Source organism: Streptomyces sp. NPDC039424 (genome assembly GCF_055639495.1).
The window spans coordinates 113,360-170,447 of sequence record NZ_JBVKAI010000014.1 but is presented as its reverse complement, the minus strand read 5'-3'; the positions used below and the strand labels follow the sequence as shown (position 1 = coordinate 170,447).

Genomic DNA, 57,088 nt, shown 5'->3' with positions numbered 1-57,088 from the left:
CGTGCTCGTCGGCGTGCTGCTCGGCGAGGGCGGCGACGGCGCGGGAGACGCCGATGCCGTAGGAGCCCATGGTGACGCGGACCGGCTTGCCGTTCTGGCCGAGGACGTCGAGCTTGAGGGCGTCGGTGTACTTGCGGCCGAGCTGGAAGATGTGGCCGATCTCGATGGCCCGGTCCAGCTTGAGGCCGGTGCCGCACTTCGGGCAGGGGTCGCCCTCCTGCACCACCACGACGTCCACGTACGCGTCGACCTCGAAGTCACGGCCCGCGACCACGTTCTTGGCGTGCGTGTGCTCCTTGTTGGCGCCCGTGATCCACGCGGTGCCGGGGGCCACGCGCGGGTCGGCGATGTAGCGGACCTTCTCGCCCAGGCCCTGCGGGCCGACGTAGCCGCGGACCAGGTCGGGGCGGCCGGTGAAGTCCTCGGCGGTGACCAGTTCGACGGTGGCCGGGGCGAAGTGCGCCTCGACCTTGCCCAGGTCGACCTCGCGGTCGCCGGGCACGCCGACGGCGACGATCTCCCCGCCGACCTTCACCAGCAGGTTCTTCAGGGTGGCGGAGGCCGGGACGCCCAGGGAGGCGGCGAGGGTCTCGATGGTCGGGGTGTCCGGGGTGGGGATCTCCTCGGCGGCGGGGACACCGGTGGCGTCCTGCTCGCGGAGTTCGTAGGTGATCGCCTCGGTGTTGGCGGCGAAGTCGCAGTTCGGGCAGTCCGCGAAGGTGTCCTCGCCGGCGCCGGCCGGGGCGAGGAACTCCTCGGACTTGGAGCCGCCCATGGCGCCGGCGGTGGCGGCGCAGATGCGGTAGTCGAGGCCGAGGCGCTCGAAGACCCGCTGGTAGGCCTGGCGGTGCAGGGCGTAGGAGTGCGCGAGGCCCTCGTCCTCCACGTCGAAGGAGTAGGAGTCCTTCATCAGGAACTCGCGACCGCGCAGGATGCCCGCGCGGGGCCGGGCCTCGTCGCGGAACTTGGTCTGGATCTGGTAGAGGATCACCGGCAGGTCCTTGTAGGAGGACGCCTGGTCCTTCACCAGCAGGGTGAAGATCTCCTCGTGGGTGGGGCCGAGGAGGTAGTCGCCGCCCCTGCGGTCGTGGAGGCGGAACAGCTCGGCGCCGTACTCGTCCCAGCGGCCCGTCGCCTCGTAGGGCTCGCGGGGCAGCAGGGCGGGGAGCAGCACCTCCTGGGCGCCGATGGCGTCCATCTCCTCGCGGACGATCCGCTCCACGTTGGCGAGGACCTTCTTGCCCAGCGGCAGCCAGGTCCAGATGCCGGCGGCGGTGCGGCGGACGTAGCCCGCGCGGACCAGGAGCTTGTGGCTGAGCACCTCGGCGTCGGCCGGGTCGTCGCGCAGCGTTTTCGCCATCAGCTGGGACATGCGCTGGACCGGTGCGTTCGCCATGGTTCTCGTACTCCTGCCGGATGGGGGTCCCCCCCGCTCGAGCGAAGCCGAGAGTGGGGGAGGGTGATGGCTAGGAGGTTAGCCGGGGGGCCGCCCGCGCCGGAAATCCTTACTTGTGGCGCAGGGGCAGCGGGGCGCCCATGACGGCGTACGGCTTCGGGGCGCTCGGGAAGAGCACCTGCCGGGCCAGGTCCTGGTAGCCGAGGGAGTGGTAGAGGCCGCGGGCCGGGCTGTCGGTGTCGATCGCGGAGAGGATCGAGCGGGGCTCGGTGGCGCTGTCGGTGATGGTGGTGATCAGGCCGCGGCCGACGCCGCGGTTCTGGTGGCCGGGGTGGACGTGCAGCTCGGTGATGACGAAGGAGTCGTCGAGCCAGTCGTCGTGGCCGCGCGCCCGCAGATACGGTTCGACGACGGTGGACCACCAGTGGGTGCGGTCGTTGGGCATGCCGTAGACGAACCCGACGAGCCGCCCGTCGGCGGTGGTCGCTCCGAGGGCGCGGGCACCGGGATAGGTCATGTGGCGCAGGACGATCTGGCGGCGTACGGCCACCTCGTCGGCGCCCAGTCCGAAGGCGACGGCCTGCACGGCCAAGGCCTCGTCGATGTGGGCTGGGAGGTCCAGGGTGCCGATCACGACGTCCATGCGGGGAGACTACAGGGGGCCGCCCCGGTGTTGTACGGGGTCAGCCGGTGAGCACGGTGACCACCCGCCGGGTCATGTCCTCGTCGGTGGTGAGCGGAGTGGGCGTGCAGGCGAGCACGAAGCTCAGGCGCTGGTCCCGGGTGGCGAACACACGGGTGCGGTAGCCGTAGTTCTCGCCGGTCTTCCCCCAGAACGTCACGCCGTTCACGGTGGCCTTCTGCAGGCCCATGCTGTAGCGGGCGGGGCTGCCGTCCAGCATGCGCACGTTGTCCGGCGGCATCGTGAAGAGCCGTTCCATCGCCCGCTCCGGCAGCAGCGCGCCCGAGAACAGCGCCTGCTGGAAGCGGAAGAGGTCGTCGACGCTGGAGACCAGTTCGCCCTCGCCCCAGGCGCCGGACTGGTCGAAGACGGTGACGTCCCGGAGCGATCCGTCGGTCATCCGCAGATAGCCGTGCACATGCGGTCCGTGCAACCGCGGGTCGTCGCCGGGTATCAAGGTGCGGTCCAGTCCCAGCGGGCGCAGGAGGCGGGAGTCGATCGCCTCGCCGTAGCGCCGTCCGGTCAGCTCCTCGACGAGCAGGGCGAGCAGTACGTAGTTGATGCCCCGGTATTCCTGCCGGGTGCCCGGCGGGAACTTCAGCGGAGCGTGCGTCACCGTGTCGACCCACTGCTGTGGCGTCCACCGGTCGAACCGGTGGAGCAGGACGGCCTCCGGCGTGCTGAGGTCGGGCATGCCCTGGTGGTCGGGCAGGCCGCTGGTGTGGTTCAGCAGCTGGGCCACGGTGATCCGGGCGAAGTCGGGCGGCAGCAGCCGGGGAAGGTGGCGGCCGATCGGGGCGTCCAGTTCGAGGCGGTGCGCGGCCCACAGCTGCAGGACGACCGTCGCCACGAACACCTTGGTGACGCTGCCGGCCCGGAACCGGTCGGCGGGGTGTAACGCGCGCCCGCCGGCGAGGTCGGCCACTCCGGCCGATCCGTACCAGTGACCGCGATCGCGGGCGACGCGCAGCTGCGCGGAGGTGGCCGGCGGGTGGGAGAGGTCGGAGATCGCGGCGCGCAGGGCGTCCGTGTCCAGAACGGGCGGGCGTCCGGCGCCGGTTGCCGCCCGGGACGTGGTGCTTCCCGCCACGGCGGCCACGGCACCGGCCAGCGAGGCGCCGAGCACGGAACGTCGGGAGATCCACTGAGAGGTCATGGAGATCATGCTGCCGACGCCGTCCCCGCCGGTCATCCGGGATGTCCCTCAGGCGTCCCGGAGGTGCCCCCTCATCCCACCCCGGTGCCGGCGTCCGCTCAGAACAGCACGCTCATGAAGGCGCCGACCTCCTGGAACCCCACCCGCTGGTACGTCCGCCGGGCCGCCGTGTTGAAGTCGTTGACGTACAGGCTCACCACCGGGGCCACGTCCGCCAGGGCGTAGCGCAGGACCGCCGCCATGCCGGGCGCGGCCAGCCCCCTCCCCCGGTACTCCGGAGCCACCCAGACCCCCTGGATCTGGCACGCCTGGGAGGTCGCCGCGCCGATCTCGGCCTTGAAGACGACCTTGCCGTGTTCGTCGATGCGGGCGAACGAGCGGCCGGAGCCGACGAGTTCGGCGACGCGGGCCTGGTAGAGGAGGCCGCCGTCGCCGGCCAGGGGGGAGACGCCCACCTCCTCGGTGAACATCGCCACGCACGCCGGCATGATCGTCTCCATCTCGTCCTTGCGGATGCGGCGGACGTAGGGATCGGCGGCGATGTCGGCGGGCATGCGGTCGGTGACCATGAGGGGCTGGCGGGTGCGGACCTCGCGGGCCGGGCCCCAGTGGGGTTCGAGCAGGCGCCACAGTTCGGTGGTGGACTCGGCGGGGCCGACGATGGAGGAGCAGCGGCGGCCGGCCCGGCGGGCGCGGTCGGCGAAGGCGCGGACGGCCCTGGGGGTGGCGCAGATCGGGACGAGGTTGGCGCCCGCGTAGCACAGGGACGTGAGCATGCCGTCCTCGTACCAGCCCCACATCTCGCCGCCGAGCCGCCAGGGGTCGAGGCCCGCGATCTGGACGCGGGAGGTCACGAAGGCGTTGGCGACCGGCTCGCGGTCGAGGACGGCGAGCGCGGCGTCCAGGTCGCTCGGTTCGAGCACCCGAGAGGTGGTCTGGGTCAACACGTACGGGGCCTCACCCTGAGGGTCTGCTGATCTCCGCACTGTACCTGCCGATGGTGTGACGCGCCGCCCCCGTGAAGGGCGGCGCGATACGGCGGCCGGGTCAGCCGGCCACCGACACCGACGGCTCGCCGGAGGTCACGCCGTCGGCCTCCATCTGCTCGGCGAGCTTCATGGCTTCCTCGATCAGGGTCTCGACGATCTTGGACTCGGGGACGGTCTTGATGACCTCGCCCTTGACGAAGATCTGGCCCTTGCCGTTGCCGGAGGCGACGCCGAGGTCGGCCTCGCGGGCCTCGCCCGGACCGTTGACGACACAGCCCATCACCGCGACGCGCAGCGGGACCTCCATGCCGGTCAGGCCCGCGGTGACCTCTTCGGCCAGCTTGTAGACGTCCACCTGGGCGCGGCCGCAGGACGGGCAGGAGACGATCTCCAGGCCGCGCTGCTTGAGGTTCAGTGACTCCAGGATCTGGTTGCCGACCTTGACCTCCTCCACGGGAGGCGCCGACAGCGAGACGCGGATCGTGTCGCCGATGCCCTGCGAGAGCAGCGCGCCGAACGCGACGGCCGACTTGATCGTGCCCTGGAAGGCGGGACCGGCCTCCGTGACGCCCAGGTGGAGGGGATAGTCGCACTGCTCGGCGAGCTGCCGGTAGGCCTCGATCATCACGACCGGGTCGTTGTGCTTGACGGAGATCTTGATGTCCCGGAAGTCGTGCTCCTCGAAGAGCGAGGCCTCCCACAGGGCGGACTCGACCAGCGCCTCCGGGGTCGCCTTGCCGTACTTCCGCAGCAGCCGCCGGTCCAGCGAGCCCGCGTTGACGCCGATGCGGATCGGCGTGCCGTGCTCCTTCGCCGCCCTCGCGATCTCCTTGACCTTGTCGTCGAACTGCTTGATGTTGCCCGGGTTGACGCGGACGGCGGCGCACCCGGCCTCGATCGCGGCGAAGACGTACTTCGGCTGGAAGTGGATGTCCGCGATCACCGGGATCTGCGACTTGCGGGCGATCGTGGCCAGCGCGTCCGCGTCGTCCTGCGTGGGGCAGGCCACCCGCACGATCTGGCAGCCGGACGCGGTGAGTTCCGCGATCTGCTGGAGCGTGGCGCCGATGTCGGACGTACGGGTCGTGGTCATCGACTGCACCGACACCGGCGCGTCCCCGCCGACCGCCACGGATCCGACCTGGATCTGCCGGCTCTTGCGGCGCTCGGCGAGCTTGGTCGGAACGGACGGCATGCCGAGAGAAATCGCAGTCATCTGCTGTGCAACCCCAAGTAGTGGATCAAGGTCCGGTCCCGTCAGCGTCGGGCTCCAGGCTTCGAGATTACGGCACGGGGCAGCGACCGAGCACATCCCACCCGGGAACCCACCCAATGGGAGGCGGCCCGGAACAAAGTGTTCCGGGCCGCCTCGAAACGGTGCGTGGCTAGGAGATTTTCACCGGGTTAACCACGTCCGCGATCAGCACCAGGATGGTGAAGCAGATGAAGATCCCGGCCACCACATAGGCCACCGGCATCAGCTTCGCCACGTCGAACGGGCCGGGGTCCGGGCGGCGCAGCACCTTCGCGACGTTGCGGCGCAGGGACTCCCACAGGGCGCCCGCGATGTGCCCGCCGTCGAGCGGGAGCAGCGGGAGCATGTTGAACAGGAAGAGGGAGAGGTTGAAGCCCGCGACCAGCATCACGAACATCGCGAGCTGCTGGGTGGGCGGGATGTCGAGGGTGAAGATCTCGCCGCCGACGCGGGCCGCGCCGACCACGCCCATCGGGGAGTCGGGCTGGCGGGGGGCGTCGTTGAAGGCCGCGTCCCACAGCGCCGGGATCTTGCCCGGCAGGGCCGCGATGGAGTCGACGGCCTCGCCGATGCGGTCGCTCATCCAGGTCACCGACTCGCCGAAGTCCTGGCGTACGACGCCGTTGGCGGCGCTGAAGCCGAGGAAGCCGGCCGAGGTGTAGCCCTGGACGATCTGCCCGTGGGAGTCCTTCTTCGCCACCTGGTTCTTGACCAGCGTCGCCTTCAGGGTCACCTCGTGGCCCCCGCGCTCGACGACGATGGGCACCGTCTTGCCGGGGTTGGCGCGGATCAGGTCGGAGAGCCGGTTCCAGTCGTCGGTCCGCACGCCGTCGAAGGAGACGATCTTGTCGCCGGCCTTCAGGCCCGCGGCGGCGGCCGGGGACTCGGGGTCGGAGTTCTTGCAGGTGTTGCGGTTCTCGGTCTGCGAGATCACGCACTTGGAGACCGAGCTGACGGTGGTGGTCTGCTGGGTGACGCCGAAGCCCATCAGCACGGTGAAGAACAGCCCCACCGCGAGGATCAGGTTCATGAACGGGCCCGCGAACATCACGATGACCCGCTTCCACGGGGCGCGCGTGTAGAACATGCGGGTCTCGTCGCCGGGCTTGAGTTCCTCGAAGGCGGCCGAGCGGGCGTCCTCGATCATGCCGCGCCAGGGCGAGGTGGAGCGCGCGCTTATGCGGCCGTCGTCGCCGGGCGGGAACATGCCGATCATGCGGATGTAGCCGCCCATCGGGATCGCCTTGATCCCGTACTCCGTCTCGCCCTTCTTGCGCGACCAGACGGTCGGGCCGAAGCCGACCATGTACTGCGGCACGCGGATGCCGAAGAGCTTGGCGGTGGACAGGTGTCCCAGCTCGTGCCACGCGATGGAGACCAGCAGCCCGAGCGCGAAGACGCCTATGCCGAGGATGAACATCAGGGTCGTCATGCACGCGCCTCCGCGGTCGCCGTGTGCGCTGTCAGTTCCCGGGCCCGGGCTCGTGCCCAGGTCTCCGCCTCGAGGACGTCCGACACCGTGAGCGAGGTTCCCGTCCGGGGGGTGCCGTGCTCCTGGACCACCCGGGTGACGGTCTCCATGATCCCGTTGAACGGGAGCGCGCCGGTGCGGAACGCCTCCACGCACTCCTCGTTGGCCGCATTGAACACCGCCGGGGCGGTACCCGCGAGCTCGCCCACGTGCCGCGCCAGATTCACCGAGGGGAACGCGTCGTTGTCGAGTGGGAAGAACTCCCACGTCGAGGCCTTGCTCCAGTCGAAGGCGGGCGCCGCGTCGGGGACGCGTTCGGGCCAGCCGAGGCCGATGGCGATCGGCCCCCGCATGTCGGGGGGCGTCGCCTGGGCCAGTGTCGATCCGTCCGTGAACTCAACCATCGAGTGGACATACGACTGGGGATGGACGACCACCTCAATGCGGTCGAAGGGAATGTCGTACAGCAGGTGCGCCTCGATGACCTCGAGGCCCTTGTTCACCAGGGTCGCGGAGTTGATCGTGATCACCGGGCCCATGGCCCAGGTGGGGTGCGCCAGGGCGTCCTGGACGGTGACGTCGGCCAGCTGCTCCTTCGTACGGCCGCGGAACGGGCCGCCGGAGGCGGTGACCACCAGCTTGCGTACGTCGGCCCGCGTCCCGGCCGCCAGCGCCTGGAAGAGCGCGGCGTGCTCGGAGTCGACCGGGATGATCTGGCCGGGCTTGGCGAGGGCCTTGACCAGGGGGCCGCCGACGATGAGCGACTCCTTGTTGGCCAGCGCGAGGGTGCGGCCCGCCTCCAGGGCGGCGAGAGTGGGCGCGAGGCCGATGGAGCCGGTGATGCCGTTCAGGACGGTGTGGCAGTCGGAGGCGGCGACCTGGGTGGCCGCGTCGGGTCCGGCGAGGATCTCGGGAAGCGGCTCCCCGGTGCCGTACCGCGCGGTCAGCGCCTCGCGCAGCGCCGGTACGACGTCCTCGCGGGCCACCGCGACGGTGCGCACCCGCAGCCGGTGGGCCTGCTCGGCGAGGAGGGTCACCCGGCCGCCGTTGGCGGAGAGGGCGGTCACCCGGAAGCGGTCGGGGTTGCGCAGCACGAGGTCGATGGCCTGGGTGCCGATGGATCCGGTGGAGCCGAGGATCACCACGTCCTTGGGACCGTCTCCCGCGAGAGGGTCGTAGACGAGGTGCGGGTCGGCGAGTGGCGCCGGACTGGCGGGACTGTCGGTCATCCCTCCATTGTTGCCGCAACCGGCGGCCGGGAGGACAGTGCGTCCCTCGGGCGGGTGCCTTAGCAGGTCTCGTCGCCGAATGGAGTGAAATCCCCCTTGTGAAGTTCAAGTGAAGATCATGTGATAACTCTTCTGTCTGGCCGGAAAACGACAGTAGCCGACCTGGGCCGACCGGCCATGAAGAGACAACCCTGGGGGGATTTCTCCATGCGTATACGCGCCGCTCTGCCCGCGCTCGCGGGCGCCGCCGTGCTCACCGGCACCCTGCTCAGCACGCCCGCCGAGGCCGCCGGCGGGGTCACCATCTACCACGTCTGGTTCGACAGCCCCGGCTCGGACAACCGCTCCAACACGAGCCTCAACGGCGAGTGGGTGCAGATCAAGAACACCAGCGGGTCGGCGATCTCGCTGAAGAGCTGGGTCCTGAAGGACGCCTCGAACCACAAGTACGTCTTCCCCGACGTCAAGATCGGCGCGGGCAAGACCATGAAGGTCCGTACGGGTCAGGGCTCGGACACCACGTCGAACAAGTACCAGGACCGCCGTGCCTACGTCTGGAACAACACCAGCGACACGGCCACGCTGACCAAGGCGAGCGGCACCAAGGTCGACTCCTGCTCCTGGACGACGCGGGATCCGAGCGACAAGTACTGCTGAGTCAGCGCACCGGGCGGTGCACGTTCTCCCGTCGGCTTGGGCCCGGGGTCGCGTCGGCGATCCACGGGCCCTCGCCCGACGGGTCGACGATCCCCTGCTCCAGCCACTCGTAGGCGCCGCCGAGGACTCCCTTGACCACCTTGCCGTCGATGTCGTCGGTGTTGCGCCAGAGCCGGTCGAAGAGTTCCTCCACCCGGATGCGGGACTGGCGGCAGAAGGCGTCGGCGAGCTGGTAGGCCTCGCGGCCGTGGTCGCCCTGGCTGCGCAGCAGCTCGGCCCGGACGCAGGCCGCGCTCATCGCGAACAGCTCCGCGCCGATGTCCACGATCCGGCCGAGGAAGCCCTGCTTGGTCTCCATCCGGCCCTGCCAGCGGGACATGGCGTAGAAGGTGGAGCGGGCCAGCTTGCGGGCGTGCCGCTCGACGTAGCGCAGGTGGCCGGAGAGATCCACGCCGTGCTTGAACTCGCTGTACGAGGCGGGTAGTTGCCCCGGTCCCGCGACCAGCTTCGGCAGCCACTTGGCGTAGAAGACACCGGCGTTCGCGCCTGCCTTCGCCTTGTCCGAGAGGGTCTTGTCGGGGTCGATGAGGTCACCGGCGACCGACAGGTGGGCGTCGACGGCCTCGCGTGCGATCAGCAGGTGCATGATCTCGGTGGAGCCCTCGAAGATCCGGTTGATGCGCAGGTCGCGCAGGATCTGCTCGGCGGGGACGGCTCGCTCGCCGCGGGCCGCCAGCGACGCGGCCGTCTCGAAGCCCCGGCCGCCGCGGATCTGGACCAGTTCGTCGGCCATCAGCCAGGCCATCTCGGAGCCGTACAGCTTGGCGAGGGCGGCCTCGATGCGGATGTCGTTGCGGTTCTCGTCGGCCATCTGGCTCGACAGGTCCAGTACGGCCTCCAGCGCGAAGGTCGTGGCGGCGATGAAGCTGATCTTGGAGCCGACCGCCTCGTGCAGCGCGACCGGCTTGCCCCACTGCTCCCGGGCCGCCGACCACTCGCGGGCGATCTTCAGGCACCACTTGCCCGCGCCGGCGCACATCGCGGGCAGCGACAGGCGGCCGGTGTTCAGGGTGGTCAGGGCGATCTTCAGGCCGGAGCCCTCCTCGCCGATGCGGTTCGCGGCGGGGACGAGCACCTGGTGGAAGCGGGTGACGCCGTTCTCCAGACCGCGCAGGCCCATGAAGGCGTTGCGGTTCTCGACCGTGACGCCCTCCGAGGCGGCCTCGACCACGAACGCGGTGATCCCGCCCCTGTGCCCCTCGGACTTCGGCACGCGGGCCATGACGACGAGCAGGTCGGCGACGACCCCGTTGGTCGTCCAGAGTTTCACCCCGTCGAGGACGTAGTCGTCGCCGTCGGGGACGGCCGTGGTGGCCAGGCGCGCGGGGTCCGAGCCGACGTCCGGTTCGGTGAGGAGGAAGGCGGAGATGTCGGTGCGGGCGCAGCGGGGCAGGAAGGTGTCCTTCTGCTCCTGGGTGCCGAAGAGCTTCAGCGGCTGGGGTACGCCGATCGACTGGTGGGCCGACAGCAGGGCGCCGATCGCCGGGTTGGCGGAGCCGGCCAGGGCGAGGGCCTTGTTGTAGTAGACCTGCGTCAGGCCCAGGCCGCCGTACCTGGTGTCGATCTTCATGCCGAACGCGCCGAGCTCCTTGAGCCCGTCGATGACCTCGTCCGGGATCCGCGCGTCCCGCTCGATCCGGGCGCCGTCGATCTTCGTCTCGCAGAAGTCGCGCAGCTTCGCGAGGAACTCCTCGCCCCGCTGCGCGTCCTCGTCGGCCGGGAGGGGGTGCGGGTGGATGAGGTCGAGCCGGAAGCGGCCGAGGAACAGTTCCTTGGCGAAGCTCGGCTTGCGCCAGTCCTGTTCCCGCGCGGCCTCCGCCACCTGGCGGGCCTCGCGTTCGGTGACGGTGGGTTTTTTGGTGGTGGGGGCGGACATGAGGCTCACCTCGCCGCGAAGAGGGATGATTGCGGACCGTTCGTTACCGACCAGTGCTACTGGATCGTTAGTACCCGAAACGGGCCGCCCCCACCAGTCCTGGCGCGTCCGTTCGGCCGAAGTACCCCGCCCCCGCCGCTCTGGCCGATGCCGACGGGGTCCGACGTCCGGGCGTCCGGGGAGCTCGCGGACCTCGGCCCCGGAAACCCACGCGCCCGCGACCGGGGCGGCGGGGCTCGGCGACGGACTCGGGCTCGCGCCGGGCCAGGCCGGAGCGGGCGGGGTACGACGCCCGGGTGTCCGGAGAACTCACCGACCTCGGCCCCAGAAACCCCCACGTACCCGTGACCGGGGCGGCTCCGCGACGGGCTCGCCCCTGGCAGGAACGGGCCGGAGCGGACGGTGGTACGACGCCCAGGCGTCCGGAGAGCTCGCGGATTTCGGAGCCGGGCTCGGGCACGCGCCGGGCCGGAGCGGACGGCGGGGCGCGAGCCAGCGCCGTATCGGCTCGGCTCGGGCCCCGATCAGCTCCACTGCCCGCTCCGACGCCCGTTCGGCCGGAGCCCGCGCAGGCCCTGGCGCCCTAAGCCCCGGCGTCGGATCGGCTCACGCCGACGCGGTACGGCCTCGCGTCCGGCCGCCTCGCCCCCAACCTCAGGCTCGCCCTGCCAGAGGGCTACGCGCCGGATCAGCCGATGCTGGCGCGCTACACCCCCGCGCCCACGAACCCCATCACACCGGCCCCCGCCCCGGGATCGACCAGCACCGGCACGCCGCACCCCCGCGAAGGCCGCCCGGTCAGGGCCCCGTGGCCGGGTCAGCCGATGTCGACCGAGTAGGACTTGGTGTCGAGGCGGCCGGTGCCCTTGAAGACCTCGGTGCCGGATTCGATGCCGGAGATGTACTTGTCGTCGGTGAGGAGCTTGCGGCGGACGAGGGCCTGGGTGAAGTCGTCCAGGTTGAGGGTGGCGCTGGTGGTGTTGGTGCGGCGGACGAAGGAGTAGACGTGCCAGCCGATGTCGCCCTGGTAGATGTCCCACATGGCGCCGCCGAGGCTGACGCTGCCGTATTTGGTGCCCAGGGGGCCGGCGCCGCCCTGGCGGTTGAGCCAGATCATGATCTCGTCGGTGGGCTGGTCCTGCCAGTCCGCGGTGCTCTTGGTGTGCAGCCACAGGTCGTAGGCGACGTTCATGGTGCCGGGGCTGGAGCTGAGCGAGAAGTTCCACTTGGCGGTGACCTTCTTGCGGTCGCCGACCCGGATCGGCAGCCCGGTGGTCGCCTTGTCGACCTTCCAGCCCCAGTGCCAGCCCAGGACCGTACTGGCGTAGGACTTCACGTCGGAGTCCTTGCCCTTGCTGTTGTTCGCCCAGGTGTAGTCGGTGCCCCAGGAGATGGTGGAGCCGGAGGCGGAGTTGTCCCAGACGCACTGGGTGCCCGTGCCCTTGTCCTGGCCCCAGAGGTTGTCGTTCACGTAGTACTTGCCGAGCGTGACGGTGTCGAAGGCCGTGCACTTCTTGCTCGACTCGCCGGCCTGCGCCACGGTCACGCCCGCGGCGGCCGCCAGGGCGACCGAGGCGGCGACCAGCGTCTTCGCCTTCTTGGACAGGCGCGGTCTGCGGTGTTGCATCGGGGGTCCTTCCGAGGGACGGTTCGTGTACCGCCCCTTCGTGGTCACCGGCCCGCCGAAAGGTTGCCGCGCATCCGTCATCACGTCACCGGGAAAACCTGTCGAAGCGCTTCGACAAACTATGGACACCCACCCTTGCTGAAGCTACTGTCGATACACCCTCACTCGCCCCTGTCAGCAACGCGCACTGTCGAAGCGCTTCACAAAGCTTGGAGAGCTGGATGGTCACCCTCGCCGAGGTCGCCCAGCACGCCGGAGTCTCGGCGAGCACGGTGAGCTATGTCCTCAGCGGCAAGCGGTCCATCTCCGCCACCACCCGGCAGCGGGTCGAGCAGAGCATCCGGGAGCTCGGGTACCACCCGAACGCGGGCGCCCGCGCCCTGGCCAGCAACAGGTCGAACATCATCGCCCTGATGATCCCGCTGCGCACCGACATGTACGTACCGGTGATGATGGAGATCGCCATAGCGGTGGCCACCACCGCCCGCACCCACGGGTACGACGTGCTGCTGCTCACCGGCGAGGAGGGCCCCGACGCGGTGCGCCGGGTCACCGGTAGCGGGCTCGCCGACGCGATGATCCTGATGGACGTCGAGCTCGACGACGAGCGGCTGCCGCTGCTGCGCGGCGCGGACCAGCCCTCCGTCCTCATCGGCCTGCCCGCCGACACCACCGGCCTGACCTGCGTCGACCTGGACTTCGCGGCGACCGGCGCGCTGTGCGTCGAGCACCTGGCGAAGCTCGATCACCGTGACATCGCTGTCATCGGCGAGGCCCCCGCGGTCTACGAGCGGCACACCGGTTTCGCCGAGCGCACCCTCGACGGTCTGCGCACCCGCGCGCGGGAGCTGGGCCTCAGGGTGCTGCACCGCCCGTGCGAGGCCGGGTACGACGCGATGGCCGTCACCCTCGCCCGGATCTTCGACGAGCGCCCGGGCACCACCGGGTTCGTCGTGCAGAACGAGTCCGCGGTCGAGCCGCTGCTCGCTCTGCTGCGCCAGCAGGGCCGCGCGGTGCCCGAGGACGTGTCGGTGGTCGGCATCTGCCCGGAGCCGGTCGCCGTCCAGGCCTCGGTGCGGCTGACGTCGGTCGCCATCCCGGCACAGGAGATGGGCCGGTACGCCGTGGAGCACCTGGTGGCCAAACTGGACGGCCGCGGCAGCGACGAAGTCGTGCTGATCACACCCGAGTTGACCGTACGGGCGAGCACGGGGCCGGCGCCGGCCGGTTCCTGACCCACCGGAGTTCCACGCGTCGCCCCGTCCGGGGCACCCCCATGTCTGCACTCCTTCAGGAGCACGCCACGTGAATCAGCCTGCCGAAACCCAGCCCAAGGTCAGCCTCGCGCAATCCTCCCCCACCGTAGGCACGCTCCGCGAGCGGGACGGCGGGCTGGAGTGGAGCGGCCGTCAGGAGACGGTGCGCGTCGAGCCCTGGGGGCCGGACGCGGTCCGGGTGCGCGCCCGGCTCGGCGGTCCCGTGCTCGACGCGCTGCCGGGCGCCCTGCTCGACGCGCCGCCCGCCACCGAGAGCACCGTCAAGATCGGTGACGGGGAGGGGTGGCTGACGGTCGGCGGGCTGACCGTGGAGGTGAACGCGGAGGGCCTGATCCGTTTCCTGCGCACGGACGACCTGTCCGAGCTGCTCGCCGAGGAGCGCGCCCACTTCTGGTGGCCCGGCCCCCGCCTGTACACGGCCGTCGGCAACGGCCACCACCGCCTGGAGCAGCGCTTCGCCGCGTACGAGGGCGAGAAGCTGTTCGGCCTGGGCCAGCACCAGCACGGGCGGCTCGACCAGAAGGGCCTGGTCCTCGACCTCGTCCAGCGCAACGCCGAGGTCGGCATCCCGGTGCTGGCCTCCAGCCGCGGCTACACCCTGCTGTGGAACAACCCGGCGATCGGCCGCGTGGAGCTGGCGCACAACGGCACCCGCTGGGTGGCGGACTCGGCCCGCCAGATCGACTACTGGATCACCGCGGGCACCCCGGCCGACGGCCAGCGCCGCTACAGCGCGGTGACCGGCCGCACCCCGATGCTGCCGGAGTGGGCGGCGGGCTTCTGGCAGTGCAAGCTGCGCTACCGCACCCAGGACGAACTCCTCGCGGTGGCACGGGAGTACAAGCGCCGGGGCCTGCCCCTGTCCGCCATCGTCTGCGACTTCTTCCACTGGACCCACCTGGGCGAGTGGAAGTTCGACCCGAAGGAGTGGCCGGACCCGGCGGCGATGGTCCGCGAGCTCGACGAGCTGGGTGTGAAGCTGGTGGTGTCCGTGTGGCCGTCGGTGTCCCCTCTGTCGGAGAACCACCCGGTGATGGAGCAGCGCGGCTACTTCATCGGCACCCAGTACGGCCCGATGGCGCACGCCGACTGGCCGGACAAGGAGGTCGCCTCCACCGTCCAGGTCGCCTTCTACGACGCCACGAACCCCGAGGCCCGGGAGTTCGTCTGGTCGAAGGTCCGCGACAACTACCTTCTCCCGTACGGCATCACGGCCTTCTGGCTGGACGCCTGCGAGCCGGAGCTGAAGCCGGGCTTCTCGGAGAACCTGCGCTACTGGTCGGGCCCCGGCCTGGAGGTCGGCAACATCTACCCGGCCGAGAACGCCCGCACCTTCTACGAGGGCCTGCGCGCGTCCGGCGAGGACGAGGTGGTCACCCTCAACCGCTCGGCCTGGGCGGGCAGTCAGCGCTACGGCGCCGCCCTGTGGTCCGGCGACATCGGCACCGACTTCGCGACGCTGCGCCGCCAGATCGCGGCCGGACTCAACACCGCCCTGTCCGGGATCCCCTGGTGGAACACCGACATCGGCGGCTTCCACGGCGGCGACCCGGACGACCCGGCGTACCGGGAGGTGATGGTCCGCTGGTTCCAGTTCGGCGCGCTGTCCCCGCTGATGCGCCTGCACGGCTTCCGCGACCCGGGCATGGCGCTCGGCCCGGAGATGACCGGCGGCCCGAACGAGGTCTGGTCGTACGGCGAGGAGGCCGGCGCGATCCTGGAGCGGTACCTGCGGCTGCGCGAGCGGCTGAAGCCGTACGTCCTGAAGGTGATGCGGGAGGCGCACGAGGAGGGGCTGCCGGTGATGCGTCCGCTGTTCCTGGAGTTCCCGGACGACCAGGCGACCTGGTCGGTCGACGACGCCTATCTCTTCGGCCGGGACCTGCTCGTCGCCCCGGTGCTCACGGCGGGCGCCACCGCCCGCACGACGTACCTCCCGGCGGGCGCCCGCTGGACGGACGCGTGGACCGGTGGGACGTACGAGGGCGGTACGGCCGTCACGGTCGACGCCCCGCTGGACCGGATCCCGCTGTTCCTGCGGGACGGGGCGGAGCTGCCGATCACCGGGTGAGCAAGGCGGGGCCGGTCCCTCACGGAACCGGCCCCCGGGTCTTTCCCGGCTCAGCTGCTGCTGACGCTCTCGCTGTTGGTGGTGAAGTTCAGGCCGCCGGAGGAGGACGTGATCTCGAAGCCGAACTGCAGGTCACCGATGGTGACGTTGCCGAACCAGCCCTTGGTGTCCTTGATCCACTTCAGGATCGGCAGGATGTTGACGGTGCCGGAGGTCGAGTTCGACGTCCGGACGAACGAGAAGACGTCGTTGGCGGTGTTGTTGCCCTTGTAGACGGTCCAGGTGGAGCCGCCGAGCGTCACGGTGCCCTGCGAGGTGCCGAGCGGGCCGACGGCTCCGGTCTTGTTGACCCAGAGCATGACCTCGTAGTCGTAGTTGGTGTCCCAGATGTCGTACGAGGTGTTGTACGAGCCGGACGACGGAACCGTGACGTTGTAGCTGCTGGTCAGCGAGGACAGCGAGGTGATCGACTTGTTGATCACCTTCTTGGCGTTCGGGTAGGACTTGATCCCGCCGGTGTTGGGGTGGTCGGCCCAGACGCCCCAGTTGGTGCCGGAGTTGGCCCAGACGCACTGGCTGCCCGCGCCCGAGCCCCAGATGTTGTTGTAGAGGGTGTAGCCGTTCAGGCTGGTGTTGCCGTACTGCTCGCAGGAGCTCCAGACGGCGGCCGAGGCGGGGGCGGAGGCGAGACCGACGATGGCACCGAGGGCCAGGGCGGGGGCCAGCAGGGCCTTGGTGACCCGGCTCAGCGTGCGTGTTGCCATGGTGTCCCTTCCATGGGTGGGGGGAGATGCGGGGATTACCACGTCCCCAGGGTGAGGACGCGGTCTTCTCCGGCGACGAGGTCGAGCGGCTCCGTCCCGGAGGAAGTCCTGAGTTCGATGCGGTGACCGCGGGTGGGGCGCAGCACCGCGGTGGCCGAGTCGCGGCTCCAGGTGAGGTCCAGCTCCGCCCCGAACCGGGTGCGTACGCCCCGGAGCCGCCCCTCGGGGTACGCGGCCGGGAGCGCGGGCAGCAGGACCAGGCGGTCCGGGGTGGACTGCACGAGGGTCTCGATCAGCACGGCGGGCAGGGTGTGCGCGGCGTCCGCGTTGTAGACGTCGCGGTTCGGGTAGTGCGCGCTCATCAGGGAGGCGTGGAAGAAGTCGCCGTCCAGGACGGCGGCGAGGGCCTGGGAGACGCGTTCGCCGTCCCTCAGCCGGGCCGCGATCAGGGCGTGGTGGAGGTGGCCGTGGGCCGAGTCGTTCTCCGCGCCGCGCAGTTCGAGGGCGCGGTGGGCGGCGGCGGCCAGGTACGGGTTGTCGTACGGGTTGATCTCGTCGAGGGGCCAGACGCCGTAGAGGTGGCTGAGGTGGCGGTGGTCGTAGCTGTCCTCCAGGCCCGGCCAGGCCCATTCGGCGAGGGCGCCGTCGGTGTTGATCCGGTGCGGCGAAAGCCGGTCGGCGAGGGCGCGCCAGTGGTCGGCGTCGGGGGTGTCCGGGTGGTACTCGGCCGCCGTGAGCAGGGCGTGGCGGGCCGCCGAGAGGTCCATGGCGGCGTTGATCGCGCCCCAGCTCGCGTTCGCGGGCCGGTTCTCGGGCGAGTAGGAGGGGACGACGACCAGATGGCCGTCGTCGTCGGTGCGGGTGAGGAAGTCCTCGTAGAACCGGGCGACTTCGGCGAGCGCGGCGGCGGTGCGCGGGTCGCGTGCGCCGCGTGTCTCGTCGTGGTCGACGAGCGGTTTGAGCAGCCAGTCGGCGCCCGCCGTCCACAGGTGCAGCGGGTACTCGCGGCTGAAGTGGTACGTCAGTGCGGACTCGCCGTCGGTGTGCGCGGGGGCGGCGGCGCCCCGGGTGCCGAAGACGGCCCTCGCGTTCTCCCGCCAGTCGGGCAGCTGGCGCCGGACGAGAGCGGCGAGTGCCTCGGTGACCTCCGGGAGGGCGGCGGCCGGCGCGGAGGCGGTCTGGAGATTGAGGTTGGCGTCGTTGGTGAACGCGCCGGACCATGCGGTGTTCCAGTCGCCGGTCCACAGTCCGGTGAGGCGGGGCGGGTTGAGGCCGGAGGCGGACAGCAGGTGGTAGCGGCCGGCCGCGAAGAGCCGCTCCACGAGGGCCGTGCTGCCCGGGCGCTTCAGCAACTCCGAGCCGGGCAGTGCGCGTTCGGCGGGGTCGGCGGCGAGGTCCAGGGTGACGCGGTCGTAGGCGGTGCGGTGCGGGGTGAGGTGGCGGGCGAGGAGGGCGTCGTAGGACTGATCGCCCCATACGTCCCGCAGCTCCCGGGCCTGAGCCACCACGTCCAGCTCCCCCGTGTGGCGGCGCACCCGGGTGAGGAGCAGGACCGACTCGGCGCCCGCGACCCGCACGCCCGGCGGGGCGAGGGTGGTGGTGCCGCCCGTGACCGCGACCAGGGTCAGGCCGGTGTACGCGCGGTCGCTGCCCGGGTAGCGGACGCGCAGGGTGAGCAGGGCGCCCTCGGGGGTGAGGAGGGCGCCGTCGCCGACGCCGAGTCCGGTGGGCGCGTTCGGCAGCCGGGGGTCCAGGCTGATGTCGAGCGTGTGGCCGGGCGCGGTGACGTGCTGGACGATCAGGTCGTCGGCGCGGGAGACGAAGACGCGGCTGGTCCAGTCGGCGCAGGTGGCCGTCGTCTCGCCGGTGGTGAAGTCCACGCAGCGGCGGTAACCGGGGTGGTCGTCGGCGCGGTCTTCGGGGGTCCGCCGCAGCCGGGTCTGGAAGGCGGGGTGGAAGGGCTGCACCCATTGCAGCGGGCGGCCGTCGGTGAAGCTCTCGGCGGCGGTGAGGTCGCCGGCGAGCAACCGGTCCTGGAGGGCGGTCAGTTCGGCGGCCAGCTCGGGCGGGCGGGCGTGTTCGCCGCCGTTGGGGCGGACCAGGGTGTGATGGGTGACGATGACCCGGTCGTCGTTCGGATCACCGAACACAAGGGCGCCGTGGTGGCCGTTGCCGCTCAGGAAACCGTCCTCCCAGCGGGTCGCGGGGTGAGGTTCCCAGGTTCCGTGCACGGGTTCGTGCGTCATGGCTTCAGTACCGCCGTTCCGTAGCGTCCGAGCGTGGTCCGCTCGGTGACGGTAACCCCGGTGAGCAGGTCGTGGTGGACGCCGGGCACCTCGACGGTCGCCGGCTCGCGCCCGTGGTTGAGCAGGAACAGCAGCTCGCCGCGCCGGACGGCCTCCACCCCGGCGGGCAGACCGTCGAGCACCGGGCGGACGCCCGCCGCGTCGGCGATCCGGGCGAGCAGTGTGCGCAGCGCGTGCGGCTCGGGGAGCGTGGAGACGTACCAGGCGCGGCCCCGGCGCAGCACTGCGGGCAGTCCGTCGAGCTCGCCGCCCTTGTAGGGAGTCGTCTCGTCGACGGTGTCGGCGGCCTCGATCTCCTCCGACCACAGCGTCCCCCGGAAGCCGTCGCACTCGACGCTCTCCCCCGCGTCCAGCGGCCACCACTCGTGCAGCGTGCGGATGCCGAACAGCTCGCGCAGCCGTTCGTCCATGCCGCCGGGCCGCACCCGGTCGTCCTCGTCGGCGACGCCGGTGAGGAAGCCGCAGACGAGGGTGCCGCCGTCGCGGACGTACGCGAGGAGGTTGGCGACGGCGGCGTCTGTGAGGAGGTAGAGCTGCGGCACGACGACGCACCTGTAGGCGGACAGGTCGTGTTCGGGGTGGGCGAAGTCGGTGGTGAGGCGGGACTCCCACAGGGCGCGGTGCCAGGCGTGCAGGACGGCCGGGTGGTCGACCTCGGTGGACAGGCGGCCGTCCTGGGCGCCGGCCCACCAGGCGTGCCAGTCGTGCAGGATCGCGATGTCGGCCTTCGTGTGGCTGCCCAACACCTGCGGGGCGATCTTCCGCAGCTCGGCGCCCAGTCGCCTGACCTCCTGGAAGGTGCGCCCGTGCTCACCCGCGTGGCTGACCATCCCGGAGTGGAACTTCTCCGCGCCCTGCCGGGACTGGCGCCACTGGAAGTAGCAGACGGCGTCCGCGCCCCGGGCGACGGCCTGGAGGGTCCACAGGCGGTTGAGGCCCTTCGGCTTCGGGTGGTTCACCCCGCGCCAGTTGACCGGTCCGGCCGCCTGTTCCATCAGCATCCAGGGGCCGCGGGCCTGGGAGCGGGTCAGGTCCTGGACCAGCGCGCCGTGCTGGGCGCCGAGCGGGTCGCGCGGGTCGGGGTAGAGGTCGACGGAGACGACGTCCTCCTCCTCGGCCCAGCGCCAGGCGTCCTGGCCGAAGAAGAGCGGCATGAAGTTGGTGGTGACCGGGATGTGCGGGGTGTGGCGGGCGACGATGTCGCGTTCGGCCGTGCAGCACTCCAGGAGCATGTCGGAGGTGAAGCGGCGGAAGTCCAGCACCTGGGTGGGGTTGTTCAGGTAGTGGGCGTGGCGTGGGGGCAGGATGCCGTCCCAGCTGTCGTAGCCCTGGCTCCAGAAGGCGGTGCCCCAGGCGGTGTTGAGGGCGTCGAGGGTGCCGTACTTCTTCCGGAGCCAGCGGCGGAACGCCGCCGCCGCCTCGTCGCCGTAGTCGTAGGTGCAGTACTCGTTGTTGATGTGCCACATCGTGAGGGCCGGGTGGGTGCCGTAGCGGGCGGCGAGGTCCTCGGTGATGGCGGCGGCGTAGCGGCGGTAGGTGGCGCTGGAGTGCGAGAAGTGCTGGCGTCCGCCCCACCACTCGGTGCGGCCGTCGGCGTCGCGGGGCAGGGTTTCCGGGTGCAGCCGGCCCATCCAGGGCGGGGGCGAGGAGGTGGGGGTGGCGAGGACGACCCCGATGCCGCCCTCGTGCATCAGGTCCATCAGTGTGTCCAGCCACCCGAACTCCCGTGCTCCCGGGTGGGGTTCGAGCTTGGCCCAGGAGAAGACACCGAGGGTCACGGAGTTGACCCCGGCGTCCTTCATCAGCCGGACGTCCTCGTGCCAGGTCTCCTCGGGCCACTGCTCGGGGTTGTAGTCGCCGCCGAAGAGGATGCGGCCGCGGGTGGCGTCACCGAGGTCCGGCATCAGGCCGGCTCCCCGTACTGGATGCCGCGCCCGTTGGTGGCGAGGTAGACCCGGCCGTACACCCGAGGGTCACCGATGACGACGTCGCCGATGTACCCCCACTGGTGGGCGTCGTCGTTGATCCTCACCCAGGTCTTCGCCTGGTCGTCGGAGCGGTAGACGGCGGTGATGCTCTCGGTCGAGCCGACCTGGTAGACCGCCGGGTAGTCGGCGCCGTCGGCGGCCTTGCCGAAGCCGAGGGCGTACGAGGCCCAGCAGCTTGCGACCTTGGTGAAGCCGGCACCGCCGTCGGTGGAGCGGTACAGCCCGTTCCATTTGGTGCTCAGCCACAGGTCACCGGAGCGTCCGGGTGCGGCGGCCAGCTTGAACTGGCTGTCGCCGGACGGGAGCCCGGTCGCACCCTTGGTGAACGTCAGGCCGCTGTCGGAGCTGACGTACACCGTTCCCGTGTCGGTGTCGAACGTGTAGAAGCGCGTCGGGTCGGCCGGGTCGGCGACCGGTGTGGCGCCCTTCGGGCAGGAGGAGATCTCGGACCAGGTCGCGCCGTTGTCCGCGGAGCGCTGCGCCGGGTTCTTGGTGCCGTCCCAGTGCACGAAGGTCCACAGCAGCACGCTGCCGTCGGCGTTGACGGCGATCGGTCCCGGAGCGTCCTTGGCGATGGCGGGCTGGGCCTCGAAGGGAGCCCAGGTCTTCCCGCCGTCGTCGGAGTAGGCGCCGTTGCCGTGGTCGCCCCAGCCCGAGCGGACGACGTACGACGGCTTGTGCGCGGCCTGCGCGAGCCCGGTAGCGGTCCCGAACACGGGGTTCGTCGCCATGCCGCGCGAGGGCGACGCCGTGAGGCGTTCGTGGTACAGCACGCCGATGTCGCCCGACCCGCTGATCAGGTGCGCCGTCCCGGCCGGGGGCGAGATCAGCTGGCGGACGGACGTCTCCTCCAGGCCGCGGACCTGCGGGGCCCAGTGCTTGAGGTCGCGGGTGCCGTAGAGGGTGGCGCCCGTGCCGTGGACGACATGCTGGGAGTCGTACGGGTCGACGGCGAGGGCCTGGATCCACCAGCCGAACTTCGGCCGGTCCGCGCCGAAGGTGAGAAAGGGGGTCTCGGAGACGTCGAGGACGGCCTTGTCCTTCAGCGACTTCCAGGTTCGGCCGCCGTCCGTGGTCCGCAGCAGCGTGTCGCCGTCCGCCCAGCGGTTGTTGGTGGAGACGACGACGGTGCCGGGGTGACGGGCGTCGACGGCGACCCCGCCGTAGCCGAAGGTGTCCGCCGAACCGTCGGCGGTGGTCCCGCCCGGCTTCACGGGCGTGACCTCGGTCCACTTGCCGGTGGTGGTGTTCAGCTTGTGCACGCTGCCGGTGGACTGGCCATTGGGGCCGGGCGCGTCGGCGTACGTCACGTACAGCTCATGGGTGTGGCGTTCGTACGCGGCCCGGATCGGGGCCTTGGCCGAGGTGCCGGACGGCTGCCCGGGCACGGCTTCCCAGGTGGTGCCGTCGGTGGTCCGGTAGAGGCCGGTGGAGCCGTCGCCCCAGCCCGCGTAGACGGCGCGTCCGGCCGCGACGAGGAGGACGACGCCCTGCCCGGACCCGCTCGCGGTCGCGGGGAAGCCGGTGGCCGCCGTCCAGGTGGCGCCCCGGTCGGTGGACTTCAGCAGCCCGTCGTGCCGGGTGCCCAGCCACAGGGTGTCGCTGTCCCTCGGGTCCACGAGCAGCCGCTCCCCCGCTCCCCGCCCGTCCTCGTTGGCGCCGAGCTTCACCGACAGGTCGGAGCGGGTCCAGGTGGCGCCGCGGTCGTCGGAGCGCAGGACGGCGCCGTTGCCCGCCCAGGACTGGGTGTAGGTGCCGAGGGCGAGGTACAGGCGGTCGGGGTGGGCGGGGTCGATCGCCAGGGCCTCGACACCGAGCAGGTTCCAGTCGTCCCAGCCGATGTGGTCGATGAGCGGGACCCAGCGGGAGTGGCTGTCGTCCCAGCGGTAGGCGCCGCCGATGTCGGTACGGGCGTAGGCGAGGCCGCGTACGGCCGGGTGGAAGAGCACACCGGTGACGAATCCGGTGCCGCCGATCACCGCGTTGCGCCAGCGGTACGCGGGCTGCCGGGCTTCGGCGGCGCGGGCGTTGCCCGGGAGTGCGGGGATCGTCGTCAGGGCGGCTGCGGCTGCCGTACCGGCGAGGACGGCTCTACGGCTCAGGGGGGAGGCGTGCATGGGGTACCTCGGTGGGTTAGGGGAGCGGGGTCGGGAGGTGGCCGGGGTTGGTGCTGGGCCGGGGGGCGCTTGCCCGCGCCGGCGGGGTGCCGCTGCGCCCACCCGTGCCGCCCCAAGCGGCACGACTGCCCGCAGCTGGGGCCGCTCTGCGACGTGCGGTCACTGCAACCCCCAGGGGCGCGGGGAACTGCGCGATCAGCCACGACGGCGCTTCAGCCGAAAGGCGACGGCCAGCCCTACGGCGAGAAACCCCGCTCGGGCTTCAGCCCTTCACCGCACCCGTGAGCATGCCCTTCTTGAAGTGCCGCTGGACGAAGGGAGAGGCGATCGCGACAGGGATCAGGGCAAGCACCATGACCGCCATCTGCAACCCCAGAGCGGAGAGTTGACCAGTGCGAACCGCCTGCTGGAGGCCGGTCGGCGCCTCGGTGTTCTTCTGGACGAGCTGGATGAGCACGTTCTGCAGCGGCATCATCTGCTGGTCGGTGAGGTAGATGGAGGCGTTGAACCAGGCGCTCCAGTACCCGACCGCGTAGAACAGGGAGATGACGGCCAGCACCGCCCGCGACAGCGGCATGATGACGGTCAGCAGGATGCGCAGGTCACTGGCCCCGTCGATGCGGGCGGACTCGGTGAGTTCGGGGGAGATCCCCATGAAGAAGGCCCGCAGGACGAGGATGTTGAAGACGCTGACCGCGCTCGGCAGGATCAGGGACAGATAGGTGTCGGTGAGGCCCAGCGACTGCACCAGAAGGTACGTCGGAATGAGACCGGCCCCGAAGAACATGGTTGCCATCATGGTCAGCAGCAGAAACCGGTGGCCCAGACTGCCCCGCCGGGACAGGCCGTAGGCCGCGAGCACCGACACCGTCATCGAGAACAGCGTGCCGAAGAGCGTGACGCCGACCGAGACCATGATCGCCCGGCTGACCTGGCCGCCGCTGAGCAGTTCGGTGTAGTTGACGAAGGTGATGCCCTGGGGGATCACGACGAGGCCGCCGACCCGGTCGATCACGGGTTTGGGCGAGAGGCTGGTGACGATCACGATCCACAGCGGACCCAGCACTCCGAGGCAGCAGAGCGTGAGGAGGCCGCCCTTCGCGGTGAGTCCGGCCTTGCTGGGCGGCTCCTCCCACGCGGGGCGGGCGGGAGCCTTGAGACTGCGGATGAGCTGCGTGTTGAGGCTCACTTCTGGTACACCCCCTGCTCGCCGAGCAGATGCGCGAACTTGTTCGCGCCCAGGACGAGACAGACTCCGACGGCGCCTTTGACGAGGCCGACCGCGGCCGCGTAACTGAAGTCGCCGTTCTGGATACCCATGTTCCACACGTATGTGTCGAGGACCTCGCTGGCCCCCACGCCGACCGCGTCCCGCTGCAGCAGGAACTGCTCGAAGCCGACGCTCAGCGCGTCGCCCACCCGCAGGACCAGCAGCAGGGCGATCACCGGGCGCAGCGCGGGCAGCGTCACATGCCACATGCGTCGCCGGCGTCCCGCGCCGTCCATGGCGGCGGCCTCGTACAGATCGGTGCTGACGGCGGCCAGCGCGGCGAGGAAGACGATGATGCCCCAGCCGGCGTCCTTCCACACGGACTGCGCGGTGACCAGGTACTTGAAGAGGCTCGCGTCGGTCATCAGGTCGAAGCCGCTCCACCCGTGGTTTTCGAGGGTCTGCGCGATGATGCCCGCGCCGCCGAAGACCTGCTGGAACACGGTGACCACGAGGACCCACGAGAAGAAGTGCGGCAGATACATGATCGCCTGCGCCACGGCCCGGACCCGGGGCCGGATCACACTGTTGATGAGCAGCGCGAGGGCGATGGGGATCGGGAAGAACAGCACCAGTTGGAGCACGAACAGGAGGATGGTGTTCTTCGCGGCGCTCCAGAACAACGGGTCGTCGGTCATCCGCGAGAACTGCTCCACACCGACCCAGGGGCTGTGGAAGATCGCGGTGACGCCGTTGCTGGAGACGTACGGGTCGTAGTCCTGGAAGGCGACGACGTTGCCGAGCAACGGGATGTAGTTGAAGAGCAGGAGCAGCACGATGACGGGCAGCGTCATCAGGATGAGCGCGCGGTCGCGGCGCAGCCGGATCCGCCAGGGGACCTTGCCGGCCCTGCCCGCCTTGCGCGGCACCCGCTTTTTCAGAACCGCTGTGGCGACCGCGGCCACCGGTTCCTCGACGGCCGCGGGGGGACGAGTCCCTTCGGGCCTGCTCCCGGCCGTGAGAGACATCAGTTGCCGCTGCCGTTCTTGTCGAGGAGCTGCTTGTACCAGTCGCGCAGCTTCTCGCCACCGGAGGACTTCCAGGTGGAGATGGCGGCCTGCACGTCGGACAGCTTCTTGTTGCCGCGTACGTAGTCGATCTCCAGCTGCTCGAACTGGCTGGAGAGGTTCGCGTAGCGGGTCGGCTCGACGATGTTCATCGAGTACGTGGACGTCTTCTTGGTGAAGGCGCCCATCCGCTGCTCCCACTCGACCTGCTTGCGGGCGACCTCGGGGTAGTCGGGGTGGGCGAAGTAGGGAGCCGGCGCGGCCAGCATCACCCAGGCGTTGATCACCTCGGAGTTGCCCTGGTCGGTCTTGACCGGGACGCCGTCCTTGACCGTGTAGTGGGTGCCCTCGACGCCGTAGTCGACGAGGATGCGCTCCTTGGTGCCGGGGGGCGCGGCGGCGAAGTTGGCGGCGGCCAGCGCGTTCTCCACCGTCGTCTTCGAGGCGCCCTTGCGGATCAGCGACCAGATGGTGGCGGGCTGGGAGGCGTACAGCGTCGGGTCACCGCCGTCGGCGCCGAAGATGTCCATGCCGTCGATCTCGAAGTCCGGGTTGGACGCGGCCTGTTCGGCAGTCTTCCCGTACCAGGCGGAGGTGTCGCTGTTGAAGACCAGGATCTTCCCGGCGGTGAACCGCTGGCCCGCGTCGCCCGAGCGCGCCTTGTCGTCGGGGTGCACCACGCCCGCGTCGAACAGCTTGCGGGTCCACTCCAGGGCCTCGAGGTACTCGGGCTGCTCGATGCGGTACGTCAGCTTGCCGTCGGAGCCGATGTTCCAGCCGAGCGGCCCGGAGGCGCGGACGCCGAAGATGTTGAAGGCGGTCCAGGACATGTCGCCGCAGGCGTACACCTTGGCCTTGGCGCTGGTGGCCTCCTTGGCCCAGCTGAGGAACTCGTCGGGCGACTTGGGTACGGAGTAGCCCTTCTTGTCGAAGATGTCCTTGCGGTAGTAGGGCACGATGAAGGTCGCGGCGGCGGAGGGCATGGGAATGCCGCGCAGCGCGCCGCCGAAGATGCCCATGCGCCAGGCGTCGGAGGGGATCGCGGCCAGGTTCGGGTACTTCTTGACCTTGTCGCCCGCCAGGTAGGGGCCGAGGTCCATGAACTTCGCGGTGACCGCGTTGGAGATCTTGCCGACCAGTTCCCAGCTCGGCACCACGACCATGTCGGGTATGGAGCTGGAGGCGAGGACGGCGCCGAGCTTCTGGCCGTAGGTGTTGCCGTCCTGGTTCTGCCAGGTGATCTTGGTGCCTGCCGCGGCGTCGAGCGCCTTGTAGTAGGCGCAGTCACCCTTCGGCGGGGAGCCCCAGAACGGGGACATGACCTTGAAGGCGGCGCCGGTGCCGAGCTTGGCCGGGACCGAGGCGGAGAGGCTGGAGACGTCGACCTTGCCGGTGTAGCCGGCCGCCGAACCGTTCTTCGACGGAATGTCCGGCTGGGCGAGCGTGCCGGCCACATACGTCGGCAGCAGCTTCTTGGCGTCCTTGCCCGACGTGGTGCCCTCGCGCGAGCCGCTGTCCGAACCACCGCAGGCGGTCAGCAGCGGCATCCCGCCCGTCACCGCTGCGGCGGCGACCGCCGTGGAGGCGAGGAAGCTTCTCCGGCTGGAGGCGGCGGATCCGGGGGCGGCGTTCGGCGTCATTGCGTCAACCCTTCATGGCACACCAGGACACCCGGCGGGAGGCCGTCGGCTGCGGTGTCTCGAGTGGAACTGGCTGAGCTGAAGCGGTTCACGATCGTCGTCGAAGCGCTTCGATGTTGCTGCGAGGTTAAGTGAACACCTGGGGGTGCACAAGGGTCGATCCCAAGATTCCTCCGGGGTGCCCACGGATCCGCACGGCCGTATATGCGGCTTGAAATGGCAGTGAAGAGTCCGAGTTGTTGCGCCGGGTTGTCTTGACACCTCCCCTGGTGTCGAATGAGCATCGAAGCGCTTCGAAAGCGCCTCGCCGCTCCATCCCAAGGGGAACCGCCACGTGACCGAACAAACGCCGTCCACGCCGCCTTTCCGCGATCCGCGACTGCCGTTCGCGAAGCGCATCGACGACCTGCTGGCGCGGCTCACACTGGACGAGAAGGTCGCCTTCCTGCACCAGTTCGCGCCCGCCGTCGAGCGACTGGGCATCGACGCGTTCCGCACCGGCCAGGAGGCGCTGCACGGTGTGGCGTGGATGGGCCCGGCGACCGTGTTCCCACAGGCGGTCGGCCTCGGCGCCACCTGGAACCCGGACCTGGTACACCGGGTCGGCGAGGCGGTCTCCAAGGAGGTCCGCGCGATGCGCGCCCGCGACGACCGGGTCGGCCTCAACGTCTGGTCCCCGACCGTCAACCTGCTGCGCCACCCGCTGTGGGGCCGCAACGAGGAGGGTTACTCGGAGGACCCGAAGCTGACCTCGGCGATCGCCACCGCCTACACGCACGGGCTGCGTGGCGACCATCCGACGTACTGGCGCACCGCGCCGGTCCTCAAGCACTGGCTCGCCCACAACAACGAGACCGACCGGGCCACCGCGTCGAGCTCCGTCCGCCCGCGCGTGCTGCGCGAGTACGACCTGCGGGCGTTCAGGGAGACGGTGGAGTCGGGTGCGGTGGCCGGGGTGATGCCCGCCTACAACCTGGTCAACGGCCGCCCCAACCACGTCTCCCCGTATCTGCGCGAGCACCTGCGCGCCTGGACCGGCGAGGACCTCCTCGTCTGCTCGGACGCGGGCGCGCCCTCGAACCTGGTCGACTTCGAGCACTACTTCGACACCCACGAGGAGGCGACCGCCGCCGCCCTGCTGGCGGGCGTGGACAGCTTCACCGACCACGGCACCGACGGCTCGCGGATCGTCGCGCGGGTGCGCGGGGCCCTCGACCGGGGCCTGCTGACCGAGTCCGACATCGACACGGCCGTACACCGCCAGCTGTCGGTCCGCTTCCGGCTCGGCGAGTTCGACCCGCACTACGACCCCCACCTGAGCACCGGCGAGTTCGACACCCCGGCCCACCGCGCGCTCGCGGGGGAAGCGGCCGAGCAGGCGGTGGTGCTGCTGAAGAACGACGACGACCTGCTGCCCCTCGCGCCCGACACCCGCGTCGCCGTCGTCGGCCTGCTCGCCGACGAGTGCAAGCTCGACTGGTACAGCGGCACGCTCCTGCACCGGTCCACTCCGCTGGAGGGCCTGTACGAGCGGTTCGGCGCCGAGCGGGTGGAGTTCGCGGAGGGCGTGGACCGGGTACTGCTGAAGACCGCCGCCGGTACGTTCCTGCACGTACCGTCCGCTCCGGGGGCCTCCGACGAGGTGCGCGGCGCCGAGGGCGCCCTGGATCCGGCCCTGCTGGCCGGCCGCACCGACCTGCCGCCGCTGACCACGGACGCCACCGGCACCGAGTTCGCGCTCGTCGACTGGGGGGAGGGCGTCCTCACGCTCCGCGCGCCCGACGGCCGCTACCTCTCGGTCGCCGACGACGGCTTCGTACGCGCCTCCGCCGACCAGCCGGGCGGCTGGATCGTCCAGGAGACGTTCCGCCTGGAACCCCACGAGAACGGTCACCTCCTCAGGCACATCGGTACGGGCCGCCACGTCTCCGTCTCCGCGGACGGAGTAAAGGTTGCCGACGAGAACCCGGAGACTTTCGAGCTCATCGTCACCGAGCCGGGCGAAACAGCAGTGACCCAGGTCACGGCGGGGGCCGACGTGGTCGTGGTGGTGGCGGGCAACGACCCGCACATCAACGGCCGCGAGACCGAGGACCGCACCACTCTGGGCCTGCCCGCCCACCAGGAGCGGCTGCTGCGCGCGGCCCGCGCCGCCAACCCGAACACGGTGCTGGTGCTGGTCTCGGCGTACCCGTACGCGGTGGACACCGAGTGGCTGCCCGCCGTGCTGTGGACCGCGCACGGCGGCCAGGCGGCGGGCACCGCCCTGGCCCGGGTGCTGGCCGGCGACGTCTCCCCCGCCGGCCGCCTCCCGCAGACCTGGTACGCGGCCGACGCCGACCTGCCCGACCTGCTCGACTACGACGTGATCGGCGCCCGCCAGACGTACCTCTACTACGAGGGCACGCCCCTCTTCCCCTTCGGCCACGGCCTGTCGTACGCGTCCTTCTCCTACACCGACCTCGCGGCCCGGGTGGCGGACGACGCGGTGCACGTGTCGTTCACGGTCACCAACACCGGTGACGTCACGGCGGACGAGGTCGCCCAGCTCTACATCCGCGCGGTGGACCCGTCCGTCGTCCGCCCGCGCCGCGAACTGGCCGCCCACCGCCGGATCACCCTGGCCCCGGGGGCGCGGGCGGAGCTGAGCTTCGAGGTGGCGCTCTCCGCCTTCGAGTTCTGGGACGTGGCGCGGGGCCGGTGGCGCCTGGAGCGGGGCCCGTACGAACTCCTGGCCGGCGCGTCCAGCGAGGACATCCGGCTGCGCGCGACCGTCGGCCTCGACGGCGAGCCCGCCGCCCCGCGCGCGGTGCTCCAGAACGGCCTGGAGGCGGCCGATTTCGACGAACAGTCCGGCATCGCCCTGGTGGACCGCACGAAGGTGTCGGGGGACGCGGTCACCCCGGTGGACGACGGCACCGGCGCGCTCGTCTTCCGCGCCTGCGACTTCGGTGACGGCGTGGCGGAGGTGACCGCCGAGGTGGCGGGCGAGGGCGTGGTGGAGGTGTCCCTGGACGGCGGTCCGGCGCTGGCGGTCCTGACCCTGGACACACCCACGTCCGGCCCGTACGACTACACCTCCGTCGGCGCCGGGATCGTCGCCGACGGCGTGCACGACGTGCACCTCGGGCTGCGCGGCCCGCTGCGGCTCGCGCGCGTCGGCTTCTCCGGTTGAGGGTCCGGACGAAGCCGGCACAGAGAAGGGGCCCGGCACCGATGCGCATCGGTGCCGGGCCCCTTCGGTGGGACTCGGGGTCAGAGGGCGAGCCCGGTGAGGACCAGCACCCGCTCGTAGGTGTAGTCCTCCATCGCGAACCGCACACCCTCGCGGCCGACGCCCGACTGCTTCACACCGCCGTACGGCATCTGGTCGGCGCGGTAGGACGGGACGTCGCCGACGACCACGCCGCCGACCTCCAGGGCGCGGTGGGCCCGGAAGGCGGTCTGCAGGTCACGGGTGAAGACGCCCGCCTGGAGGCCGTACTTGGAGTCGTTGACGGCGGCGAACGCCTCGGCCTCGCCGTCCACCTTCTGCACGGTGAGGACCGGGCCGAAGACCTCCTCGCAGGAGATGGTCACCTCGGCCGGTACGTCGGCGAGCACGGTCGGCGCGTAGGAGGCGGCGTCGCGCTTGCCGCCGGTGAGCAGGGAGGCGCCGGCGTCGACGGCTTCCCGCACCCAGGCCTCCACGCGCTTGGCGGCGTCCTCGCTGACCAGCGGGCCGACGTCGGTCTTGTCGTCGGCCGGGTCGCCGGTGACCTGGGCCTCGACGGCGGCGACGATGCGCGGCAGCAGGCGGTCGTAGACGGAGGCGTCGGCGATGACCCGCTGCACGGAGATGCAGGACTGGCCGCCCTGGTAGTTGGAGAAGGTGGCGATGCGGGTGGCGGCCCAGTCGAGGTCCGCGTCGCTCGCGTAGTCGGCCAGCACGACCGCCGCGCCGTTGCCGCCGAGCTCCAGGGTGCAGTGCTTGCGCGGCACCGAGTCCATGATCGCGTAGCCGACCTTCTCGGAACCGGTGAAGGAGATCACCGGCAGCCGCTCGTCCTGGACGAGGGCGGGCATGCGGTCGTTGGAGACCGGCAGGATGCTCCAGGAACCGGCCGGCAGCTCGGTCTCGGCCAGCAGCTCACCGATGACCAGGCCGGAGAGCGGGGTGGCCGGGGCGGGCTTCAGGATGATCGGGGCGCCGGCGGCGATGGCCGGGGCGATCTTGTGGGCGCACAGGTTGAGCGGGAAGTTGAACGGCGCGATGCCGAGGACGACGCCCTTGGGGAAGCGCCGGGTGAGCGCGAGGCGTCCCTGGCCGCCGGCGTCGGTGTCGAGGCGCTGGGCCTCGCCGCCGTTGAACCGGCGGGCCTCCTCGGCGGCGAAGCGGAACACGGAGACCGCGCGGCCGACCTCGCCGCGGGCCCACTTGATCGGCTTGCCGTTCTCGGCGGAGATCAGCCGGGCGATCTCCTCGGTCCGCTCGGCCAGTCGCTTGCTGACGTGGTCGAGGGCGGTGGCGCGGGCGTGGGCCGGGGTGGCGGCGAAGTCCTCGCGGACGGCGTACGCGGCGGCCACGGCCTCCTCGACCTGCGCGTCCGTCGGCACGCTCACCTTTCCGACCAGTCGGCCGTCCCAGGGGGAGGTGACGTCGAAGGTGTCCTCGCCGGTGACCTGGCGGCCGGCGAGCCAGAAGGCGTGGGTGGAAGTCATGTGCGAGTTCCCGGCCCTTCCGCGTTGGGGGTGTGTGGTGTGTTCCTGGCGTTCGGGTCCACGGTAGGGCGGGGACGGGTGAGGGGCGCTTGTCCGAGTCGTACTGGTGGTGGCCTGCGGTACGCCGCTTTGGCGTGCTGGGGGCCGAGACCGCGAGTTTCTCGCCCCCGCCGCCCCTACCCGTCCCATCCCCCAGAGGCTCCGCCCCTTCAACCCCGCCAGGGGGCTCCGCCCCCTGAACCCCCGTTCGGCCTGAACGGCCTCGTCCTCAAACGCCGGACGGGCTGAGGGGGTGCGCCCCCAACCGAGTCGGGGTGGGGCGCCTTCTCACCAACCGAGTCGGGTGGTGGGTGGGCATAGGCCGGGGGTCTGGGGGCGGAGCCCCCTGGGGGTGCGGTCACTCTGGTGACGTGGCTTTCAGGGCCAGCCAGAGTTCCATGCGGACGTCGGGGTCGTCGAGGCTGCGGCCGAGGATTTCCTCGACGCGTCGCATCCGGTATCGAAGCGTGTGCCGGTGCACGCCGAGGTCGGCCGCCGCCGCGTCCCACTGGCCGTGCCGGGAGAGCCAGGCGCGCAGGGAGGCGACGAGGTCACCCCGGCCCGTCGCGTCGTGCTCGTGCAGCGCCCGCAGCAACCCGTCCGCGAACGCCTTCACCGCGTCGTCGGCCAGCAGCGGCAGCACCGACCCCGCCGCCAGCTGCTCGTGCTCCACCAGCACCCGCCCCCGCCGGCGCGCGACGGACAGCGCCTGCTCGGCCTGCTTGTAGGCGGCAGCGGCGGCGATCGGCCCGGCGGGCGCCGACAGCCCCATGACCAGCTCACCCTCGTCGACGGCACCCTGCTCCGGCACCGCCCGCGCCGCCTCCAGCCCCGCCGCGTACTCCACGCAGGCGGCCACCGCGGCGCCGCCGTCCGCGGCGAGCACCACCAGCCGCTCCCCCTCGGGTACGACCAGTACGGCCTCCCCGGACCGGGCCGCCGCGGACTCGACCGTCTCCGCCAGCCCGCCCAGCGGGTCCCCGGCCGCGTCGGCGGGGGCGAGGGAGGAGGCGACGATCACCCGGAAGGGCGCGTCGAGGAGCCCGTTGTAGAGGTCCCCGGCGACGGCCCGGGCGTGGTCCGGCTCCCCGGCGAGCAGCATGCGCAGCACGGCCGCGCCGACCCGCTGCTCGGCCGCCTGCAGCGACCGCGACCGCTCGGTGGTGAGGGTGAGCAGCGCGATGGCGGAGTGGACGGCGTACCGCTCGGCCGTGCCGAGGGCGGCGGCCGTGCCCACGGCGAGCGCCGCGCGCGGTCGCCGCCCGGTGCCCAGGGTGTGCAGCTCGACGCGGTCCTCGTTGTCCGGGCCGCCGACCACCGACGACGCGGGCGCGGGCCGGTCCCGCAGCCGCTCCACGTCGGCGGTGAGCCGGGCCGCGCGCCGTCCGGCCCACTCCGGCGCGGTGGCGACCACGGCGCCGGAGGCGTCGTACAGCGCGGCCCAGCCGTCGACCTGCCCGGCGAGCGCGCCGAGCAGTCCCTCGGGGCCGGCGTTCAGCGCCTGCCTGGTCAGTTCCCGCTGGGCGGCGAACCCCGCCGTCACCGCCCGGTACTGGTCGGCGGCGATGGCCGCGGACACCGCCTTGCTGATCGCGAGGAAGGGGGTGCGGCGGGGCACCTCCAGCAGCGGCAGCCCTTCCTGCTCGGCGGCGTCGACCAGGGCCTTGGGGATCTCGTCGTAGTTGACCCCGACGGCGAAGCCGAGCCCGACCACGCCCGCGCCGGCCAGCCGCTTCACGTACCGCCGCATGGCCTCCGGGTCCTCGGCGTCCAGCTTCAGGGCGGTGATCAGCAGCAGCTCACCGCCCTCCATGTAGGGCACGGGGTCGGCGAGCTCGCTGACGTGGGCCCAGCGGACGGGCACGTCGAGGCGGTCCTCGCCCGCGCGCACGGTGAGCTTGAGCGCGGAGTGGTGGACGAGCGAGGCGAGCGTCGGGGGCATGAGGCCTTCAGGTATGTGCGATCTCTGTGATCTTTTGGCGATCTTCCGGCCGGAGCCGTCGATCTTTTGGCCTTCGCGTATGAACGACCTAGGGTGATTCTGCCTCACCGTACTGTCGCGTGTGCCCTGTGGAGGGATGTCCCTCTCAGCTCCGCAGATCCACCAGCAGCGGCGGGGCGTGCTCGCCCCTGACGTTCGTCAGCGAGAGCACCGCGTGTCCCGGCGGCACCGCGTGAGCCAGTTCGGAGGCGGACCACCGCTCCCGCTCGACCTGGCGGACGGTCACCGCCCGCGCGGTCGGCGCCTTGCCGGTGATCACCCGGCGCAGCACGTGCACGGCCTTGCCGGCCGGGGTCTCGGCGATGATCTGCCGGTCGGTGACGTCCCGGGTCTCGGTCCACTCCTTGCCCCACACCTCGGCGAAGTCCTGTCCGTCCCACGGGGTGAGCCCGGACAGCGCCATCCGGCATCCGGTGGCACCGAGCAGCGGACCGCGCAGCGGCCGGGGTACGTCGTCCAGGGTGCGCAGGGTGACCACGACCCCGGCGTTGACCGAGCGCAGCCGCTGGATCCCGCGGACCGCCTCCGGGGTCACCACACCGGAGGCGTCGTCCAGCAGCAGGCAGGCGAACAGCGACCGGTCCTCCCGTAGCGCGACGCTCGCCGTGAACTGGGCGAGCACCAGCCGCGCCAGGATCCGCGAGGCGTCCGCGTGTCCGCGCTCGGGCAGGTCGATGCGTACCCGCACCGGGTGGTCGAGGGCTTTGAGGGAGAACGGCCGGGACTGCCCGGAGGTGTCGAAGAACCCGGCGAAGGCGGGCCGGTCGAGCAGGGCGATCCGGTCGGCGAGGACGGTGCCCACGTCCCCGGGGTGGCCCATCTGCCGTTCGCGTGCGTCGAGTTCCCTGATCAGCGAGTCGTGCCCGGTGTCGTGCAGCGCCTTGCGCAGCGCGGCCAGCGCGCCGGGCGCGCCGTCGAGCAGCTGCCGCAGTTCCGGTACGGAGGGGAAGCGGTCGTGGACCGCCCGGAACGGGCCGAGCAGCTGGGCGAGGACGGTGGTGGAGCGGCGGCTGTCGCCGCCGGGGTGCGGGTCGGCGAGGTCGCCGACCAGGGCTTCGGCCAGGACGGCGGCGGCCTCGTCGGGGTCGGTGGTGCCGCCGTACAGGTCGAGGTCGTACACCGATTCGGGGTGGGCGATACGGACGACGACGTCGTAGGCGTCGGCCGGGCCGATCCCGGCGCCCGCCCCGCCGACCACCACGACGGCGGCCCGGCCGGCGAGGGCCTGGAGGCACAGCGACTCGGCGAGCGGCCGTACGATGCCGCCGGTCTTGCCGGATCCGGCCGGGCCGACGGCGAGCAGCGAGGTGCCGAGCAGGTCGGGGCCGAGGGCGAGGCCGGTGCCCCGGTAGTGGTAGGGGTTGCGCGGGTCGTCGGCTGTGGTGCCGAGCCGTACCTGCCCGGTGACCAGGTCGTGCCGGGCGTGCCGGGCGGGCAGGTCGCGTGCGCCGGAGGGGTGCGGGCAGGCGGCGGCGCCGTCCTGCACCACGGCGCCGCGGAAGGAGGCGAGGCTGTGCCGGCCGGCCTGGACGCCCTGCCAGGCGCGGGTGATCCGGGCCTGGTCCACGTCCCGCATGAGCCCGGTCCGGGCCTCCGCGGCCAGCCGGTCGGCGGCGTCGAAGGCGCCGGCGGCGCGCAGGTGGGGCCATTCGGCGGGGTCCTGCTCCGGGGCGGGGGGCCGCTCGTCGACCGGGGTGGCGGGGCTCCAGGCGGGTGGGCCGAAGCGGCGCCAGACCTCGCCCCAGCGGCCGAGCCGGCCCACGGCGAGCATGATGGCGGCGGCGATCAGCGTGTAGTAGCTGTACCAGAGGATGGCGTTGCCGACGCGGTCGTTGCCCTGGCGCCAGGAGTCGGGGGTGAAGAGTTCGAGGGGCAGCACCCACCAGCCGCCGAGGTAGCCGTTCCACAGCAGCGACCAGACGAGCCAGCCCACCAGGAACGCGATCAGCGCGCCGCTCAGCAGCTGCCGGGTCGGGATCCGCTCGGGCTCCTCCTCCGGCCGGGGCCGGTGCCCGAACCGCCACACGCCCGGCGCCGCCTCGGGGCGGGGCGCCCGCAGCCAGGCCAGGAAGGCCGACCCGTCGGGCATCGGCGGCACGCCGGGCGGCATCGCAGGCCGCGGCGGCAGGGCGGGGGCGTCCTGCGGCCCCGCCGGACGCGGCACGGGATTCGCATGCGTACCCCGCGTGTCCTGCGTCCCGTCGCTGTCCATCGCCCTTGCCCCCTGACCAGCCGTTCCGTCCACCATCAGCGAGTCAATCTAACGCGCCGGGAGGGGGAGTTCACCGCTTACACGGCCGAGAGAGCGGGGAGATGCCCTTCGGGACGCCATGTCCACCAAGGACAACAGCGAGCCCGGACAACGCCCACATGGAGCATGCCCACCCCCCTCTCCCCGACCTAGCCTGCGAGAAAAGAAGGCAAGAGTCCTCAAGGCCGCAGAACCACCAGGAGCCCCCCATGAGCGCACTTCCGCAGGAGCGCCGCGTCGTCACCGCCATCCCCGGTCCGAAGTCGCAGGAGCTGCAGGCCCGCCGCACCGCCGCGGTCGCGCAGGGCGTGGGTTCCGTGCTGCCCGTGTTCACCACGCGCGCGGGTGGCGGCATCATCGAGGACGTCGACGGCAACCGTCTGATCGACTTCGGCTCCGGCATCGCTGTGACCAGCGTCGGCGCCTCCGCCGAGGCCGTCGTACGCCGGGCCTCCGCCCAGCTGCAGGACTTCACCCACACCTGTTTCATGGTCACCCCGTACGAGGGCTACGTGGAGGTCGCCGAGGCCCTCGCCGAGCTCACCCCGGGTGACCACGCCAAGAAGTCCGCCCTGTTCAACAGCGGCGCCGAGGCTGTCGAGAACGCGGTGAAGATCGCGCGTGCGTACACCAAGCGCCAGGCGGTCGTCGTGTTCGACCACGGCTACCACGGCCGTACGAACCTGACGATGGCGCTCACCGCCAAGAACATGCCGTACAAGCACGGCTTCGGGCCGTTCGCCCCCGAGGTCTACCGCGTGCCGGTGGCCTACGGCTACCGCTGGCCGACCGGCCCGGAGAACGCCGGCCCCGAGGCCGCCGCGCAGGCCATCGACCAGATCACCAAGCAGGTCGGCCCGGACAACGTGGCCGCGATCATCATTGAGCCGGTGCTCGGCGAGGGCGGCTTCATCGAGCCGGCCAAGGGCTTCCTGCCCGCGATCAGCCAGTTCGCCAAGGACAACGGCATCGTCTTCGTCGCCGACGAGATCCAGTCCGGCTTCTGCCGCACCGGCCAGTGGTTCGCCTGCGAGGACGAGGGCATCGTCCCGGACCTGATCACCACCGCCAAGGGCATCGCGGGCGGTCTGCCGCTCGCCGCCGTCACCGGTCGCGCCGAGATCATGGACGCCGCGCACGCCGGCGGCCTGGGCGGCACCTACGGCGGCAACCCGGTCGCCTGCGCCGGTGCGCTCGGCGCCATCGAGACCATGAAGGAGCTCGACCTCAACGCCAAGGCGAAGAACATCGAGGCCGTCATGAAGGCGCGGCTGACCGCCATGGCCGAGAAGTTCGAGATCATCGGCGACATCCGGGGCCGTGGCGCCATGATCGCCATCGAGCTGGTCAAGGACCGCGCCACCAAGCGGCCGAACCCCGAGGCGACCGCCGCGCTGGCCAAGGCCTGCCACCAGGAGGGCCTGCTGGTCCTGACCTGTGGCACCTACGGCAACGTGCTTCGTTTCCTCCCCCCGCTGGTCATCGGCGAGGACCTGCTGAACGAAGGCCTCGACATCATCGAGCAGGCGTTCGCGCGCATCTGAGCGGCCGGTCCGCACCCCTGATCGAGCGACCGGCAGGCCGTGTGAAGAACGTGTGCGGGGTGGATGACGGGACGCGATTCGGCCTGTCGTGGGGCCACCCCCTGCCGTAGGTTCTACCCAGATGAGAGATACACCCCGCCCACAGGGGACTGTGGGCGACATCAGGCCGGGGCCTCCCCAGCTTCGACCTGGTCGTGCCCTCGCGCACACAACCGGGGCCTCCGGCTCCGGATCTCCTCACCGATCGGACGGTCGCCCGCCCCAAACCCCCCGGGGCGCGCGACGTTCCGGTCCGGACGGCCGCTCCGGAACCACCCCCCCTGTTCCGGGGCGGCCGGCCTCCTTTCTCCTTCTTCTCCTGGGTCTTCCGGCCCTCCTCTTCACCCTCGTCACCTGGCAGGTCGTCGCCGACGGCCCGCTGGTGCGTCTCGACGAGCGGCTCAGCGGCGCCCTCGTCCACCCGGACCGTCCTTCGGAACTCCTCGCCGACCTCGGCAACGTCCAGGTCGCGGTGCCGGTCCTCGTCGTCGCGCTGGCCTACGCGGCCCTGCGGGGCCGGGCCACCGGTACAGACCGCTGGTGGCTGCCACCCGTCGCGGCGGCCGTCGTGATGGCGCTGGTCCCGGCGGTCGTCGTACCGCTGAAGGAATGGACCGCCCGCCCGGGCACCCCGGCCGTCCCGCCGGGCCTCGGCTACTACCCCTCGGGCCACACGGCCACGGCTGCCGTCGCGTACGGCGCCGCGGCCCTGCTCCTGCTGCCCTGGCTGCGCTCGCCGAAGGCCCGTCGCGCCCTTGTCGCCGCCTGCCTCTGCCTCGTCCTCGGCGTCTCCTTCGGCCTGGTCCGCCGCGGCTGGCACTGGCCACTGGACGTCGTGGCCAGCTGGTGCCTCGCTGTGCTGCTGCTCTGCTCGCTGCGGCTCGTGCTCGACCGCCGTGCGGGGCGCACTAACCGCGGTTCGCCTTCCGTGCCGGGCGGTTCAGGGGCCCGGTGACCTCGGTCATCCGTGCTCTCGCACGGCCAGCCTCGCCACCGCCTCGTGCATGGCCAGTTCCAGCGGTACGGGGTCGGTGAGCGTGCCGGAGCCGTCGGGCGGCACCAGCCAGCGCACGTCGGCGGTCGCCCGGCCCGGGTGCGGAACGACGATCCAGGTGCCGGGCCCGCCCGTGCGGACACCGGTGCCGAGCCAGCGGGTCGCGGTGCCCGGCGGCACGAAGAAGCCCACCCGGGAGTCCGCGGCACCGGCCAGCACCGGGCCGGTCCGGTCCAGGACGCGGACGAGCACGTCGAGCGTGGCACGGCCGAGCGCGCCCGGCAGGATCAGTACGTCCCAGGCCCTGCCGGCGGGCAGCAGCGCGATCCCCCGCGGGTCGCGCTCCCATTCCCAGCGGCAGACCTCGGGGTCCGGTGCGACGGCCGCCAGCCATTCGACCGCAGTCTTCGCCCCAGCCATGAGGAGACCTCCCTCTCTCGTGGACGCGCTCGCGTCACGAGGGAGAGAGGGAGGTCCACCGGGGGCATTACGCGAAAACGCGTCAGCTGTCGAAACCCAGCCCCAGCCGGTCCATCGTCTTCAGCCACAGGTTGCGTCTGCCGCCGTGGGCGTCCGCGCGGGCCAGGGACCACTTGGTGAGGGCGATGCCGGTCCAGGCGAAGGGTTCGGGCGGGAAGGGCAGCGGCTTCTTGCGGACCATCTCCAGGCGGGTGCGCTCGGTCTCCTCGCCGCAGAGCAGGTCGAGCATCACATCGGCGCCGAAGCGGGTGGCGCCGACGCCCAGGCCGGTGTACCCGGCCGCGTACGCCACCTTGCCCTGGTGCGCGGTGCCGAAGAACGCCGAGAACCGCGAGCAGGTGTCGATCGCGCCGCCCCAGGCGTGGGTGAAGCGGACGCCCTCCAACTGCGGGAAGCAGGTGAAGAAGTGCCCGGCGAGCTTGGCGTAGGTCTCCGGGCGGTCGTCGTACTCGGCGCGGACGCGGCCACCGTAGGGGTAGACGGCGTCGTAGCCGCCCCACAGGACGCGATTGTCGGCGGACAGGCGGAAGTAGTGGAACTGGTTGGCCGAGTCCCCCAGCCCTTGTCTGTTCTTCCAGCCGATCGACGCCAGCTGCTCCTCGGTGAGCGGCTCGGTCATCAGCGCGTAGTCGTAGACCGGGACGGTGTACGAGCGCACGCGCCGCAGCAGGTTCGGGAAGATGTTCGTGCCGAGCGCGACCCTGCGGGCGCGGACCGAGCCGTACGGGGTGCCTACGGCCATGCCGGCGCCGTACGGCTTCAGGGTCAGGGCGGGGGTGTGCTCGTAGACCCGGACGCCGAGCCGGATGCAGGCGCGCTTGAGGCCCCAGGCGAGCTTGGCAGGGTGGAGCATGGCCACGCCCCGGCGGTCCCACAGGCCCGCCTCGAAGGTGGGCGAGGCGACCTGCTCGCGCACCGCGTCGGCGTCCAGGAACTCGATGCCGTCGGCGAGGCCCTTCTCCTCCAGCTCCTTGTGCCAGTCGCGCAGCTCCCAGGCCTGGTAGGTCTCGGTGGCGACGTCGATCTCGCCGGTGCGCTCGAAGTCGCAGTCGATTCCGTGCCGGGCGAGAGCGGCCTCGATCTCGTCGAGGTTGCGCTCGCCCAGCTTCTGCAGGGTGTGGATCTCGTCCGGCCAGCGGGCGAGGCCGTTGGGCAGTCCGTGCGTGAGGGAGGCGGCGCAGAAGCCGCCGTTGCGGCCCGAGGCGGCCCAGCCCACCTCGCGGCCCTCCAGCAGCACCACGTCACGCTGCGGGTCGCGCTCCTTAGCGTTCAGCGCGGTCCACAGTCCGCTGTAGCCGCCGCCGACGACCAGCAGGTCGCAGGTCTCGGCGCCGGTGAGGGCGGGCTCGGGGTGGGGCTTGCCGGGGTCTTCCAGCCAGTACGGGACCGGCTGGGCTTCGGAAAGAGAGGCGATCCAGTTGTCTTTGCCACGACTCATGGCGCTTGGGGCCATGATTTCAACTCCCTACAGGGGCTTATGCCTTTTGCTTGTTACGGCGATTGGTGATGACCATGGAGGCCAGTACGAGCAGTACGGCGACCAGGAACATGGCCGTACCGATCACGTTGATCTGAACGGGCGTTCCGCGCTGCGCCGAACCCCACACGAACATGGGGAAGGTGACGGTCGAGCCCGCGTTGAAGTTGGTGATGATGAAATCGTCGAAGGACAGCGCGAAGGAGAGCAGCGCGCCGGCCGCGATTCCGGGGGCCGCGATGGGCAGGGTGACCCGCAGGAACGTCTGCAGCGGTGAGGCGTAGAGGTCCCGGGCCGCCTCCTCCAGGCGCGGATCCATCGACATCACACGTGCCTTGACCGCGACGACGACGAAGCTGAGGCAGAACATGATGTGCGCGATCAGGATCGTCCAGAAGCCGAGCTGGGCGCCCATGTTGAGGAACAGGGTGAGCAGCGAGGCCGCCATGACCACCTCGGGCATGGCCATCGGCAGGAAGATCAGTGAGTTCACGGCGGAGCGCGCGCGGAAGCGGTAGCGGACCAGCGCGAAGGCGATCAGCGTGCCGAGGACGGTGGCGCCGACCGTCGCCCACACGGCGATCTGCAGGCTGAGGCCCAGCGAGCCGCACATGTCGGCGACGCCGCACGGGTCCTTCCAGGCGTCGGTGGAGAACTGCTGCCATTCGTAGTTGAAGCGTCCCTTCGGTTTGTTGAAGGAGAACACCGTGACGACGACGTTCGGCAGCAGGAGATAGGCGAGTGTCAGAAGTCCCGCGATGACGACGAGATGGCGCTTGAGCCAGGTGACGAAGGGCATTTAGACCAGATCCTCCGTCCCGGAGCGGCGGATGTAGATCGTGACCATGAGCAGAATCGCGGCCATGAGGATGAAGGAGAGCGCGGCGGCCGTCGGATAGTCCAGAATCCGCAGGAACTGTGTCTGGATGACGTTGCCGATCATGCGGGTGTCGGTGGAGCCGAGGAGTTCGGCGTTGACGTAGTCGCCGGCCGCCGGGATGAAGGTCAGCAGCGTGCCGGAGACCACGCCCGGCATCGACAGCGGGAAGGTGACCTTCCGGAAGGTGGTCCAGGGCTTGGCGTACAGATCGCCTGCCGCCTCGTGCAGCCGTCCGTCGATGCGCTCCAGCGAGGTGTACAGCGGCAGGATCATGAACGGCAGGAAGTTGTACGTCAGGCCGCACACCACCGCGAGCGGTGTGGCCAGGACGCGGTCGCCGGCCGTCCAGCCGAGCCAGTCGGTGACGTCCAGGACGTGCAGCGTGTTCAGCGCGCCGACCACCGGGCCGCCGTCCGCGAGGATCGTCTTCCAGGCGAGCGTGCGGATAAGGAAGCTGGTGAAGAACGGCGCGATCACCAGGATCATGATCAGGTTGCGCCAGCGGCCCGCGCGGAAGGCGATCAGATAGGCCAGCGGGTAGCCCAGCAGCAGGCAGAGCACGGTCGCGGCGGCGGCGTAGAAGACCGAGCGCAGGAACTGCGGCCAGTAGTCGCCGAGCGCGTCCCAGTAGGTCGCGAAGTGCCAGGTGACCTTGTAGCCCTCCTCCAGCGAGCCCGTCTGCACGGACGTGGAGGCCTGGTAGATCATCGGCAGGGCGAAGAAGACCACCAGCCAGAGGATGCCGGGCAGCAGCAGCCAGTACGGCGTCCAGTGGCCCCGCTTGCGCGGGGGCTTCTTCTCGGGCGCGGTCGGGGAGAGCGGCGGGGGCGCCTCGGTGAGGGTCGACATCACGCCGCCGCCTCTTCCTGGACACCGGCGTCGATGGCCTGCGCCGCGTCCAGGCCGAAGGTGTGGGCCGGGTTCCAGTGCAGGACCACCTCGGCGCCGGGCACCAGGCGGCCGTCCCGGTCGACGTTCTGCACGTACACCGCGAACTCGGGGCAGACGGCGCTGTCGATGACGTACTGCGTGGAGACGCCGATGAAACTGGCGTCGGCGATCCGGCCGGTGATGCGGTTGCGGCCCTCCGGGATCGCGCCCGCGTCGTCGGCGTGCGTGAGCGAGATCTTCTCCGGGCGGACGCCGACCAGCACCTTGCCGCCGGTCGTCGTGGACGCGGAACAGCGTGCCTCGGGCAGTACGAGCTTGTCGCCGCCCGCCTTGAGGACGATGTCGTCCCCGCTCTTGGAGTCGACCTCGGCCTCGATCAGGTTGGAGGTGCCGAGGAAGTTGGCGACGAACGTGGTGTGCGGGTTCTCGTACAGGTCGGCGGGCGAGCCGAGCTGCTCGACCCGGCCCGCGTTCATCACGGCGACCGTGTCGGCCATGGTCATGGCCTCCTCCTGGTCGTGCGTGACGTGGATGAAGGTGATGCCGACCTCGGTCTGGATGCGCTTGAGCTCCAGCTGCATCTGGCGGCGCAGTTTGAGGTCGAGGGCGCCGAGCGGCTCGTCGAGCAGGAGCACCTTGGGGTGGTTGATCAGGGCGCGGGCGACCGCGACGCGCTGCTGCTGGCCGCCGGAGAGCTGGTGCGGTTTCTTGCGCGCCTGCTCGCCGAGCTGCACCAGGTCGAGCATCTCCTCGACCTGCTTCTTCACCGACTTGATGCCGCGGCGGCGCAGGCCGAAGGCGACGTTCTCGAAGATGTCCAGGTGCGGGAAGAGGGCGTACGACTGGAAGACGGTGTTCACCGGCCGCTTGTACGGCGGCAGGTTCGTCACCTCCTGGTCGCCGAGGAAGACCGTGCCGGAGGAAGGTTCCTCCAGGCCGGCGATCATCCGCAGGGTGGTGGTCTTGCCGCAGCCGGAGGCGCCGAGCAGGGCGAAGAAGGAGCCCTGTGGAACGGTCAGGTCCAGCGGGTGTACGGCGGTGAAGGAGCCGTAGGTCTTGCCGATGCCGGAGAGGCGGACGTCGCCGCTGCTGTCATTCGTCTTCATCGTCGTCACGCCCCTGTGAGCTTCGCGAACTTCACTTCGTAGGCCGTCTCTTCCTTCTGGCTCAGGGAGCGGAAGGCGTGGGACTTGGCCTGCATGGCCTTGTCGGGAACGATCAGCGGGTTGTTCGCCGCGCCCTTGTCGATCTTCGCAAGGTAGGGCTTCACACCGTCGACCGGCGTCACGTAGTTGATGTAGGCGGCGAGCGCGGCGGCCTGCTCGGGCTCGTAGTAGAAGTCCATGAGCCGCTCGGCGTTCGTCTTGTGACGGGCCTTGTTGGGGATCAGCATGTTGTCGGTCGACGTCATGTAGCCGCTGTCGGGGATGACGAAGTCGACGTCCGGGCTGTCCGCCTTGAGCTGCACCACGTCGCCGGCCCAGGCGACGCAGGCCGCGAAGTCGCCCTTGGTGAGGTCGGAGGTGTAGTCGTTGCCGGTGAAGCGGCGGATCTGGCCCTTGTCCACGGCCCTTTGCAGCCGGGCGATCGCCGCGTCGTAGTCGTCGTCGGTGAAGTTCGCCGGGTCCTTGCCCATGTCGAGCAGGGTCATGCCGATGCTGTCGCGCATCTCGGACAGGAAGCCGACGCGGCCCTTGAGCCTGGGGTTGTCGAGCAGGTCGGAGACCGACTTCACCTCGATGCCGTCGAGCGCCTTCTTGTTGTAGGCGATGACGGTCGAGATGCCCTGCCAGGGGTAGGAGTAGGCGCGGCCCGGGTCCCAGTCCGGGTTGCGGAACTGCGCCGACAGGTTGGTGTAGGCGTGCGGCAGGTTGGAAGGGTCCAGTTTCTGGACCCACCCCAGGCGGATCAGCCGGGCGGCGAGCCAGTCGGTGAGGACGATGATGTCGCGGCCGGTGTCCTGGCCCGCGGCGAGCTGCGGCTTGACCTTGGCGAAGAACTCGTTGTTGTCGTTGATGTCCTCGGTGTACTTGACCTGGATGCCGGTCCGCCTGCGGAACGCCTCCAGTGTCGGGTGGTGCTTGCCGCTGTCGTCGAGGTCGATGTACTCGGTCCAGTTGGAGAAGCCGACGACCTTCTCCTGGGCGGAGTGGTCCGCGGCGGACGTGCCGCCCTGGGTCTTGCCGGCCGCGGGGATCCCGCAGGCGCTCAGCGCCCCGAGTCCGCCGGCCGCCAGCGTGCCGCCCGCGGAGGCGCGCAGCAGTGAACGGCGGGTCATGGCTGCCCGGCCGTTGCGGAGACTGCGCCGCAACGCGGCCGCCTGGGCCGGGGTCAGGCGGTCGGGCTCGTACTGCTCCATGCGCGTGGTGCCCTTTCGGGAGGGTTCGGCCGTGCCGTGGTCGGCGGCCGGCCGCCGGTCGTGACTATCGGTCCCCGAAGATCGTGCGGTGCCAGTCCTTGCGGGCCACCGCCGTATTATCGAACATAACGTGCTTGACCTGCGTGTACTCCTCGAACGAGTACGCCGACATATCCTTGCCGAAGCCAGACTGCCGCGAGCCGCCGTGCGGCATCTCGCTGATGATCGGAATGTGGTCGTTGACCCACACACACCCCGCCTTGATCTCCCGGGTCGCGCGGTTGGCGCGGTAGACGTCCCGGCTCCACGCGGAGGCGGCGAGGCCGTACGGGGTGTCGTTGGCCAGCCGGATGCCTTCATCATCACCATCGAACGGGAGAACGACCAGCACGGGCCCGAAGATCTCCGACTGGACGACCTCGCTGTTCTGGGCCGCGTCGGCGATCAGGGTGGGCCGGTAGTAGGCGCCGTTCTTCAGCTCGTCCAGCGGAGCCTCGCCGCCGGTCACCACGCGCGCGTAGGCACGCGCCCGGTCGACGAAGGCGGCGACGCGGTCGCGCTGGGCGTGCGAGACGAGCGGGCCGAGGTCGGTGCCGGGGGCGAAGGGGTCGCCGAGCCGGACGGTCTCCATGAGGGCGGCGGTCCGCTCGACGAAGGCCTCGTAGAGCGGGCGCTGCACGTACGCGCGCGTGGCGGCGGTGCAGTCCTGTCCCGTGTTGATCAGGGCGCCCGCGACCGCGCCGTGGACGGCCGCCTCCAGGTCGGCGTCGTCGAAGACCACGAACGGCGCCTTGCCGCCGAGCTCCAGGTGGAGGCGCTTGACGGTGGCGGTGGCGATCTCGGCGACCCGCTTGCCGACGGCGGTGGACCCGGTGAAGGAGGTCATGGCCACGTCGGGATGACCGACGAGGTGCTCACCGGCCTCCTTGCCGGTGCCGGTGACGATGTTGATCACACCGTCCGGGATGCCCGCGTCGGTGGCCGCCTGCGCGAACAGCAGCGAGGTGAGCGGGGTCAGCTCGGCGGGCTTGAGCACGATGGTGTTGCCCGCGGCGATCGCCGGGAGGATCTTCCAGGCGGCCATCTGGAGGGGGTAGTTCCACGGCGCGATGGAGCCGACGACGCCGATGGGCTCGCGCCGGACGTACGAGGTGTGGTCGCCGGAGTACTCACCGGCGGACTGGCCCTGGAGATGCCGGGCCGCGCCAGCGAAGAAGGCGGTGTTGTCGATGGTCCCCGGGACGTCGAACTCCCGGGTCAGCTTGAGCGGCTTGCCGCACTGGAGGGACTCGGCGCGGGCGAACTCCTCGGCGCGGTCGGCGAGCACGGCGGCGAAGCGGTGCAGCGCGTCGGAGCGCTCGCCCGGGGTGGCGCCGGCCCAGGCCGGGAAGGCCTCCCGGGCGGCGGCCACGGCCGCGTCGACGTCGTCCGTCCCGGCGAGTTCGTATGTGTACACGTCCTCGCCCGTGGCCGGGTCGACCACGGTGTGCGTGCGGCCGGAGGTGCCCTTCGTGAGGCGTCCGGCGATGAACTGCGCGCCGTCCGCGAGGCGCTCCCGCGCGGGAAATCGTTCCGGGGTGGCGGTGCCCGGGTTATGCATGTCGCTCTCCTCCGCCGTCGCCCCGTCCCGGGGGGCGGGTGGCGTAGCTCCAGCTCGATTTGAGTGCCGATCCTGACAGAGGGAAGGTCCTCCAACAAGTGATTCCGTTGTTGCCTTTTGGTTACGCGACGGAATCTGTCGACCAGGTGTCGAGTCGGCGCGGAAAAGGGGGGACGGAGTGTCAGTGGTGCGTGCCAGACTCGCGTGCATGGGGAAGATCGATGGACGCGAAGCCCTGATCAGGGAGGTCCGAGCGGGGGCGAGGATCAAGTACCTGCACTTCTGGGGGCACCGACCGCGGCCGGACGGACGGGTCGGGGCGAGCTGTCTGAGCCAGTGGTGGCCGTCCCCCTTCGTGGTGGACGGGGTGGAGTACGCGACGGCCGAGCACTGGATGATGGCCGGCAAGGCGCGGCTCTTCGAGGACGCGGAGGCGGAGCGCCAGGTGCTGGCGGCGGGGCATCCCTCGCAGGCCAAGAAGGCGGGGCGGCTGGTGCGCGGTTTCGACGAGGCGATATGGGAGCGGGAGCGCTTCCGGATCGTGGTCGAGGGCAGCGTGCACAAGTTCTCCGCGCAGGCCGAGCTGCGGGGGTTCCTGCTGAACACCGGGGACCGGGTGCTGGTGGAGGCGAGCCCGGTGGACCGCGTGTGGGGCATCGGTCTCGCGGCGGACGACGACGCGGCGATGGACCCGGAGCGGTGGCGGGGGCCGAATCTGCTGGGGTTCGCGCTGATGGAGGCGCGGGAGAGACTGGCGCGGGCGGCCTGAGGTCCCCGGCCTCCGGTCTCAGCGCCCGGACACCGCGAGGTAGAAGGCGAGCATCACCAGGCCGAGGACGATGCCGACGGCGCCGCAGATGATGCCGGCCAGGGCCTGGCCTCCGTTGGTCGCCTCACCGCGGCGGGCCTTGCCGCGGCCCAGCGCGCCGAAGATCACGCCGAGCGCGCCGAGCACGATGGCCAGCGGCCACAGGCAGAAGCAGATCGCCGCCAGGATGCCCAGCACCAGCCCCGCCGTGCCCATTCCGTCGTTCGCCATCGGCTGCATGCCGGGCCAGCCGTAGCCCTGCTGGGGCGGGTAGCCGTACGCGATCCGGCCGGGGCCGTCGGGCGCGATGGGCGGCGGCGGGACGGGGGCGTACTGGGGCTGCGGGGCGGCGGCGGGCGGGGCGAAGGGGTTCGGGGGCGGGCTCGGTGCCGCGTGCGGTGCCGGCGTCGGCGAGGGGGCGGCGAACGGGTTGGCCCATGCCGGGGGTGTCTGCGCGGGGGTGTCCTCGGGCGCGGCGGCGGGGAAGGACGTGACCGTCGGCTGGTCGTGGACGGAAGGGGATGCGGGGGTGCCGGAGACGACCGTGCCGCCGGGACTGGGGTGGGGGGCCGGGGGCGCCCAGGGACCTGGGTCGGGCGCCCGGTCCGCGGGCGGCGTCCACGGATCCGGATCCTGCGGCGCCTCGTCGGCCATGGCGGGCGGCCCCCTCTCTGCTGTGTCCCGTCATGCTACGGCCGGGACACGCCCGGCAGGCGCCCGTCCTACGATGATCCCCGAGTCACCGATCAGCCGATCACCCGCGCCCGGACCACGGTCCACGGGCGCCGTTCCGGGGAGGAACCCTTGACCGACCAGAGCGCCGTACCCGCCACCGGCACCACCGACCGCGATCTGCACGCCTTCATCGCCGGACTGCCCAAGGCCGAACTGCACGTCCACCACGTCGGCTCCGCCTCCCCGCGCATCGTCTCGGAACTGGCCGCCCGCCACCCCGACTCCAAGGTCCCCACCGACCCCGAGGCCCTGGCCGACTACTTCACCTTCACGGACTTCGCCCACTTCATCGACGTGTACCTGTCCGTCGTCGACCTGATCCGCACCCCGGAGGACGTACGGCTGCTGACCTACGAGGTGGCCCGCGACCTGGCCCGGCAGCAGGTGCGGTACGCCGAGCTGACCATCACCCCGTTCTCCTCGACCCGGCGCGGCATCGACGAGGCCGCCTTCATGGACGCGATCGAGGACGCGCGCAAGGCGGCCGAGGCCGAGTTCGGGACCGTACTGCGCTGGTGCTTCGACATCCCCGGCGAGGCGGGCCTGGAGTCGGCCGAGGAGACGGCCCGACTGGCCACCGACGACCGGCTGCGCCCGGAGGGGCTGGTCTCCTTCGGGCTCGGCGGGCCCGAGATCGGCGTACCCCGGCCGCAGTTCAAGCCGTATTTCGACCGGGCCATCGCCGCCGGGCTGCACTCGGTGCCGCACGCGGGCGAGACCACCGGCCCGGAGACGGTCTGGGACGCGCTCACCGAGCTGCGCGCCGAGCGCATCGGGCACGGCACCAGCTCCGCGCGGGACCCGAAGCTGCTCGCCCACCTCGCCGAGCACCGAATCGCGCTGGAAGTCTGCCCGACCTCCAACATCGCCACCCGCGCGGTCCGCACCCTCGACGAGCACCCGATCCGGGAGTTCGTGCGGGCCGGGATACTGGTCACCGTCAACTCCGACGACCCGCCCATGTTCGGCACCGACCTCAACAACGAGTACGCGGTCGCCGCCCGTCTTCTCGACCTCGACGAGCGCGGCCTCGCCGGCCTCGCGAAGAACGCCGTCGAGGCCTCCTTCCTGGACGCGGCTGGCAAGGCCCGGATCGCCGCGGAGATCGACGCGTACACCTCCGCGTGGCCCGCCTCCTGACCCCCTTCACAATGGGCCCATGCAGACCGTGACCGCCGTGGCCCACCGCGGCGACCCCTACCGCTTCCGCGAGAACACGCTCGGCTCGCTGCGGTCCGCGCTCGACCGTGGCGCGGACGCCGTCGAGTTCGACGTCCGGCTCACCCGTGACGGCGTCCCCGTGCTGCTGCACGACGAGACGCTGAAACGGCTGTGGGAGCACGACCGGCCGCTGCGCTCGCTCTCGGCCGACGAGGTGCGCGGGCTGACGGCCGCCGGGGTGCCGACGCTGGTGGAGGCGCTGGCCGCGACGGACGACAGCCGGGTGATGATCGACCTGCCGGGCCGGGTCGACGTACGGGTCGCGCGGCGGGTCGTGGACGTCGTCCGGCAGTGCGGGGCGGCGGACCGCGTGTACTACTGCGCCGCCGCCCCCGCGATGCTCGCCGTCCGTGCCGCCGACCCGTCCGCGGAGATCGCCCTGACCTGGACCACACTGGCGCCGCCGCGTCCCGGACTGCTGGACGCGGTCCGCCCCCGCTGGCTCAACTACCGCTTCGCCCTGGTGGACCGCGCCCTCGCCGCCCGCGTCCACCACTCGGGCCACCTGCTCTCCGTCTGGACCCCCGACACCCGCCGCGCCATGCGCCGCCTCCTCGACCTCGGCGTCGACTCGATCACCACCAACCGCATCGACACCCTCTGCGCGCTGCGGGCCCCTTCCTAGGTCGCTACGCGCGAGTGCTGAGGGACGGTCGCCGGGTCGGCCGGGCGGGTGCGGGTGAGGTACTGCGGGACGGGCGCGGTGTCCTTGCCGTTGTCGCGGACGAGGCCGTAGCGCTTGGCGCCCTGGTCGGGGCCGGTCGTGACGTCCTTCTCCACCGCGTCCCAGGTGGTCGGGAAGACGTTCAGGCCGTAGTCGGCGCCCCGCTCGTTCACGGTGAGGGTGACGCTGCCGTCGACGTAGAAGTACTCGTCCTGCCACATCTGCTGAGTGCCGGACGGCAGGACGGCGTAGCCGGTGGCGGAGCTGCCCATGCCGGTGGCGGAGCCGTCGGTGGCGCTGACGGGGTCGTCCATGCGGCGGCCACCGCCCGAGGCGACGTGGAAGACCTTGCCCTTCAGGCCGGTCCAGGTCGGCATCACCAGGCTGCCGGACCGGTACTGGGGCGAGATCTGCCAGCGCACCAGGACATAGCCCTGACCGGTGAGTGTCACGCCGTCCCCGCGGTGGTTCATGGTGGCGTGCGCGCCGCCGCTGCTGGTGAGGCCGGACGCGGGCCGGCGCGGCAGCGCCGCGGGCGGTGTGTCCGGGTCCGGGGCCCGGTCGACGGCGTCGACGACGCTGCCGTACGGCTCGGTCTTCCCGGCCTTCGTCCGTGTCACCGAGGGGGACGGTGAGGGTGACGGCGAGGCGGCGGGGGCCGGCGTGCTGTGTGTGCCCGGCGCCGTGGGGGTGGCCACCGCGCGCGGGGGCCGGGTGTCCGGGGTCTGCGTCACGACGTACGCGCCGCCCGCGACGATGGTCGCCCCCGCCGTCACGGCGACGGCGGGCTTGGTGAGTACGCCCAGCGCCTTGGCGGACCAGCCGACGGAGGTGGCCGCCACCGCCGTCTTGCCGCCGAGGGCCAGCGACAGCGTGAAGCCCGCCGGGACCGGCACCAGGGCGATCCCGGCCAGCAGCCGGACCGCCGGTACGACCGACTCGCGTGTGTCCCCGCAGTAGCCGCAGCCCCTGATGTGCCGGGCCAGCCGCTTGCGCCACACGGAGTCGGGCCGCCCGTTCCAGCGGGCGGTCAGCTCCCGCAGCTCGGGGCAGGCCCCGTCCAGCGCGCGGACGATGCCGCGTGAGGTCTCCAGGCGCTCCTTCATCCGCTGGACGCGCACGGCGGCGTGCTGCCTGCTGATGCCGACGGCCGCCGCCAGCTCGCGCCGGCTCAGCTCTCCGGCGACCTCCAGCCACCACAGCGACAGCAACTGCCGGTCCTCCGCGTCCAGCCAGCGCACGGCCTCCGTGACCTCGCGCCGCTGCCCCTCCAACTGCAGCCTGAGCACCGTGAGTTCGGCGAAGTCGGCGGCGTCCCCCGGCACGTCCTCGGCCAGCCGCTGCGATGCTTTGCGGCGCGCCCGGTCCCGTATCTGCCGCATGGCGATGGCCATCAGCCAGGACCGGAAGCTGTCCGGGTCGCGCAGGGTGCCGAGGTTGCCGACGGCCCGCAGCATGGTCTCCTGGACGACGTCGTCGACGTCGGCGTGGCCGTTCAGCGCCCGGCCGACGACGTTGTACACCAGTGGCAGCCAGCCCTCCACCAGCTCGTCCATCGCCCGCCGGTCGCCGTCCTGCGCCGCCGCGATGGTCGAGCGCCACTGTCGCCCGTGCACGTCCGTCCTCATGCCCGCACCCTCTCAGGCGGGTCGGTGCTGTTGGAAATGTCGGGGGTCACAGTGCGGAGACGGAGGAGGGAGCCGCGGGATAACAGTTTTTCGGCCGGTCGCGGGGGTGGGTGCTCAAGTAGCGGGCACGGCGGCGGAGTACGGGGTCAGTTCTGCCAGCCGCTTGATCTTCCGGCGTACGACGTACAGCGGGACGATCCCGACCACCCCGAACGACATGTCGATCACGGTCCACCAGAAGGGGATCTGACGGATCGGCCCGCAGATCAGGGCGAGCGGGATGATCCCGGCGCAGGCGATCATCCCGAACTCGACGACCCAGATGTTGCGGACGGGATCGCGGTACGGCCCGTAGAAGGCGACTGCGATGACCAGATGGGCGAAGGCCAGCCAGTCCGTGCCGTAGAGCACGAAGGGGTAGTCGGCGTCGGCGGTGTCCATCCCCTGACGGACGCGTGAGATCCAGTCCGTCAGCCCCGGCAGGTGCTCCGGCACGGAGAGCGAACGCAACACCTCCTCCGTCCAGCGGAGTTCGTGGACCAGCGGGAAGGCGGTGGCGCCGCTGAGTACCAGGCACACGACGAAGCAGATCAGCCAGACGCGGATGCCCTTGAGTTGGGCGGCTCTGTCGCTCATGGCAGCAGCGTACGCCCAGAATTGAACGTGTTCAAAACCGAGAGGTGGGGCGCGCGCTCGGGGTCGCCGACGCATCGCGGCCGGGGGCGGATGTGCGGGCCGGGGTGGGAGTGCGGGGGGCGGTGGTCGGACGCTCCTCGCTGGCACGGGGGGTGGGACGAGCGGTGCGGCCGGTGCTGGGCGAGGCCGACGGCGTGGGCACGGCCGACGGGCTGCTCGCGGGTGGCGGGGCGAGCGGGACCGCCGGGGACGCGGGGGGTTCGTGGGCCGTCCGCAGGAGCGGCACCGCGATGAGAGCGGCGACCGCGCAGGACACCCCGACTCCGGCCGCCGTGCGCAGCAGCCGGCGGCGGACCGCGCCCCGGCGGACCTCCTCGTACCGGCCGGGAGGCGGCGCGAGGTGCTCGGAGGGCGGGCGCAGGATGACGGCGAGGGGGTCGTCGGGGTCGAAGTCCGGACCGTCGTCAGAGTATGTGATCAAGACTTCTCCTCAGGTGGGCGCGGAGCAGTTCGCGGGCCGCGTGCAGGTCGGCCTTGACGGTCCCCTCCTTGCGCCCGGTCAGCACGGCCACCTCCCGGATCGGCATGTCAGCGTAGTAGTGCAGCAGGATCGGTGTGCGCAGCCTTTCCGGCAGCGCCTGCACGAGCAGCCGGACCGACGGGTCGGCCTGCTCGGCGGGCGGGCGGACGGACGCTTCGACGGTGGCGCGGCGCACCGCCCGGCGCTCGCGCTCCAGCTTGCGCCAGTGGTCCCGGACGAGGTTGGCGGCCGTGACGTACAGGAAGCCCCTCGGCTCCGCCACGGACGTCCAGCGGGCCCAGAGCCGGGTGAACGCCTCCGAGGCGATCTCGTGGGCCGTCTCGTCGTCGTCGACCAGTCGGCGGCACCAGCCGGCCAGGCGCGGGTAGAGGGCGGCGAACAGCTCGGCTGCCGCCTTCTCACGGGACCGTTTCAACGCTCTCCATGGGGGGTGAGGCATTCATGGGAAAGACCCCGGGCCGACGGCGTGCGTTCCATCGGGGGCGTGGACCGCGTACGGTCCGCCGGACCGGGAGCCTTGCGACGGTCAGGAGCCCGCCGTGCTCAGCGCGGCGAAGACGATCACGTTGTCGGGGTATCCGTCACCGGTACGGGGTCCGCCGCATGTGATGAGCCGCAACTCCGGCCGGTCCACGTCCCCGTAGACCGCCTCGGTCGGGAAGTCCGCCTTGGCGACGGTCCGTACGGAGGTGACGGCGAACTTTGCCGACGTGCCGTTCTCCAGGCGCGCCTCGATCCGGTCGCCCCGGCGCAGCCGGTCGAGGTGCCGGAAGACCCCGTCCCCGTAGGCGCCGACCGTGACATGACCGAGGATCACCGACGGACCGGTCCGACCAGGTGCCGGCGAGTGCCGGTACCAGCCCGCCCGGTCGTGCGCCGTGACCGGGGGCACCTGCACGCCGCCGTCCGGGGCCAGCCCCAGCTCGATGACCGGGGTGTCGACCTCGATGGCCGGGATCCGCAGCCGCACCGGCGCCGAACGGGCCGGGGTGCGCGCCGCGTCGGCGGAGGGCCGCCCGGGCGTGGGCGCCGCGGTGGCGGGCGTCGCGGTCCGGCGGGGCCGGGGGCCGCCGCAGCCCGCGAGCAGCGAGGCGGTCGCCGCGGTGGCGAACGCGCGCCTGGAGAGCCGGGTCATGCCCCGGTCGCCCGCCGGCGGCGGACCAGCAGGACCGCCGCGCCGCCCACCGCGAAGGCGGCGGCTCCCCCGCCGATCAGCATGCCGTCCGTCCCGGCCCCCTCTTGCCCGGCGGCCACACCGGTGTCGGCGGCACCGCGCGGCACGACGGCGACCTGGCCCCGGCGCTCGCGCGGCACCGCGGACGGAACCGGGCTTGCCGCCCGGGTCGGCGCCGCGGACGGCGCGGTGGTGGAGCCCGGCCGGGCGGACGGGACCGGGGTCGCGTCGTCGGCGAACGAGGGCACCGTGCTCGCCAGCACGGCGACGCAGGCGAGTGCCGTGGCACTCAGGACGGTTCGGCGCATGGATCGCTCTCTTTCGTCGGTCGGCCCACCCGATGCGGGGGCGGGCCTTACGGATCGAGCGGAGAGACGAGGCAGCGGCACCGGCAGTTGTAAAGAGCTGGCAAAGTCGCAATCTTCGCGAAGATACGATCAAAAGAGAAGCTCTCTTGGGCGGGAAGCGGCGATATCGGCATGGTTCAGCCATTTCCTGATGGCGCCCCAGACGCGTCCCTACCCTCTGCACGCAGGTGCGGTGCGCGTTCCGCGCCGTCACCGTCAGGCAGTGGGAAAGGGATGGGGCCGTGCCGAGGGCCAGGACGCTTGCCGGGCGAGGCCGACGCCACGCCGCCGTCGCGGGCTGCTTCGGCCTGCTGTGCCTCGCGGGCCCCGCCGTCCTCAGCCAGACGTCCGGAGACACGGCACCGCGGTTCGAGACGGGGCAGGCGTGGCTGCTGTCCACGTCGGCGGGCCTGCTCACCAAAGTGGACGGTACGACGGGACGCCCTGCGGCACAACTGCCCCTGCCGGACGGCGGGGACGCCGGCCGTGTGTCGCTGGTCCAGCAGGGCCCGAACGCCGTACTGCGCTCGGGCGACAGGGTGTGGAGCGTGGACGACGGCCAAGAGCGGTACCGGGCGAGCCCTCCGCCGGTGGGAGCCGCCTTCCTCGTGGTGTCCGGCCCCACCGTCTACGGCGTCGAGCGGCATGTCCGGCCCCGGGGAACCCCCGCCCACCGGACCGTTGCCGAGGTGACCGCCGCTCCCGTGGCCGCCAGGACCGTCGAGGCCGAGCGGGCGGTACGCCTCGGTGCACCCGTGGTGTCCGCCGTCGCCGGAGCCCATGGCAGCCTGTGGGTGGCCCAGGCGTCGTCCGACACCCTCCTGCGCGTCGACGACGGCCGGATCGTCGCCCGTGAGCGTCTTCCAGGCGTCCGCGGCTCCCTGCGGATGACGGCGGCAGCCCACACCGATGTCGTCGCCTTCGACCCCCAGACGGCGAGACTGACCGTCCTGGACACCGCGGGAGGACGGCGAACGGTCCCGGTCGGGGACCGCGTCACCTCCGTCTCCGCGGCCGAACTCGGCGTCCCCTCAAGCGCATCGCCCCTGATTCCCCTGGTGTTCCCCAAGGCCCGGGCCCTCGTGGTCGCGCACGCCGTCACCGGGAAGGTCACCACGGTCCCGTTGCCGGTACAGCCGTCGGACCACGTCGGCGAGCCCGTCGCCGCCGGACGGCTCGTCTACGTACCCGACGACACCTCGGGCAAGGTCCTGGTGGTGGACACGGACGCCCGGCGGATCGTCCGGACCGTCGCACTGGCGGGCGCCGACGGGCGGGCGCGGCTCGACGTGTTCGTCCGGAACGGGCTGGTCTGGGGCAACGACGAGGCCGGCCCCCTGGCCATGGTGGTCTGTCAGGGCACGACACACATGGTCACCAAGTACCCGCGCACGCCCGATTCGGCCCCCACGTACTCCGGCGGCCCGGCCGTGCACACCCGCGCCTCCAGCACACCGACGCCCACCGCCACGCCCAGTCCCCGGCGCTCCTCGCCCACACCGACCGTTTCCCCCAGTTCCCGGCCCTCGCCCTCCCCCTCCCCGACGGGCAGCCCGGCACCCTCCGCCGGCCCGACCCGGCCGGGCGGCGCCCCGACCGCTTCGCCCGGCGGCGCGGATCCCGCCCTGCTGAAGACGATCACGGTCGCGTCGGGAGTGGACTACGGCAGCACCAGCCTGGCGTGGGACCCCGCCTCGGCGCGGCTGGTCACCGCCCACGGTCCCGGTTCGGGCCGTCTGTGGGACGTCTCCGATCCGCGCAGTCCCACCCGTCTGCATCCCGTCGCCGACAGCGAAGGCGGTGACACCCGAGGCGCCGCCTTCGCGGCCGGGGGCGGCCTGCTGTTCGTCGCGGGCCGGCACGCGGGAACGTACGAACAGGACTTCAGCATCTACGCGACCGCGGGCGCCGGGCCGCCCCAGCTGCTGTCCAACACCCCGGCCGCGGGAAGCCAGGACCGCGGCATCGGTCCCGTCGTCGCCGTCCGTCCCGACGGGCGCGCCCTCGCGCTGGAGGGTGGCGGCGCCGGTGGAGGCGGGGTCGTCCTGTGGGACACCGCCGACCCCGCCCATCCCGAGTCCGCCGCGAGTGTGGAGGGCATCGGCGGATCCCTCGCCGCGGTCCAGGACATCGCCTTCAGCCCCGACAACCGCACGATGGCGGCCGTCAGCCTCCACGGCAGGACCGGTGCCCGATACCTGTACCTCGTCGACGTGACCGACGTTCACTCGCCCACGGTCACATCGACGATCCAGGTGGGTGACCGCTTCACCGCGCTGGCCTTCAGCCCCGACGGGCGCCTGCTGGTGGCCCAGGGGAAGGGCGCGTCGGCCGCCGTGTGGAAGCTGGGCGGCGGGGCCGCCCCCGTCGACTCCGGAAGCCTGCCCACGGCCTCCAAAGTCACGGCCGTCGCGTTCGGCCGGTCCGGCTCGGTCCTCGCCACGGGCGAACAGGACGGAACCGTGAAGGTGTGGCGGACGGCCCGCGGACGCGCTCCGCGGCTCCTGCGCACCCTCACCCGCCGGCCGACCGGCATCCACCGGCTCGCGTTCGATCCGCGCACCGGGCTTCTGGGCGTGGCCGACGCGACGACCGTGCAGCTCTGGAATCTCGGGTGACGCCGCGGCTCACCGGGCCGGAGCACCGCACCAGCACTCAGGGGGGAACCATGTCGCTACCGAGCAGCCGGCCGTCCGACGACTGCGTCCGATTCGCCGCGGACTTCGGCACGCTGGCGGACCACATCGGCCGGGTGATCCTCGGCAAGCGCGACGAGGTCGAACTCGCCCTCACCGCCATGTTCGCCGAGGGCCATCTCCTCATCGACGACTATCCGGGCCTGGGCAAGACCTCCCTGGCACAGGCGTTGGCGCGGGCCGTCGAAGGCACCTTCCAGCGCATCCAGTTCACACCGGACATCCTCCCCTCGGACATCACCGGCACGGAGATCTTCCACGAGGGCAGAAGCGAGTTCACCTTCCGGCCCGGACCCGTGTTCGCGAACGTCGTGCTGTGCGACGAGGTCAACCGCGCTTCACCGAAGGCCCAGTCGGCGCTGCTGGAGGTCATGGAAGAACGCCAGGTCACCGTGTACGGCGCGGCCGAACGCGTACCGCACCCGTTCATGGTGGTGGCCACCCAGAACCCGGTCGACTTCGCCGGCACCTATCCGCTCCCCGAATCCCAGCTGGACCGCTTCCTGATCTGCATGCGGATCGGCTACCCGGACGCCTCGACCG

The 57,088-nt window shown here is 71.5% G+C and carries 44 protein-coding genes (2 of these 44 cut by a window edge); 11 read left to right on the top strand and 33 right to left on the bottom strand.

Annotated features, from left to right (window positions below; genetic code table 11):
* The 7 genes from ACZ7L0_RS30315 to dxr all read right to left on the bottom strand — a co-directional run.
* Nucleotides 1-1,396, bottom strand: partial view of a proline--tRNA ligase gene (locus ACZ7L0_RS30315; protein ID WP_471245700.1) — the 5' portion only. The gene continues 308 nt to the left of window position 1, outside the view; the window shows 1,396 of its 1,704 coding nt (coding positions 1-1,396); its start codon is at nt 1,394-1,396; its stop codon lies off the left edge, out of view.
* 109 nt (nt 1,397-1,505) lie between these two features.
* The gene (locus ACZ7L0_RS30310; RefSeq protein WP_471245699.1) at nt 1,506-2,039 is read right to left on the bottom strand and encodes a GNAT family N-acetyltransferase; all 534 of its coding nucleotides are present in this window, start codon (nt 2,037-2,039) and stop codon (nt 1,506-1,508) included.
* Between the two features lie 40 nt (nt 2,040-2,079).
* Nucleotides 2,080-3,234 (bottom strand): serine hydrolase domain-containing protein, encoded by a 1,155-nt coding sequence (locus ACZ7L0_RS30305; protein ID WP_471245698.1) that lies wholly within the window; start codon nt 3,232-3,234, stop codon nt 2,080-2,082.
* Nucleotides 3,235-3,332: 98 nt separating this feature from the next.
* Nucleotides 3,333-4,181 carry a GNAT family N-acetyltransferase gene (locus ACZ7L0_RS30300; RefSeq protein WP_471245697.1) on the bottom strand — a complete coding sequence of 283 codons (849 nt, stop codon included), beginning with the start codon at nt 4,179-4,181 and terminating at the stop codon, nt 3,333-3,335.
* A gap of 100 nt (nt 4,182-4,281) precedes the next feature.
* Entirely contained in the window at nt 4,282-5,439 is a 1,158-nt protein-coding gene (gene ispG, locus ACZ7L0_RS30295; protein WP_471245696.1) for a flavodoxin-dependent (E)-4-hydroxy-3-methylbut-2-enyl-diphosphate synthase, read from the bottom strand.
* A gap of 169 nt (nt 5,440-5,608) precedes the next feature.
* Complete coding sequence (locus ACZ7L0_RS30290) at nt 5,609-6,898, bottom strand: M50 family metallopeptidase (RefSeq protein ID WP_471245746.1); 1,290 nt, start codon at nt 6,896-6,898, stop codon at nt 5,609-5,611.
* An 8-nt stretch (nt 6,899-6,906) separates the two neighbouring features.
* The gene (gene dxr / locus ACZ7L0_RS30285) at nt 6,907-8,178 is read right to left on the bottom strand and encodes a 1-deoxy-D-xylulose-5-phosphate reductoisomerase (protein ID WP_471245695.1); all 1,272 of its coding nucleotides are present in this window, start codon (nt 8,176-8,178) and stop codon (nt 6,907-6,909) included.
* Nucleotides 8,179-8,385: 207 nt separating this feature from the next.
* On the opposite strand from dxr, the gene ACZ7L0_RS30280 reads away from it, so the two are divergent.
* Nucleotides 8,386-8,835, top strand: a complete 450-nt coding sequence (locus tag ACZ7L0_RS30280; protein WP_471245694.1) for a lamin tail domain-containing protein — start codon at nt 8,386-8,388, stop codon at nt 8,833-8,835.
* A 1-nt stretch (nt 8,836) separates the two neighbouring features.
* On the opposite strand, the gene ACZ7L0_RS30275 is transcribed toward ACZ7L0_RS30280, so the two are convergent.
* Nucleotides 8,837-10,771 carry an acyl-CoA dehydrogenase family protein gene (locus tag ACZ7L0_RS30275; RefSeq protein ID WP_471245693.1) on the bottom strand — a complete coding sequence of 645 codons (1,935 nt, stop codon included), beginning with the start codon at nt 10,769-10,771 and terminating at the stop codon, nt 8,837-8,839.
* 817 nt (nt 10,772-11,588) lie between these two features.
* Nucleotides 11,589-12,398 (bottom strand): GH12 family glycosyl hydrolase domain-containing protein, encoded by an 810-nt coding sequence (locus ACZ7L0_RS30270; RefSeq protein ID WP_471245692.1) that lies wholly within the window; start codon nt 12,396-12,398, stop codon nt 11,589-11,591.
* 221 nt (nt 12,399-12,619) lie between these two features.
* Between ACZ7L0_RS30270 and ACZ7L0_RS30265 the strand changes: the two genes are divergently transcribed.
* Nucleotides 12,620-13,633 (top strand): LacI family DNA-binding transcriptional regulator, encoded by a 1,014-nt coding sequence (locus ACZ7L0_RS30265; protein ID WP_471245691.1) that lies wholly within the window; start codon nt 12,620-12,622, stop codon nt 13,631-13,633.
* 70 nt (nt 13,634-13,703) lie between these two features.
* Nucleotides 13,704-15,746, top strand: a complete 2,043-nt coding sequence (locus ACZ7L0_RS30260) for a glycoside hydrolase family 31 protein (RefSeq protein ID WP_471245690.1) — start codon at nt 13,704-13,706, stop codon at nt 15,744-15,746.
* Between the two features lie 50 nt (nt 15,747-15,796).
* On the opposite strand, the gene ACZ7L0_RS30255 is transcribed toward ACZ7L0_RS30260, so the two are convergent.
* The 7 genes from ACZ7L0_RS30255 to ACZ7L0_RS30225 all read right to left on the bottom strand — a co-directional run bounded on the left by ACZ7L0_RS30255 (nt 15,797) and on the right by ACZ7L0_RS30225 (nt 26,838).
* Complete coding sequence (locus ACZ7L0_RS30255) at nt 15,797-16,510, bottom strand: glycoside hydrolase family 12 protein (RefSeq protein ID WP_471245689.1); 714 nt, start codon at nt 16,508-16,510, stop codon at nt 15,797-15,799.
* Between the two features lie 35 nt (nt 16,511-16,545).
* Nucleotides 16,546-18,756, bottom strand: coding sequence for a glycosyl hydrolase family 95 catalytic domain-containing protein (locus ACZ7L0_RS30250; RefSeq protein WP_471245688.1), 2,211 nt, complete (start codon nt 18,754-18,756; stop codon nt 16,546-16,548).
* Entirely contained in the window at nt 18,753-20,720 is a 1,968-nt protein-coding gene (locus ACZ7L0_RS30245; RefSeq protein ID WP_471245687.1) for a beta-galactosidase, read from the bottom strand. Before ACZ7L0_RS30245 ends, ACZ7L0_RS30250 begins: the two co-directional genes overlap by 4 nt.
* A complete protein-coding gene (locus ACZ7L0_RS30240; RefSeq protein ID WP_471245686.1) occupies nt 20,720-22,921 on the bottom strand; it encodes a 1,4-beta-glucanase in 2,202 nt (733 codons plus the stop codon). The genes ACZ7L0_RS30245 and ACZ7L0_RS30240 overlap by 1 nt, the downstream gene beginning before the upstream one ends.
* A 262-nt stretch (nt 22,922-23,183) precedes the next feature.
* Nucleotides 23,184-24,110 (bottom strand): carbohydrate ABC transporter permease, encoded by a 927-nt coding sequence (locus ACZ7L0_RS30235; RefSeq protein WP_471245685.1) that lies wholly within the window; start codon nt 24,108-24,110, stop codon nt 23,184-23,186.
* Nucleotides 24,107-25,159 carry an ABC transporter permease gene (locus tag ACZ7L0_RS30230; protein WP_471245684.1) on the bottom strand — a complete coding sequence of 351 codons (1,053 nt, stop codon included), beginning with the start codon at nt 25,157-25,159 and terminating at the stop codon, nt 24,107-24,109. Before ACZ7L0_RS30230 ends, ACZ7L0_RS30235 begins: the two co-directional genes overlap by 4 nt.
* Nucleotides 25,159-26,838: an extracellular solute-binding protein gene (locus ACZ7L0_RS30225; protein WP_471245683.1), complete on the bottom strand. Its 1,680-nt coding sequence runs from the start codon at nt 26,836-26,838 to the stop codon at nt 25,159-25,161. The genes ACZ7L0_RS30230 and ACZ7L0_RS30225 overlap by 1 nt, the downstream gene beginning before the upstream one ends.
* A gap of 334 nt (nt 26,839-27,172) precedes the next feature.
* On the opposite strand from ACZ7L0_RS30225, the gene ACZ7L0_RS30220 reads away from it, so the two are divergent.
* Nucleotides 27,173-30,013, top strand: coding sequence for a glycoside hydrolase family 3 C-terminal domain-containing protein (locus ACZ7L0_RS30220; protein ID WP_471245682.1), 2,841 nt, complete (start codon nt 27,173-27,175; stop codon nt 30,011-30,013).
* A gap of 80 nt (nt 30,014-30,093) precedes the next feature.
* On the opposite strand, the gene ACZ7L0_RS30215 is transcribed toward ACZ7L0_RS30220, so the two are convergent.
* The 3 genes from ACZ7L0_RS30215 to ACZ7L0_RS30205 form a co-directional block, all read right to left on the bottom strand.
* Nucleotides 30,094-31,539, bottom strand: a complete 1,446-nt coding sequence (locus ACZ7L0_RS30215) for an aldehyde dehydrogenase family protein (protein ID WP_471245681.1) — start codon at nt 31,537-31,539, stop codon at nt 30,094-30,096.
* Nucleotides 31,540-31,936: 397 nt separating this feature from the next.
* Nucleotides 31,937-33,520 carry a PucR family transcriptional regulator gene (locus ACZ7L0_RS30210; protein WP_471245680.1) on the bottom strand — a complete coding sequence of 528 codons (1,584 nt, stop codon included), beginning with the start codon at nt 33,518-33,520 and terminating at the stop codon, nt 31,937-31,939.
* A gap of 145 nt (nt 33,521-33,665) precedes the next feature.
* On the bottom strand, nt 33,666-35,792 hold the full coding sequence (locus ACZ7L0_RS30205; protein ID WP_471245679.1) for an ATP-binding protein: 2,127 nt from the start codon (nt 35,790-35,792) through the stop codon (nt 33,666-33,668).
* Nucleotides 35,793-36,040: 248 nt separating this feature from the next.
* Between ACZ7L0_RS30205 and gabT the strand changes: the two genes are divergently transcribed.
* Together gabT and ACZ7L0_RS30195 are read left to right on the top strand one after the other, a co-directional pair.
* Nucleotides 36,041-37,375, top strand: coding sequence for a 4-aminobutyrate--2-oxoglutarate transaminase (gene gabT / locus ACZ7L0_RS30200; RefSeq protein ID WP_471245678.1), 1,335 nt, complete (start codon nt 36,041-36,043; stop codon nt 37,373-37,375).
* 151 nt (nt 37,376-37,526) lie between these two features.
* Complete coding sequence (locus tag ACZ7L0_RS30195; RefSeq protein ID WP_471245677.1) at nt 37,527-38,369, top strand: phosphatase PAP2 family protein; 843 nt, start codon at nt 37,527-37,529, stop codon at nt 38,367-38,369.
* Nucleotides 38,370-38,375: 6 nt separating this feature from the next.
* Here the strand turns inward: ACZ7L0_RS30195 and ACZ7L0_RS30190 are convergent, their stop codons facing one another.
* The 7 genes from ACZ7L0_RS30190 to ACZ7L0_RS30160 all read right to left on the bottom strand — a co-directional run bounded on the left by ACZ7L0_RS30190 (nt 38,376) and on the right by ACZ7L0_RS30160 (nt 46,095).
* Nucleotides 38,376-38,828: a hypothetical protein gene (locus ACZ7L0_RS30190; RefSeq protein ID WP_471245676.1), complete on the bottom strand. Its 453-nt coding sequence runs from the start codon at nt 38,826-38,828 to the stop codon at nt 38,376-38,378.
* 82 nt (nt 38,829-38,910) lie between these two features.
* Entirely contained in the window at nt 38,911-40,341 is a 1,431-nt protein-coding gene (locus tag ACZ7L0_RS30185) for an NAD(P)/FAD-dependent oxidoreductase (RefSeq protein ID WP_471245675.1), read from the bottom strand.
* 22 nt (nt 40,342-40,363) lie between these two features.
* On the bottom strand, nt 40,364-41,164 hold the full coding sequence (locus ACZ7L0_RS30180) for an ABC transporter permease (protein ID WP_471245674.1): 801 nt from the start codon (nt 41,162-41,164) through the stop codon (nt 40,364-40,366).
* Nucleotides 41,165-42,094 (bottom strand): ABC transporter permease, encoded by a 930-nt coding sequence (locus ACZ7L0_RS30175; protein WP_471245673.1) that lies wholly within the window; start codon nt 42,092-42,094, stop codon nt 41,165-41,167.
* Nucleotides 42,094-43,251, bottom strand: a complete 1,158-nt coding sequence (locus tag ACZ7L0_RS30170; protein ID WP_471245672.1) for an ABC transporter ATP-binding protein — start codon at nt 43,249-43,251, stop codon at nt 42,094-42,096. Before ACZ7L0_RS30170 ends, ACZ7L0_RS30175 begins: the two co-directional genes overlap by 1 nt.
* Nucleotides 43,248-44,495 (bottom strand): polyamine ABC transporter substrate-binding protein, encoded by a 1,248-nt coding sequence (locus tag ACZ7L0_RS30165; protein WP_471245671.1) that lies wholly within the window; start codon nt 44,493-44,495, stop codon nt 43,248-43,250. The genes ACZ7L0_RS30170 and ACZ7L0_RS30165 overlap by 4 nt, the downstream gene beginning before the upstream one ends.
* A gap of 64 nt (nt 44,496-44,559) precedes the next feature.
* Nucleotides 44,560-46,095: a gamma-aminobutyraldehyde dehydrogenase gene (locus tag ACZ7L0_RS30160; protein WP_471245670.1), complete on the bottom strand. Its 1,536-nt coding sequence runs from the start codon at nt 46,093-46,095 to the stop codon at nt 44,560-44,562.
* A gap of 208 nt (nt 46,096-46,303) precedes the next feature.
* On the opposite strand from ACZ7L0_RS30160, the gene ACZ7L0_RS30155 reads away from it, so the two are divergent.
* Entirely contained in the window at nt 46,304-46,864 is a 561-nt protein-coding gene (locus ACZ7L0_RS30155; RefSeq protein WP_471245669.1) for an NADAR family protein, read from the top strand.
* Nucleotides 46,865-46,882: 18 nt separating this feature from the next.
* Here ACZ7L0_RS30155 and ACZ7L0_RS30150 read toward each other — a convergent pair whose 3' ends face one another.
* Entirely contained in the window at nt 46,883-47,557 is a 675-nt protein-coding gene (locus tag ACZ7L0_RS30150; RefSeq protein ID WP_471245668.1) for a DUF4190 domain-containing protein, read from the bottom strand.
* A gap of 99 nt (nt 47,558-47,656) precedes the next feature.
* On the opposite strand from ACZ7L0_RS30150, the gene ACZ7L0_RS30145 reads away from it, so the two are divergent.
* Together ACZ7L0_RS30145 and ACZ7L0_RS30140 are read left to right on the top strand one after the other, a co-directional pair.
* Nucleotides 47,657-48,778 (top strand): adenosine deaminase, encoded by a 1,122-nt coding sequence (locus ACZ7L0_RS30145; RefSeq protein WP_471245745.1) that lies wholly within the window; start codon nt 47,657-47,659, stop codon nt 48,776-48,778.
* Nucleotides 48,779-48,797: 19 nt separating this feature from the next.
* The gene (locus ACZ7L0_RS30140; protein WP_471245667.1) at nt 48,798-49,484 is read left to right on the top strand and encodes a glycerophosphodiester phosphodiesterase; all 687 of its coding nucleotides are present in this window, start codon (nt 48,798-48,800) and stop codon (nt 49,482-49,484) included.
* On the opposite strand, the gene ACZ7L0_RS30135 is transcribed toward ACZ7L0_RS30140, so the two are convergent.
* The 6 genes from ACZ7L0_RS30135 to ACZ7L0_RS30110 all read right to left on the bottom strand — a co-directional run bounded on the left by ACZ7L0_RS30135 (nt 49,481) and on the right by ACZ7L0_RS30110 (nt 53,810).
* Nucleotides 49,481-51,151 carry an RNA polymerase sigma factor gene (locus ACZ7L0_RS30135; protein ID WP_471245666.1) on the bottom strand — a complete coding sequence of 557 codons (1,671 nt, stop codon included), beginning with the start codon at nt 51,149-51,151 and terminating at the stop codon, nt 49,481-49,483. The genes ACZ7L0_RS30140 and ACZ7L0_RS30135 overlap by 4 nt on opposite strands.
* 114 nt (nt 51,152-51,265) lie before the next feature.
* Nucleotides 51,266-51,787, bottom strand: a complete 522-nt coding sequence (locus ACZ7L0_RS30130) for a hypothetical protein (RefSeq protein WP_471245665.1) — start codon at nt 51,785-51,787, stop codon at nt 51,266-51,268.
* Nucleotides 51,788-51,818: 31 nt separating this feature from the next.
* The gene (locus tag ACZ7L0_RS30125) at nt 51,819-52,268 is read right to left on the bottom strand and encodes a hypothetical protein (protein ID WP_471245664.1); all 450 of its coding nucleotides are present in this window, start codon (nt 52,266-52,268) and stop codon (nt 51,819-51,821) included.
* Nucleotides 52,252-52,743, bottom strand: a complete 492-nt coding sequence (locus tag ACZ7L0_RS30120) for an RNA polymerase sigma factor (RefSeq protein ID WP_471245663.1) — start codon at nt 52,741-52,743, stop codon at nt 52,252-52,254. The genes ACZ7L0_RS30125 and ACZ7L0_RS30120 overlap by 17 nt, the downstream gene beginning before the upstream one ends.
* Nucleotides 52,744-52,854: 111 nt before the next feature.
* Nucleotides 52,855-53,463, bottom strand: coding sequence for a class F sortase (locus ACZ7L0_RS30115; RefSeq protein WP_471245662.1), 609 nt, complete (start codon nt 53,461-53,463; stop codon nt 52,855-52,857).
* Nucleotides 53,460-53,810 carry a sortase-dependent protein gene (locus tag ACZ7L0_RS30110; RefSeq protein ID WP_471245661.1) on the bottom strand — a complete coding sequence of 117 codons (351 nt, stop codon included), beginning with the start codon at nt 53,808-53,810 and terminating at the stop codon, nt 53,460-53,462. The genes ACZ7L0_RS30115 and ACZ7L0_RS30110 overlap by 4 nt, the downstream gene beginning before the upstream one ends.
* A 281-nt stretch (nt 53,811-54,091) precedes the next feature.
* Between ACZ7L0_RS30110 and ACZ7L0_RS30105 the strand changes: the two genes are divergently transcribed.
* Together ACZ7L0_RS30105 and ACZ7L0_RS30100 are read left to right on the top strand one after the other, a co-directional pair.
* The gene (locus tag ACZ7L0_RS30105; protein WP_471245660.1) at nt 54,092-56,467 is read left to right on the top strand and encodes a WD40 repeat domain-containing protein; all 2,376 of its coding nucleotides are present in this window, start codon (nt 54,092-54,094) and stop codon (nt 56,465-56,467) included.
* Nucleotides 56,468-56,517: 50 nt separating this feature from the next.
* Nucleotides 56,518-57,088: the 5' portion of an AAA family ATPase gene (locus ACZ7L0_RS30100; protein WP_471245659.1), read on the top strand. The gene runs 398 nt beyond the window's last position; 571 of the gene's 969 nt are visible here — the first part of the coding sequence; it begins with the start codon at nt 56,518-56,520; its stop codon lies beyond the right edge, outside the window.

Coding starts and splice junctions, on each gene's coding strand:
- dxr (WP_471245695.1), bottom strand. CDS start 8,178: ATGACCGACAGTCCCGCCAGTCCGGCGCCACTCGCCGACCCGCACCTC.
- ACZ7L0_RS30225 (WP_471245683.1), bottom strand. CDS start 26,838: ATGACGCCGAACGCCGCCCCCGGATCCGCCGCCTCCAGCCGGAGAAGC.
- ACZ7L0_RS30305 (WP_471245698.1), bottom strand. CDS start 3,234: ATGACCTCTCAGTGGATCTCCCGACGTTCCGTGCTCGGCGCCTCGCTG.
- ACZ7L0_RS30205 (WP_471245679.1), bottom strand. CDS start 35,792: ATGGACAGCGACGGGACGCAGGACACGCGGGGTACGCATGCGAATCCC.
- ispG (WP_471245696.1), bottom strand. CDS start 5,439: ATGACTGCGATTTCTCTCGGCATGCCGTCCGTTCCGACCAAGCTCGCC.
- ACZ7L0_RS30310 (WP_471245699.1), bottom strand. CDS start 2,039: ATGGACGTCGTGATCGGCACCCTGGACCTCCCAGCCCACATCGACGAG.
- ACZ7L0_RS30130 (WP_471245665.1), bottom strand. CDS start 51,787: ATGAGCGACAGAGCCGCCCAACTCAAGGGCATCCGCGTCTGGCTGATC.
- ACZ7L0_RS30270 (WP_471245692.1), bottom strand. CDS start 12,398: ATGCAACACCGCAGACCGCGCCTGTCCAAGAAGGCGAAGACGCTGGTC.
- ACZ7L0_RS30255 (WP_471245689.1), bottom strand. CDS start 16,510: ATGGCAACACGCACGCTGAGCCGGGTCACCAAGGCCCTGCTGGCCCCC.
- ACZ7L0_RS30160 (WP_471245670.1), bottom strand. CDS start 46,095: ATGCATAACCCGGGCACCGCCACCCCGGAACGATTTCCCGCGCGGGAG.
- ACZ7L0_RS30230 (WP_471245684.1), bottom strand. CDS start 25,159: ATGTCTCTCACGGCCGGGAGCAGGCCCGAAGGGACTCGTCCCCCCGCG.
- ACZ7L0_RS30155 (WP_471245669.1), top strand. CDS start 46,304: ATGGGGAAGATCGATGGACGCGAAGCCCTGATCAGGGAGGTCCGAGCG.
- ACZ7L0_RS30265 (WP_471245691.1), top strand. CDS start 12,620: ATGGTCACCCTCGCCGAGGTCGCCCAGCACGCCGGAGTCTCGGCGAGC.
- ACZ7L0_RS30190 (WP_471245676.1), bottom strand. CDS start 38,828: ATGGCTGGGGCGAAGACTGCGGTCGAATGGCTGGCGGCCGTCGCACCG.
- ACZ7L0_RS30280 (WP_471245694.1), top strand. CDS start 8,386: ATGCGTATACGCGCCGCTCTGCCCGCGCTCGCGGGCGCCGCCGTGCTC.
- ACZ7L0_RS30275 (WP_471245693.1), bottom strand. CDS start 10,771: ATGTCCGCCCCCACCACCAAAAAACCCACCGTCACCGAACGCGAGGCC.
- ACZ7L0_RS30210 (WP_471245680.1), bottom strand. CDS start 33,520: ATGCCCCCGACGCTCGCCTCGCTCGTCCACCACTCCGCGCTCAAGCTC.
- ACZ7L0_RS30240 (WP_471245686.1), bottom strand. CDS start 22,921: ATGCACGCCTCCCCCCTGAGCCGTAGAGCCGTCCTCGCCGGTACGGCA.
- ACZ7L0_RS30150 (WP_471245668.1), bottom strand. CDS start 47,557: ATGGCCGACGAGGCGCCGCAGGATCCGGATCCGTGGACGCCGCCCGCG.
- ACZ7L0_RS30245 (WP_471245687.1), bottom strand. CDS start 20,720: ATGCCGGACCTCGGTGACGCCACCCGCGGCCGCATCCTCTTCGGCGGC.
- gabT (WP_471245678.1), top strand. CDS start 36,041: ATGAGCGCACTTCCGCAGGAGCGCCGCGTCGTCACCGCCATCCCCGGT.
- ACZ7L0_RS30135 (WP_471245666.1), bottom strand. CDS start 51,151: ATGAGGACGGACGTGCACGGGCGACAGTGGCGCTCGACCATCGCGGCG.
- ACZ7L0_RS30290 (WP_471245746.1), bottom strand. CDS start 6,898: ATGTTCATCCTCGGCATAGGCGTCTTCGCGCTCGGGCTGCTGGTCTCC.
- ACZ7L0_RS30110 (WP_471245661.1), bottom strand. CDS start 53,810: ATGCGCCGAACCGTCCTGAGTGCCACGGCACTCGCCTGCGTCGCCGTG.
- ACZ7L0_RS30165 (WP_471245671.1), bottom strand. CDS start 44,495: ATGGAGCAGTACGAGCCCGACCGCCTGACCCCGGCCCAGGCGGCCGCG.
- ACZ7L0_RS30115 (WP_471245662.1), bottom strand. CDS start 53,463: ATGACCCGGCTCTCCAGGCGCGCGTTCGCCACCGCGGCGACCGCCTCG.
- ACZ7L0_RS30180 (WP_471245674.1), bottom strand. CDS start 41,164: ATGCCCTTCGTCACCTGGCTCAAGCGCCATCTCGTCGTCATCGCGGGA.
- ACZ7L0_RS30185 (WP_471245675.1), bottom strand. CDS start 40,341: ATGGCCCCAAGCGCCATGAGTCGTGGCAAAGACAACTGGATCGCCTCT.
- ACZ7L0_RS30140 (WP_471245667.1), top strand. CDS start 48,798: ATGCAGACCGTGACCGCCGTGGCCCACCGCGGCGACCCCTACCGCTTC.
- ACZ7L0_RS30250 (WP_471245688.1), bottom strand. CDS start 18,756: ATGACGCACGAACCCGTGCACGGAACCTGGGAACCTCACCCCGCGACC.
- ACZ7L0_RS30175 (WP_471245673.1), bottom strand. CDS start 42,094: ATGTCGACCCTCACCGAGGCGCCCCCGCCGCTCTCCCCGACCGCGCCC.
- ACZ7L0_RS30215 (WP_471245681.1), bottom strand. CDS start 31,539: ATGACTTCCACCCACGCCTTCTGGCTCGCCGGCCGCCAGGTCACCGGC.